Origin of the sequence: Paenibacillus sp. USDA918EY, from assembly GCF_009870825.1 — a bacterium.
Lineage (GTDB): Bacteria > Bacillota > Bacilli > Paenibacillales > Paenibacillaceae > Paenibacillus_AQ > Paenibacillus_AQ albilobatus.
Map to the genome: position 1 here is coordinate 229,890 of NZ_WTWY01000003.1, position 56,131 is coordinate 286,020.

60 protein-coding genes, 2 tRNA genes and 1 riboswitch (2 of these 63 only partly in view) are annotated in these 56,131 nt (G+C 50.9%); of the genes, 11 read left to right on the forward strand and 51 right to left on the reverse strand.

The window, feature by feature from the left end:
- The 3 genes from GQY55_RS08790 to hemE all read right to left on the reverse strand — a co-directional run.
- Positions 1–1,358: the 5' portion of a CapA family protein gene (locus tag GQY55_RS08790; protein ID WP_160040224.1), read on the reverse strand. 97 nt of this gene lie to the left of the window's left edge; 1,358 of the gene's 1,455 nt are visible here — the first part of the coding sequence; it begins with the start codon at positions 1,356–1,358; the stop codon falls past the left edge of the window.
- Between the two features lie 145 nt (positions 1,359–1,503).
- Positions 1,504–2,454, reverse strand: coding sequence for a ferrochelatase (gene hemH, locus GQY55_RS08795; protein ID WP_160040225.1), 951 nt, complete (start codon positions 2,452–2,454; stop codon positions 1,504–1,506).
- 37 nt (positions 2,455–2,491) lie between these two features.
- Positions 2,492–3,541 carry a uroporphyrinogen decarboxylase gene (hemE, locus tag GQY55_RS08800; RefSeq protein WP_160040226.1) on the reverse strand — a complete coding sequence of 350 codons (1,050 nt, stop codon included), beginning with the start codon at positions 3,539–3,541 and terminating at the stop codon, positions 2,492–2,494.
- Between the two features lie 204 nt (positions 3,542–3,745).
- On the opposite strand from hemE, the gene GQY55_RS08805 reads away from it, so the two are divergent.
- Positions 3,746–4,957: an MFS transporter gene (locus tag GQY55_RS08805; protein ID WP_160040227.1), complete on the forward strand. Its 1,212-nt coding sequence runs from the start codon at positions 3,746–3,748 to the stop codon at positions 4,955–4,957.
- A gap of 151 nt (positions 4,958–5,108) precedes the next feature.
- On the opposite strand, the gene GQY55_RS08810 is transcribed toward GQY55_RS08805, so the two are convergent.
- On the reverse strand, positions 5,109–5,747 hold the full coding sequence (locus tag GQY55_RS08810; RefSeq protein ID WP_160040228.1) for an O-methyltransferase: 639 nt from the start codon (positions 5,745–5,747) through the stop codon (positions 5,109–5,111).
- 179 nt (positions 5,748–5,926) lie between these two features.
- Between GQY55_RS08810 and GQY55_RS08815 the strand changes: the two genes are divergently transcribed.
- Positions 5,927–7,066 carry a THUMP domain-containing class I SAM-dependent RNA methyltransferase gene (locus GQY55_RS08815; protein ID WP_160040229.1) on the forward strand — a complete coding sequence of 380 codons (1,140 nt, stop codon included), beginning with the start codon at positions 5,927–5,929 and terminating at the stop codon, positions 7,064–7,066.
- A gap of 134 nt (positions 7,067–7,200) precedes the next feature.
- On the opposite strand, the gene GQY55_RS08820 is transcribed toward GQY55_RS08815, so the two are convergent.
- The 12 genes from GQY55_RS08820 to GQY55_RS08875 all read right to left on the reverse strand — a co-directional run bounded on the left by GQY55_RS08820 (position 7,201) and on the right by GQY55_RS08875 (position 15,529).
- A complete protein-coding gene (locus GQY55_RS08820) occupies positions 7,201–7,980 on the reverse strand; it encodes an aldo/keto reductase (protein WP_201452129.1) in 780 nt (259 codons plus the stop codon).
- Between the two features lie 203 nt (positions 7,981–8,183).
- Entirely contained in the window at positions 8,184–8,468 is a 285-nt protein-coding gene (locus GQY55_RS08825) for a hypothetical protein (protein ID WP_160040231.1), read from the reverse strand.
- A 109-nt stretch (positions 8,469–8,577) separates the two neighbouring features.
- The gene (locus tag GQY55_RS08830; protein WP_160040232.1) at positions 8,578–8,880 is read right to left on the reverse strand and encodes a HesB/IscA family protein; all 303 of its coding nucleotides are present in this window, start codon (positions 8,878–8,880) and stop codon (positions 8,578–8,580) included.
- Positions 8,881–9,017: 137 nt separating this feature from the next.
- Positions 9,018–9,284 carry a hypothetical protein gene (locus tag GQY55_RS08835; protein ID WP_160040234.1) on the reverse strand — a complete coding sequence of 89 codons (267 nt, stop codon included), beginning with the start codon at positions 9,282–9,284 and terminating at the stop codon, positions 9,018–9,020.
- Positions 9,285–9,436: 152 nt separating this feature from the next.
- Entirely contained in the window at positions 9,437–10,636 is a 1,200-nt protein-coding gene (locus tag GQY55_RS08840) for a M14 family zinc carboxypeptidase (protein ID WP_160040236.1), read from the reverse strand.
- Between the two features lie 194 nt (positions 10,637–10,830).
- Positions 10,831–11,646, reverse strand: coding sequence for a glutamate racemase (racE, locus tag GQY55_RS08845; RefSeq protein ID WP_160040238.1), 816 nt, complete (start codon positions 11,644–11,646; stop codon positions 10,831–10,833).
- A gap of 197 nt (positions 11,647–11,843) precedes the next feature.
- A complete protein-coding gene (locus GQY55_RS08850) occupies positions 11,844–12,203 on the reverse strand; it encodes a YtxH domain-containing protein (protein ID WP_160040240.1) in 360 nt (119 codons plus the stop codon).
- Positions 12,204–12,225: 22 nt separating this feature from the next.
- Positions 12,226–12,675 (reverse strand): DUF948 domain-containing protein, encoded by a 450-nt coding sequence (locus GQY55_RS08855; protein ID WP_160040242.1) that lies wholly within the window; start codon positions 12,673–12,675, stop codon positions 12,226–12,228.
- Between the two features lie 187 nt (positions 12,676–12,862).
- Complete coding sequence (locus tag GQY55_RS08860) at positions 12,863–13,288, reverse strand: DUF86 domain-containing protein (RefSeq protein WP_160040244.1); 426 nt, start codon at positions 13,286–13,288, stop codon at positions 12,863–12,865.
- Between the two features lie 155 nt (positions 13,289–13,443).
- On the reverse strand, positions 13,444–13,731 hold the full coding sequence (locus tag GQY55_RS08865; RefSeq protein ID WP_160040246.1) for a Dabb family protein: 288 nt from the start codon (positions 13,729–13,731) through the stop codon (positions 13,444–13,446).
- Positions 13,732–13,817: 86 nt separating this feature from the next.
- The gene (locus GQY55_RS08870; RefSeq protein WP_160040248.1) at positions 13,818–14,237 is read right to left on the reverse strand and encodes a phage holin family protein; all 420 of its coding nucleotides are present in this window, start codon (positions 14,235–14,237) and stop codon (positions 13,818–13,820) included.
- A gap of 149 nt (positions 14,238–14,386) precedes the next feature.
- On the reverse strand, positions 14,387–15,529 hold the full coding sequence (locus tag GQY55_RS08875) for a polysaccharide deacetylase (RefSeq protein WP_160040250.1): 1,143 nt from the start codon (positions 15,527–15,529) through the stop codon (positions 14,387–14,389).
- A gap of 347 nt (positions 15,530–15,876) precedes the next feature.
- On the opposite strand from GQY55_RS08875, the gene GQY55_RS08880 reads away from it, so the two are divergent.
- The 3 genes from GQY55_RS08880 to GQY55_RS08890 all read left to right on the forward strand — a co-directional run bounded on the left by GQY55_RS08880 (position 15,877) and on the right by GQY55_RS08890 (position 18,514).
- The gene (locus tag GQY55_RS08880) at positions 15,877–16,464 is read left to right on the forward strand and encodes a helix-turn-helix domain-containing protein (protein ID WP_160040253.1); all 588 of its coding nucleotides are present in this window, start codon (positions 15,877–15,879) and stop codon (positions 16,462–16,464) included.
- Positions 16,465–16,861: 397 nt separating this feature from the next.
- A complete protein-coding gene (locus tag GQY55_RS08885) occupies positions 16,862–18,079 on the forward strand; it encodes an MFS transporter (RefSeq protein ID WP_160040256.1) in 1,218 nt (405 codons plus the stop codon).
- 12 nt (positions 18,080–18,091) lie between these two features.
- Entirely contained in the window at positions 18,092–18,514 is a 423-nt protein-coding gene (locus tag GQY55_RS08890) for a universal stress protein (protein WP_160040258.1), read from the forward strand.
- A gap of 109 nt (positions 18,515–18,623) precedes the next feature.
- Here the strand turns inward: GQY55_RS08890 and pstB are convergent, their stop codons facing one another.
- The 4 genes from pstB to GQY55_RS08910 all read right to left on the reverse strand — a co-directional run bounded on the left by pstB (position 18,624) and on the right by GQY55_RS08910 (position 22,235).
- Positions 18,624–19,382: a phosphate ABC transporter ATP-binding protein PstB gene (pstB, locus tag GQY55_RS08895; protein WP_160040261.1), complete on the reverse strand. Its 759-nt coding sequence runs from the start codon at positions 19,380–19,382 to the stop codon at positions 18,624–18,626.
- A gap of 12 nt (positions 19,383–19,394) precedes the next feature.
- Positions 19,395–20,291, reverse strand: a complete 897-nt coding sequence (gene pstA, locus GQY55_RS08900; RefSeq protein WP_160040264.1) for a phosphate ABC transporter permease PstA — start codon at positions 20,289–20,291, stop codon at positions 19,395–19,397.
- Between the two features lie 3 nt (positions 20,292–20,294).
- Complete coding sequence (gene pstC / locus GQY55_RS08905; RefSeq protein ID WP_160040267.1) at positions 20,295–21,227, reverse strand: phosphate ABC transporter permease subunit PstC; 933 nt, start codon at positions 21,225–21,227, stop codon at positions 20,295–20,297.
- Between the two features lie 84 nt (positions 21,228–21,311).
- Positions 21,312–22,235, reverse strand: coding sequence for a phosphate ABC transporter substrate-binding protein (locus GQY55_RS08910; RefSeq protein ID WP_160040776.1), 924 nt, complete (start codon positions 22,233–22,235; stop codon positions 21,312–21,314).
- A gap of 204 nt (positions 22,236–22,439) precedes the next feature.
- On the opposite strand from GQY55_RS08910, the gene GQY55_RS08915 reads away from it, so the two are divergent.
- Entirely contained in the window at positions 22,440–23,345 is a 906-nt protein-coding gene (locus GQY55_RS08915; RefSeq protein WP_160040270.1) for a LysR family transcriptional regulator, read from the forward strand.
- Positions 23,346–23,532: 187 nt separating this feature from the next.
- On the opposite strand, the gene GQY55_RS08920 is transcribed toward GQY55_RS08915, so the two are convergent.
- From GQY55_RS08920 to GQY55_RS08995, 16 genes are all read right to left on the reverse strand, one after another.
- On the reverse strand, positions 23,533–24,282 hold the full coding sequence (locus GQY55_RS08920; protein ID WP_160040272.1) for a hypothetical protein: 750 nt from the start codon (positions 24,280–24,282) through the stop codon (positions 23,533–23,535).
- A gap of 15 nt (positions 24,283–24,297) precedes the next feature.
- A complete protein-coding gene (locus GQY55_RS08925) occupies positions 24,298–24,702 on the reverse strand; it encodes a hypothetical protein (protein WP_160040275.1) in 405 nt (134 codons plus the stop codon).
- A 35-nt stretch (positions 24,703–24,737) separates the two neighbouring features.
- Positions 24,738–25,445 carry a TetR/AcrR family transcriptional regulator gene (locus tag GQY55_RS08930; RefSeq protein WP_160040277.1) on the reverse strand — a complete coding sequence of 236 codons (708 nt, stop codon included), beginning with the start codon at positions 25,443–25,445 and terminating at the stop codon, positions 24,738–24,740.
- A gap of 219 nt (positions 25,446–25,664) precedes the next feature.
- The gene (locus tag GQY55_RS08935; RefSeq protein ID WP_160040280.1) at positions 25,665–26,147 is read right to left on the reverse strand and encodes a hypothetical protein; all 483 of its coding nucleotides are present in this window, start codon (positions 26,145–26,147) and stop codon (positions 25,665–25,667) included.
- Positions 26,140–26,724 (reverse strand): nitroreductase family protein, encoded by a 585-nt coding sequence (locus GQY55_RS08940; protein ID WP_160040283.1) that lies wholly within the window; start codon positions 26,722–26,724, stop codon positions 26,140–26,142. Before GQY55_RS08940 ends, GQY55_RS08935 begins: the two co-directional genes overlap by 8 nt.
- A 1-nt stretch (position 26,725) precedes the next feature.
- Positions 26,726–28,261: a monooxygenase gene (locus GQY55_RS08945; protein WP_160040286.1), complete on the reverse strand. Its 1,536-nt coding sequence runs from the start codon at positions 28,259–28,261 to the stop codon at positions 26,726–26,728.
- A gap of 102 nt (positions 28,262–28,363) precedes the next feature.
- Positions 28,364–28,840: a MarR family transcriptional regulator gene (locus GQY55_RS08950; protein ID WP_160040289.1), complete on the reverse strand. Its 477-nt coding sequence runs from the start codon at positions 28,838–28,840 to the stop codon at positions 28,364–28,366.
- A gap of 510 nt (positions 28,841–29,350) precedes the next feature.
- Positions 29,351–29,782 (reverse strand): SRPBCC family protein, encoded by a 432-nt coding sequence (locus GQY55_RS08955; RefSeq protein WP_160040292.1) that lies wholly within the window; start codon positions 29,780–29,782, stop codon positions 29,351–29,353.
- Positions 29,783–29,814: 32 nt separating this feature from the next.
- Positions 29,815–31,452: an FAD-dependent monooxygenase gene (locus GQY55_RS08960; RefSeq protein ID WP_160040295.1), complete on the reverse strand. Its 1,638-nt coding sequence runs from the start codon at positions 31,450–31,452 to the stop codon at positions 29,815–29,817.
- Positions 31,453–31,483: 31 nt separating this feature from the next.
- Positions 31,484–32,110 (reverse strand): PadR family transcriptional regulator, encoded by a 627-nt coding sequence (locus GQY55_RS08965; RefSeq protein WP_160040297.1) that lies wholly within the window; start codon positions 32,108–32,110, stop codon positions 31,484–31,486.
- Positions 32,111–32,357: 247 nt separating this feature from the next.
- A tRNA-Leu gene (locus GQY55_RS08970) sits at positions 32,358–32,442 on the reverse strand.
- Between the two features lie 437 nt (positions 32,443–32,879).
- Positions 32,880–33,359 (reverse strand): DUF6530 family protein, encoded by a 480-nt coding sequence (locus tag GQY55_RS08975; RefSeq protein ID WP_160040299.1) that lies wholly within the window; start codon positions 33,357–33,359, stop codon positions 32,880–32,882.
- Positions 33,360–33,509: 150 nt separating this feature from the next.
- Positions 33,510–33,887, reverse strand: coding sequence for a GIY-YIG nuclease family protein (locus GQY55_RS08980; protein WP_160040302.1), 378 nt, complete (start codon positions 33,885–33,887; stop codon positions 33,510–33,512).
- Between the two features lie 45 nt (positions 33,888–33,932).
- The gene (locus tag GQY55_RS08985) at positions 33,933–34,976 is read right to left on the reverse strand and encodes a vWA domain-containing protein (protein ID WP_160040305.1); all 1,044 of its coding nucleotides are present in this window, start codon (positions 34,974–34,976) and stop codon (positions 33,933–33,935) included.
- A 26-nt stretch (positions 34,977–35,002) separates the two neighbouring features.
- The gene (locus GQY55_RS08990; protein WP_160040778.1) at positions 35,003–36,148 is read right to left on the reverse strand and encodes an AAA family ATPase; all 1,146 of its coding nucleotides are present in this window, start codon (positions 36,146–36,148) and stop codon (positions 35,003–35,005) included.
- A 43-nt stretch (positions 36,149–36,191) separates the two neighbouring features.
- Positions 36,192–36,671, reverse strand: a complete 480-nt coding sequence (locus GQY55_RS08995; protein ID WP_160040308.1) for a DUF6530 family protein — start codon at positions 36,669–36,671, stop codon at positions 36,192–36,194.
- 690 nt (positions 36,672–37,361) lie between these two features.
- On the opposite strand from GQY55_RS08995, the gene GQY55_RS09000 reads away from it, so the two are divergent.
- The 3 genes from GQY55_RS09000 to GQY55_RS09010 all read left to right on the forward strand — a co-directional run bounded on the left by GQY55_RS09000 (position 37,362) and on the right by GQY55_RS09010 (position 39,476).
- Positions 37,362–38,399, forward strand: a complete 1,038-nt coding sequence (locus tag GQY55_RS09000) for a Cfr family 23S rRNA (adenine(2503)-C(8))-methyltransferase (RefSeq protein WP_160040311.1) — start codon at positions 37,362–37,364, stop codon at positions 38,397–38,399.
- Positions 38,400–38,580: 181 nt separating this feature from the next.
- Complete coding sequence (locus GQY55_RS09005; RefSeq protein ID WP_160040314.1) at positions 38,581–38,844, forward strand: CD3324 family protein; 264 nt, start codon at positions 38,581–38,583, stop codon at positions 38,842–38,844.
- 314 nt (positions 38,845–39,158) lie between these two features.
- Entirely contained in the window at positions 39,159–39,476 is a 318-nt protein-coding gene (locus GQY55_RS09010) for a hypothetical protein (RefSeq protein WP_160040317.1), read from the forward strand.
- Between the two features lie 450 nt (positions 39,477–39,926).
- Here GQY55_RS09010 and GQY55_RS09015 read toward each other — a convergent pair whose 3' ends face one another.
- Positions 39,927–40,349 (reverse strand): 4-oxalocrotonate tautomerase, encoded by a 423-nt coding sequence (locus tag GQY55_RS09015; protein ID WP_160040320.1) that lies wholly within the window; start codon positions 40,347–40,349, stop codon positions 39,927–39,929.
- Positions 40,350–40,455: 106 nt separating this feature from the next.
- Positions 40,456–41,211 (reverse strand): SDR family NAD(P)-dependent oxidoreductase, encoded by a 756-nt coding sequence (locus tag GQY55_RS09020; RefSeq protein WP_160040323.1) that lies wholly within the window; start codon positions 41,209–41,211, stop codon positions 40,456–40,458.
- 234 nt (positions 41,212–41,445) lie between these two features.
- Between GQY55_RS09020 and GQY55_RS09025 the strand changes: the two genes are divergently transcribed.
- On the forward strand, positions 41,446–41,829 hold the full coding sequence (locus GQY55_RS09025) for a MerR family transcriptional regulator (RefSeq protein ID WP_010494378.1): 384 nt from the start codon (positions 41,446–41,448) through the stop codon (positions 41,827–41,829).
- Between the two features lie 183 nt (positions 41,830–42,012).
- Here the strand turns inward: GQY55_RS09025 and GQY55_RS09030 are convergent, their stop codons facing one another.
- From GQY55_RS09030 to GQY55_RS31270, 8 genes are all read right to left on the reverse strand, one after another.
- On the reverse strand, positions 42,013–42,723 hold the full coding sequence (locus GQY55_RS09030; protein ID WP_201452125.1) for a TetR/AcrR family transcriptional regulator: 711 nt from the start codon (positions 42,721–42,723) through the stop codon (positions 42,013–42,015).
- Positions 42,724–43,078: 355 nt separating this feature from the next.
- Positions 43,079–43,801: an MBL fold metallo-hydrolase gene (locus GQY55_RS09035; protein ID WP_160040326.1), complete on the reverse strand. Its 723-nt coding sequence runs from the start codon at positions 43,799–43,801 to the stop codon at positions 43,079–43,081.
- Between the two features lie 102 nt (positions 43,802–43,903).
- The gene (locus GQY55_RS09040) at positions 43,904–45,076 is read right to left on the reverse strand and encodes an FAD-dependent oxidoreductase (protein ID WP_160040329.1); all 1,173 of its coding nucleotides are present in this window, start codon (positions 45,074–45,076) and stop codon (positions 43,904–43,906) included.
- Positions 45,077–45,187: 111 nt separating this feature from the next.
- Positions 45,188–46,594, reverse strand: coding sequence for an MDR family MFS transporter (locus GQY55_RS09045; protein WP_236575500.1), 1,407 nt, complete (start codon positions 46,592–46,594; stop codon positions 45,188–45,190).
- Positions 46,595–46,844: 250 nt separating this feature from the next.
- Complete coding sequence (locus GQY55_RS32045; RefSeq protein ID WP_201452130.1) at positions 46,845–46,988, reverse strand: PEP-utilizing enzyme; 144 nt, start codon at positions 46,986–46,988, stop codon at positions 46,845–46,847.
- Between the two features lie 228 nt (positions 46,989–47,216).
- A riboswitch (cyclic di-GMP riboswitch) is annotated at positions 47,217–47,304 on the reverse strand.
- 269 nt (positions 47,305–47,573) lie between these two features.
- Complete coding sequence (locus GQY55_RS09055; protein WP_236575501.1) at positions 47,574–48,269, reverse strand: NADPH-dependent F420 reductase; 696 nt, start codon at positions 48,267–48,269, stop codon at positions 47,574–47,576.
- Positions 48,270–48,322: 53 nt separating this feature from the next.
- Positions 48,323–48,517 (reverse strand): hypothetical protein, encoded by a 195-nt coding sequence (locus GQY55_RS31265; protein ID WP_236575502.1) that lies wholly within the window; start codon positions 48,515–48,517, stop codon positions 48,323–48,325.
- A 250-nt stretch (positions 48,518–48,767) separates the two neighbouring features.
- Entirely contained in the window at positions 48,768–48,935 is a 168-nt protein-coding gene (locus tag GQY55_RS31270; RefSeq protein WP_236575503.1) for a TetR/AcrR family transcriptional regulator, read from the reverse strand.
- Positions 48,936–49,417: 482 nt separating this feature from the next.
- On the opposite strand from GQY55_RS31270, the gene GQY55_RS09065 reads away from it, so the two are divergent.
- On the forward strand, positions 49,418–50,596 hold the full coding sequence (locus GQY55_RS09065) for an MFS transporter (RefSeq protein WP_160040338.1): 1,179 nt from the start codon (positions 49,418–49,420) through the stop codon (positions 50,594–50,596).
- A gap of 399 nt (positions 50,597–50,995) precedes the next feature.
- On the opposite strand, the gene GQY55_RS09070 is transcribed toward GQY55_RS09065, so the two are convergent.
- From GQY55_RS09070 to GQY55_RS09090, 5 genes are all read right to left on the reverse strand, one after another.
- Positions 50,996–51,080, reverse strand: a tRNA-Leu gene (locus GQY55_RS09070).
- Between the two features lie 297 nt (positions 51,081–51,377).
- Positions 51,378–52,469, reverse strand: a complete 1,092-nt coding sequence (locus GQY55_RS09075; RefSeq protein ID WP_160040341.1) for a carbohydrate ABC transporter permease — start codon at positions 52,467–52,469, stop codon at positions 51,378–51,380.
- On the reverse strand, positions 52,470–53,552 hold the full coding sequence (locus tag GQY55_RS09080; RefSeq protein ID WP_160040344.1) for a carbohydrate ABC transporter permease: 1,083 nt from the start codon (positions 53,550–53,552) through the stop codon (positions 52,470–52,472). It lies immediately after the preceding gene.
- A gap of 167 nt (positions 53,553–53,719) precedes the next feature.
- Complete coding sequence (locus GQY55_RS09085; RefSeq protein ID WP_160040347.1) at positions 53,720–55,138, reverse strand: ABC transporter substrate-binding protein; 1,419 nt, start codon at positions 55,136–55,138, stop codon at positions 53,720–53,722.
- A gap of 333 nt (positions 55,139–55,471) precedes the next feature.
- On the reverse strand, positions 55,472–56,131 hold the 3' portion of the coding sequence (locus GQY55_RS09090) for a LacI family DNA-binding transcriptional regulator (protein ID WP_160040350.1). Its footprint extends 345 nt past the window's final position; 660 of the gene's 1,005 nt are visible here — the last part of the coding sequence; its start codon lies beyond the right edge, outside the window; it ends in the stop codon at positions 55,472–55,474.

Genomic DNA, 56,131 nt, shown 5'->3' on the forward strand with positions numbered 1-56,131 from the left:
TTCATCGGTACGGGCTGGCCAAGCTCCGCATGGAACGGCACCAGCTTCATGCTGCAGCCCGACTTTTTGCATGTCGCTTGAAATACGGCCGTTTTCCACGTCGACGGCGTGCCCGATTTCGTGAAAATAAAGTTGCCTGTACTGTAAGCAATCCATTTTCCCTTATACTGCTCCAAGCCTTGCAGAACATGGGGATGCCCGCCAATAATCAGGTCGGCCCCCGCATCGATAAAATCATGCCCCAGCTTTTTTTGAATATCGTTCGGCGTAAGGGCGCGTTCGATCCCCCAGTGCACCATGACGATGACGAGATCGGCTTTTTTGCGGGCTTCGCCGATCGTGGCGATGACGCGCGATGCCTTATCGTAAGCGCTGGCCACGCCGGGCTTGTTCGTTCCGGCCGCCCAGTTCGTCTCCGGGTAAACCCGGCTCGCGCCGATGACGGCGATCTTCATGCCTCCGCGCTCGAAATACACCGGTTGATAAGCGCGATCCGCGTCTTTCCCTGCGCCGACGTACTGGATGCCGCTTTGATCCAAATAGTTGATCGTATCCAGCAAACCGACCTCGCCTTGGTCGAGAATATGGTTGTTGCCGAGATTGACCACATCCATCCCCGCGGCCCGCAGCGCTTCCAGCGCTTGCGGCGAGGACTTGAACACGAATTGTTTGTTTTGGGCGCTTACTCCGCCCGTCGTGACAGGCGTCTCCAGATTGCCGAGCGTAAGATCGTCTTTTTTGAACATGTCTCCCAAATAATGAAACGGGTATGAGTAACCGTTTTTTTCAAGCAGCGTTTCCACTTTGCCCGAAAAAATCATGTCCCCGACAAAATGGATCGTGACGGATTTCCCGTCATCCTTCATTATACTATGTTCCTTTGCCGCTTCAGAGTCCTCGGCACCGGCGTCTTTCCCGCCGTCTCCTTGATCGGCGGCATCTGCCGGCGGATTGTCCTTGTTCTGCTGCGGCGGCTGTTTTTGCCCATCGTTCTCCTGTGTTTCTCCCGTCTGCTGCGTTTGCGATTGCGCCTTTCCCGGCTTATCCGGCTTCTCTGCAGGCTCCTCCTTCGCCGGATCGGCAGCCTCGGCTTCAGGCTCATCTTTCTTGGAGCCCGCATCGGAGTCCGGCGCCGTGCCGTTATCCTTGGCCGCGGTTTCGTTCCGTTCCGTATTCGCGGATGACGGCTGCTGCTGCGGGACTCCTGCCGCGCCACGATTTTCGGCAAGAAAATAAGTAGCAAGCAAAATGACAATCATCAGAAGCAAACAAGCGTTGAGGGTGAGCCACAGCCGTCTCTGCTTCTTTTTCCGGTTCTTGGAACCGGTTCGTTTTTTTTGTGACCTCGGCGGATACATCGCTCCTCCTTAAAATAAACAGTTTGGAATCTTTGAAAATCCTAATTTTTAGTAGATTTCCTCCAGAATCCATACTATTATATCAGGCCCTCAGAAGCAAATAGAACCCCCCGCAAGCGGAGGGTTCCTTTAACGATGTCCCGTTTTAGGCCAATTTCGATTTTTGAAGCTGTTCGACGATTGCGTCGCGCAGCGTCTCCATATACAGCGGGTCGCTGTTCAGCATGTCGATGCGCATGAGGCGCATGTCCAGCTCTTTGGCGACTTCCTGGGCTTCGATATCCAAGTCGTACAGCACTTCGAGATGGTCGGATACGAAGCCGATCGGAGCGACCAGCACGTTTTTGACCTGCTCTTTGCTCAGGCTGCGGAGCGTGTCGAGAATGTCCGGTCCGAGCCATGGTTCCGCGGTGCGTCCCGCGCTTTGCCAAGCAAACTGCCAAGACGTGATGCCGGTTTTTTCGGCAATCGCGCGCGAAGTCTCAAGCAGCTGCTCCGGATACGGATCGCCGGCCTTCAAGATTCTTTCCGGCAGGCTGTGCGCGCTGAACAGCACGCGGACTTCGCTTGGCTCCGCTCCCGCTTCCTTGAAGAGGTCCAGCTTCGCTTTGACGCGGCGGCTGAACGCTTCGATCAGCTGCGGATGCAGATGATAGCTTTTGACGAACGTGAATTCCACCCCGACTTCGTCCGCTTTGGCTTGGGCGCGTTTGACATAGCTCTCCACGCTCATCGTGGAATAATGCGGGGCAAGAACGATCCCAACCGCTTTTTTGATGCCGTCCTTCGCCATCCGCTCGATGCCGTCTTCAATGAACGGGCTGGCATGCTTAAGCCCCTGATAGCAGACGTATTCGACGTCCAGCAACCGGCTCTCGGTGTCGAGCGCCTCCTGCAGGTTTTCTACTTGATGGTTCGTATTTTCGCGAAGCGGGAACACGCCGCCCACGATCGCTTTATAACGGTCCGTCAGCTCTTCGAGCTGCTCGGGGGAAGGCGCATGTCCGCGGCGGATGTGCGTGTAATACGCTTCAATGCCTTCCATGCTTTCCGGAGTGCCGTAGGACATGACTAAAACGCCGATTTTGGTTTTCACGAAGCAATCACCTCTACTAAATATTGAACTTGATTTATCATTTGCCTTGTTTCAAAGCCGATGCCGAGTACTCATGAATATATTCCGTCAATTCCTTGAGTTTATCCAGCGACGCTTCCGGGAACAGGCCGTGTCCCAAATTAAAAATAAACCCGGGCTCCGCGATCCCTTCATCGATGATTTCTTTGGCATACCGTTTGATCGTCTCCATAGGCGCGGTCAAAACATAAGGATCGAGGTTGCCCTGCATCGCGAATTTGCCTCCCGTCCGTTTCCGACCTTCCGCGATCGACACCCGCCAATCCAGCCCGATGACGTCCGCCTGAAGCTTGTTCAGCGTCGGCAGCAGCTCGCCGGAGCTTACGCCCGGGAAATAAATTTTTGGTACATTCAAATCCGAAAGTTCGGCAAAGATACGGGTAATGGTAGGCAGCACATAGATTTGAAAATCTTTCGGCGCAAGCGCCCCCACCCAGCTGTCGAACAGCTGGAACGCCTTGCCTCCGTTTTGGATATGGGACCGCACATAGGTAATGACCATGTCTCCAAGCTTGTCCATCAGCAACTGCCATACTTCCGGCTCGCTGTACATCAGCGTTTTCGTTAAAATATAGCTTTTGGACGGACGGCCTTCGATCAAGTAGCTCGCAATCGTAAACGGCGCTCCGGCAAACGTGATCAGCGGAACCTGAAGCTCGCGGTCGAGGATGCGAATGGTCTCCATAATATGGGATAAGTCCTTTTCCACGTCGATCGGGCGCAGCTTCTCCACGTCCGCTTTGCTTCGGATCGGGTTGTCGATCACCGGTCCGATATTTTTAACAATATCGAAATCGACGCCGAGGGAAGCGACCGGATTCATGATGTCCGAATACAAAATGGCCGCGTCTACGCCCAGTTTCCGTACGGGCATCATCGTGATTTCGGCCGCAAGCTCCGGCTGCCGGCATATTTCAAGCAGCGTATATTTTTCTTTTATTTTGCGGTATTCAGGGTCGTATCTGCCCGCTTGTCTCATATACCAGACAGGTACATGGCCGATGTCCTGTTTGTAGCTGGCGCGTATGAGCGTGTCGTTATAGGTCATGAAGGGGCCTCCAATGTTTTTTAGAATTTCTCTAATCTATATTATGCCCTTTTTAAAAGTAAGTAACAACCGGATGTCCGCAAATTCGGGTGACAATAGTATGACAACTGTGACATGGGTCCTTTGCGCAAATATGCTATACTGGAATAACCTGTGTTTTTCATCCCGCGATTTCAGTCACAAAGAAAGGAAGTGAAAAGCACATTGAAACCGTGGAAAGTTAATTTGATTGTGCTTTGGATCGGCCAGTTTCTGGTCAACTCCGGAATGACGATGATCACCCCGTTCCTGTCCCTGTATCTGGCGAAAGATCTGGGAGTGCGGGGCGAGCATGAAATCGGCTTGTGGGCAGGTTTGATTTTTGCGGCCAACTTCATGACTTCGTTCATTTTCCAGCCCCTTTGGGGCAAACTGGCCGACCGGTACGGACGCAAAATCATGCTGCTTCGCTCCGGCTTCGGCATGGCGATCGTCATTACGCTGATGGGCTTTGCCCGCAATCCTTGGGAGCTGCTGCTGCTGCGTCTGCTGAACGGCACGATCTCCGGCTTCAACCCTGCTTCGATTTCGCTCGTGTCCGGCACGACCCCGAAAGAACGGATGGGCTTTGCGATGGGGATCATGCAGTCCGGCTCCGTGGCCGGAACGATTCTCGGACCGCTGATCGGAGGAGGCCTCGCCGATTTGTTCGGGTTCCGCCCTATTTTTTACATTATCGGGATTCTTATTTTCGTGGCGTCGCTGCTGGCGCTTTTTCTCGTCAAAGAAAACTTCAACCGCGAAGAAGCCGCAAAACAGCCGCAAGCCTCCGTGCTTGCCGGATTCAAGGAGCTGACGAAAATCCCGCAGCTTCCGGCATTGTTCGCCGTAACTTTTTTGCTGCAGTTCGCGATGATGAGTCCGATGTCGCTGCTGCCGCTGTATGTTGAAAAGCTGCATGCCTCCGAGGTCAACCTGGCGTTCTGGGCCGGCATGGTGAGCGCCGTAACCGGGTTGTCCAACATGATCACCTCGCCGATTCTCGGCAAGCTGAGCGACAAAGTCGGTGCGCACCGGATTTTGACCTTCGCCTTGATCGGCGCCGGGGTGATGCTCATTCCGCAGGCTTTCGTCCAATCGGTATGGCAGCTCATTATCGTCCGGTTCCTGATGGGCGTTTTTATGGGCGGCCTGCTGCCGAGCGTCAATGCGCTGATCCGCTCTTATACGCCGGACGGCATGGAAAGCCGGGCCTTCGGCTTCAATACGAGCACGCTGGCGCTCGGGAACATGCTGGGCGCTTTGGTCGGCGGATTTTTGTCCGGCTTTATCGGCATCGAAGGGTTATTTATCATCTCCGGATGCCTGCTGCTGCTCAATATGGTATGGGTGCGCCTCAAGCTTTATAAAAAGGGCAATGCTCCGCAATTCCGGTAGCGAACGGATGTATGGTCAAGGATGTGGGGAACGCGCGCCTCGGCTTCGCAGCTGATGCAGATACTTTGCGGGGAGCCCCGAATTATAAACCCTATAATGAAAAAAGGTGGCGCAGGATTGATCCTGCCCACCTTTTTTTGCTGCCCTGGACTTATCGCTGCTGCGGTTTCACCATCGCCACGGCCAATCCGTCGTATGCCGGCAAAATCGTGCCGATCAGGCGTTCATCGGTCGCCATCGACTCGTTGAAACGGCGGATCGCTTGCACCGAAGGTCCGTTTTTGTCGGGGTTCAGCGTTCTTCCGCGCAAAAACGTGTTGTCCCCGGCAATGATTGCCCCGGGATTCGCCAGTTCAATGGCATATTCGAGGTATGCCGGGTAATTCTCCTTATCGGCATCGATAAAAAAGAAATCGAATTTCCGGCCTTCCTGCTTTAAGGTTTCGAGGCTGTCCACAGCCAGTCCGACCTTAAATTCCACCTGGTCGCCGAAACCGGCTTCCGTCAGGTGCGCCAAAGCCAGATCGGCATATTCCTGCTTGAGCTCAAGCGACGTCAACCGTCCCTGCGGCGCCAGGCCTCTGGCCAGGCAGATCCCGCTGTAGCCGCCCAAAGCCCCGATTTCCAGCACCTGCTCGGCTTTTGTCGCCGCTACCAGCATCGTCAAAAGACGTCCGTATCCCGGCGCAATGGAAATGGCCGGCATACCTTTGTCGGCGATATTTTGTTTTACGCGGGCCAGCAGCCCGTCATGTTCCAGAAAATGGTCCGCGTATTCTTCAGGATTCATGGATTGTCTCTCCTCGCATTTTCATTCAAAAAATCGCATGGGAAAGGTTTGTTTCTCCCTCTGCATTACCCTATACTATTATAGAATGAAATTGGAGGGATTCAATCCGTTCCGTCAGCCGAGGCTGACATTGGAATACATACGAATCGCATCTGAGAAAATGGAGTTGAACATCGCTTATGCCCCGCTTGCAATTGATTGCTACCGCGCCGATGGGCCTCGAGTCGATCGTCGCGCGTGAACTTAAAGAATTGGGTTATGCAGACATGGAGGTCGAAAACGGCCGCGTCACCTTTACCGGCGACCTGAAGGACATCTGCCGCTGCAACTTGTGGCTGCGCACGTCGGACCGGATTCTCGTGAAAATGGGAGAGTTCCCGGCCAAAACGTTTGACGAGCTGTTCGAAGGAACCAAAGCGCTCCCTTGGGAGCAATGGATTCCGGCCGACGGGGAATTCCCCGTCGAAGGACGCTCGCATCATTCCCAGCTGAGCAGCGTTCCCGCCTGCCAAGGAATCGTCAAAAAGGCGATCGTCGAAAAGCTGAAGCAAAGCTACCGTACCGATTGGTTCCAGGAAAACGGGGCGCGTTACGTCATCGAAGTGAACCTGCACAAAGACGTCGCGCTCCTGACGCTGGACACGACGGGACCTGCGCTCCATAAACGCGGGTACCGGAAACTCGTCACCGAAGCGCCGATCAAGGAAACGATGGCCGCGGCCATGCTGCAGCTGAGCCGTTGGAACGTCTCCCGTCCGCTGTACGACCCGTTCTGCGGCTCCGGCACCATCCTGATCGAAGCGGCGATGATGGGCTGGAACATCGCGCCGGGGCTGCGCCGCTCGTTTCCTTCCGAGCATTGGCGCATCATCCCCGAGCAGCTTTGGAGCGAAGCCCGGGAGGAAGCGTTTGACGCCGTTCGGGACGACGAGCCGCTGCAGCTTACCGGCAGCGACAACGACCCGAAGGCGATCGAAATCGCCAAGGCGGCCGCAAAAAGCGCCGGCTTTGCGCGCGACATCGCATTCCATGTCCTGCCTGCTTCGAAAATCAAACCCGAAGGCGAATACGGCTGCCTGATCACCAACCCGCCATACGGCGAACGGCTGAGCGAAAAAGCCGAAGTCGAGAAGCTGATCCGCCAGCTCGGTTTTACCTCCGCCCAGCTGCCGACCTGGTCCTTTTTCGCCATCAGCCCGACCAAGCAGTTTGAGCATTATTTCGGACGGAAAGCCGATAAAAGACGCAAGCTGTACAACGGACGGATCGAATGCCAGTACTACCAGTATTTCGGTCCGCTTCCGCCGCGGAAACATTGATAATCGCAAGGCGGTAACAAAAGATTTCCTATGGAAGATATGCAAAAACCGGATTCCCCAGATGGGGAGTCCGGTTTTTTAATGAAAGACGCGTTCAAGCAGCCAGTCCGCATGAAACCTTCCTGCGCAAAAGCTTAGAAAAAAAGCTCGTCCGGGTTCGTTCCGACCCGCTGATCTTCATTCAGCGCATCGATCCGTTCCAATTCGGATGGCGTCAGCTCGAAATCGAAAATGGCCGCGTTTTCCCGAATGCGCTCCGGCGTAACGGATTTCGGGATCGTCACGATCCGGCTTTGCAGGTTCCAGCGCAAAATGACCTGCGCCGGGGTTTTGCCGTATTTCCGGGCAATCTCCAGCAGCGTCTCGTTATCCCCGAGCCTTCCTTTCATAAGCGGGCTCCAGGCTTCGATCTGGATGCCGTGCGCGCTGCAAAAATCCCGGAGCGGCCGCTGGCTCAGGCGCGGGTGAAGCTCAACCTGGTTCACGGCCGGAACGACGCGGCTGTCTTTCAGAAGCTCTTCCAAATGGTGAACGTGGAAATTGCTGACGCCGATGGCGCGGACGGCCCCTTCCTCATAAAGGCGCTCCATCGCTTTCCAAGTATCCTTAAACTTGTCCTTGCCCGGCCAATGGATCAAATACAGATCGACAACGTTTAGACCCAGCCGTTTCCGGCTTGCTTCGAAAGCACGGAGCGTGGAGTCGTATCCCTGGTCGTCGTTCCAGACCTTCGTCGTTACGAAAATCTCGTCTCTCTCGACGCCGCTGTCGGCGATCGCTTTGCCGACCTCCTCTTCGTTCCCGTAGACGGCGGCGGTATCTATGCTCCGATATCCCGTTTCCAGAGCAACCTTGACGGCCTCATACACCTCATTGCCTTTTGCCTGATATGTACCGAACCCAAACCACGGCATGGCGATTCCATTGTTCAGCGTCGTGTTATCCGTTATATGTTTCAAGCTGCTTCGCTCCTTCCCTTAGGATGATAATTTGCATCAAATATCAGTTTCATTATACCATGCCTCCACGGCTTCCCCCAAAACGCCCTTCCCGACATGATCGGAGTCCAAAAAAAGTCCCGCAAAGCTTCATCTTCGCGGGACTTTAGACAGGCAACTTATTTCGTTTGTTCTCCTTGCTGGCGGGAAGCGATGGAAGCCAGACGGCTTTTTTCCTCGGCCAGCATTTCCTCGGCCATCTCCACGGCTTGTCCGTTCAAGCTGTTGCCGGCTTGGCGCACCGCCTGTTCGGTATGGACGAGACGGTTTTGGGCCTGCTCGATCATCCGGTCGTTCGGATGGGACATCGCCTGGGAAACCGCGTAATGCAGCTTCTCCACGGAATTCTGCGCTTGGGAAATCGGATTTTGCGATTGCAGGCTGGAATCGTATCGGGATGCCATGGGCTGCTCTCTCCTTCATTCGAAAAGTTGCTATCCACCCTATAGGATGGAGCTTCCGGTGAAGAAGTATGCATGACACACGGCCCCGTGTCCTTTTGCCCGCTGACGGTTAATGGTCTCCGTGGTTTCCTTTGGACGGGTTGGTAATGACGAAACCTTCCTGCGGAAAATACAAATAGTCGATTTTCACCCCGTCAAGCAGCGGCTCGCTGCGGTCCAAGAGCACGTCGATGTTTTTGTCGGTGCTGACGATCTCGTCATTTTCGCCGGGTTTGTCCAAATCCAGGCCATAGTGGGCATGGTCTCCATGTGCATGCGTCACGAGCACGCGAAGCTTCAGATCCCGGTTTTCTTCTTTCTCCAGTTCTTTTTGCAGCACTTTGGCCGCATTGCGCGTAATTTTGCAATTCATCGTTTATCGACATCTCCCGTTTCTGAGGATAAAAGCATGACGAAAAGGAACACGTGGATCGGCGCAAACCTCCCGCGCGTGTGCATGTTCGTTTTCCTTATATCTTAAAAGAATCCATAACCGCCTGCAAGGGCGCGTTAGCGTTTGCCTCCCGAAGGCGGCATCTTGATGGACGGGTATTTCCGTTCCATTCGGGTAACGTACCATCCCATGACAATCAGCGTCACGCCGATATCGTCGATCGGTACAAACGGCATCACATCCGGCAAAACCCAATACAATACTACAGGCACCACAAAAAGAAGCTTGTCCACCAGAGATACTTGCGGGGAGGAAAGATACATCCAACATTGGCCGGGCATATGGGACAGACGTCTGAGGGACATCAGTTTTCTCCATTTCATGCTCACCCGCTCCCTTCAACTGACCTTCGAGTAACCTTTACGATCAAAACTTTACGATCAAAAGAGGAGACCACCGCTCCATCGATACGGCGACGGCCGGCCCCCTCACAAGTAGTATACGTATTTTTACAGAAAATGTTTCAAGCTCCTTTTCATATCGACATCAATTCGGCGATCACCAGGCCCGTTTCCAGCGCAACATTGTCGAAGTCCTCGAGCGGAAGCGGATTTTTGCCGAGGCCGATTTCCACGGTAAATCCCGGGCGCCGGAATTCCTGGATGAACCAGTCCTTGTAACCGGCGTCGCTGCCTTCAAGTTTGACGGGGCGGTACCCGCTTGCCTGGCCGAGCCTTCGCGACCACTCCCGGCTTTCCTTCGGTTCGTAATTGCGATAATTCCAATAAATTTCCTGTCCCTGGCTGTGCAGCGATACGGCCGCGTCCGGCGACGTTTTGACGGTAAATGCCGCCAGCGCCTCCGCTTCCGGCTCGCTGAGCGGCGACGTTCCCGCGTAGTCCCTTGGCCCCGGCGATCTTTTCCCGCGCCGCTGGACCTCTTCTTCCCAATGGGCAGGGAACTGGTCGCCCAAGTCCACCCCGTTGATGTTGGCTTTCCAATGACGATAATCGCTTCGCCCCCCGTTCCAAGCCGTCAGCAGCTCGTAATACGGATTGCTCGGCTGAACGCCCTCCTGCACCAGCTCCACGCCATCCGGATTGACCATCGGGACGACCCACAACGTGCATTGCTCAAACCACTGGCGCGGGTCGTAACCGTTCCAGCGGCTGCACGACTTCAGAGCTAAAGCGTACTCTTCTATAAAGTGCATAATGCACGGGGTCGTTATCCATTCATTTGCATGGATGGAAGCGTTCACATGAATGGTTTTTGGCCCTTCCCCAATTTTTACGTAAGGGATCGGCTTGCCCAGCACGCTTTCGCCGATCGTTCCGGACGATATATGCGGGTACGATTGGGACAGCCTGCTGACATCGTGGCACAGATGCCTGTAGCCGTATTCCCCCTCAAGATGCACGATCCGGCCGATTTCGGCATGCGGCAGCACCAATACGCGTCCTTCCGGAAAAAAGTCCCGGGAGAGTCCCGGATTCATTTCAAGCAGCGCAGCTTCCCGGACATGAAAAGCCTCCGATACCCTTTCCGGACTGTCTCCAGGTTGTATGACATATCTTCTCCTTGGGGAAGACGGCAAAAAAATAATTTGGCCCGGCACCAAATAAGGCTGTTCCCCTACCCAAGGGTTCGCGTTGATGATATGGGTGCGGGATAACCCTCGGCTTGCGGCAATACGATCCAGGGTGTCTCCTTTGCATACGGTATACTGCTCCATGGCGACTTCCTTTCCTGCAGCCGGTAAACGGCCGCTTTTCTATGGTGTTTTTCTGATTTTATGACGGCGATGCCTTGGACCATGCTAAAAACACCCCTTCAAAAATACAGCCCGGCGTTCAGGCCGATTCAGTTCCTTTACAAATCCCCTGAAAAAAAGAAAAGGGGCCCGGCGTCCCGGAACCCCTTCCCTTCTTATACCTCGACGAATTTGGAAACCTGCCATACGACGGGCGTTCGCCGGATTTGCTCACCCAGCCAAGTTTTGGCGATTTTCTGGAACATCTCCGGGTCCCCGCTGCAAAAAAATTGATGCACGGGGCTTTCATCGCCGCTGGCAAGCTGCCCTTTGTCGTACAGGATCGTGCTGAGCTCCCGGGCCGTCTCGTCCGCCGAGCTGATCAGCTTCACCTGCTCTCCCATAACCTCTTGGATCGTATCTTTCAAAAACGGATAATGCGTGCAGCCCAAAATCAGGCAGTCGATCGAAGAACTCCGCATGTTTCGAAGCGACGCTTCGACGACGGAGGTTGTTTCTTTCGACCGGAACTGTCCTTGTTCCACAAGCGGAACGAGCGCGGGACAAGCTTCGCTTACCACATGCACGTATGGAGAAAGCTGCTTCAAGGCTGTCGTGTATGCGCCGCTGCCGATCGTACCGATGGTGCCGATGACGCCGATAAGCCCGGTTTTCGTGGCGCTGATGGCGGCCCTGGCCCCCGGGTGAATCACTCCGATCACCGGGATGGACACCTTTTCCGAAATATAGTCCAGCGCTGCTGCCGTTGCCGTATTGCAGGCGATGACGATGGCTTTGGGATTGAACTGGCATAGGAAATCCACGATTTGTTCCGTAAATTTCCTTACTTCTTCGGACGAACGGGGTCCGTATGGCGTGCGGGCAGTGTCTCCGAAATAAATGATTTTTTCCCGTGGGAGCTGTCTCATGATTTCCTTGACGACCGTTAGCCCCCCTACGCCCGAGTCTAATATTGCGATTGCTTGCTGCACGAACACACCGCTTCCTTCTTGTCGATTTATACTCTTTCAATGGCTAACATATGAATGCTGAACGCTAAACGTACCTTAGTCTTTTACGCCAATTATTGCAGGGTCCGGCGGCTGATTCGCGACACGATAAGACGCAGCAAAAGCAGGCCCGCTTCTCCCCCGTTAGGGACACGGACCCGCCCGCAACACGCGTTTCTTTACAGATCTCCGGCATCCTCTTCCAAGTTTTTGCCCGAGACGCTGTCCTGCTTGCCGTAATCTTGAACCGACGAGATTTGGGCCATTTCAGGCTCTTCTTCCACCTCCGGGTTGCGCCAGCCGCGGATATCCGAAATGACGTTGCCGGCCGTATCCTTCACTTTGCCGAGCAGATTGGCGCCCTGCTCGCTAACCTTTTCCGCAAATTCCTGCGTTTTGCTGCCGATCGTTCTGGCGCCTTCAGCGATATCTTGACGAAGCTCCTTGCCTGATTTCGGCGCGAGCAGAAGTGCGGTAACCGAACCTACCACGCTGCCGATCAATGCGCCCCACAACAAGCTTTTGTTTTTTTCCTTCATCGTTCTGATCTCTCCTTTGCGCTCAGGCATGATCATCCGCAAGGGGTTCGGACTGCCGTTTGACGGATTGCCAGACGGATAGACCCACATCCAGCCACCGGAATGCCTCCGCCAGGCGGAGCTCATTTTCCCGATGCGCCTTTTCCAGGCGTTCCATCGCCGTGTCGGTAACGAGCTGCGCAATGGCATCGGCCCGCTGCACCGTATTCGTCAAGCTTTCGCCCGCCATTTTCAGCGATTCGCAGAACGGCCTTACTTCCTCCACCCTGGACTGCAGCTGCGTTAACGTCGCCGATGTCTGCGCCAACAGCTCCTTGGATTCGGCGGCAAGCTGTGAAATTTCCTGCTCCGCTTTTCCAAGGACGTCCTCGGTTCGAAGCAGCACTCTGCGGATGGCATGCAAAAGGATCAGCGCGACGACGGCGAATAACGCGAACCCAAAGGCAAAAAACACGGCGCCCCATTCCGACATGGTGTGTCACTCCCTTCACCCTTACGGGCTAATGCCCATTTGTTAGGATATTATAAGCGCGGGGAGATTGTCCTGACACAAAAGACAAGGCGGGTTTTTGAAAAAAAATCGGCCCATGAAAAACAACAAGCCCGATCCGGTCTTCTGGATGGGCTTACCAGTCAATGCAGTCTTTTCAGATAACGAATCAATGGCCTAGCTCCCGGCGGACGTATTCCCGCACCTGAACGGCAAATCCGTTCAAGATGTCCGGCAGCACCGGCGTCAGCGGATGAAGCTCGTCCCGTTTCCAGGAGTAATACTCCTGTACCAAAGGCTTGCGGAGACCGACCAATTCGCGGAGCGCTCCGTAAATTTCGTCGTCAAAAACCTTTTCTTCATGGTTGATTTCCATAATATCTTCATAGCTGCTGGCATCCCGCATAATAAAGCCGTCGATCAGATAACTTCCGACATCGGTCACGACCTCGATCGCCAAATGCAGCGCACGTTCCTGAACCATGCCGAGCATCACGCCGCCATCCCAGGATTCGGCCGCTTTGTTCAGCGCTTCGGCAATTTCCGGAATCGCGTCCAGACGAAGCTGGATCTGCTCCTCATTTACATAATACACGGTTTGTACCTCCAAGCTGCGAATGTTATTTGCCTTTTTTGCCGCGGCGCTTCAGCCAGAAAAACATGACGAAAATCGCTGCGACAAACACGAATAGCAGAAACAATGTTTCCATCGGATATTCCAAATCGCTCATAATTCGTACTTCCTATCTGCTAGATTTCGTAATCGACGCAAAGGGACAATTCTTTCGTTTCGTTCAAATGACGAAGGACTTCCTGATGGACGGGATGCACCTGATAAGCCTGCAAATCGTCCAAGGAAGAAAATTCGGTCACAAGGGCGATATCAAACGAACGTTCCGAATGAACGATGTCCACGCCGACCTCGATCGCGCGCAGCTGCGGGATTTTCCCTTCCATGTCGCGCAGGATGGCTGCCGTCTTGTCAACGCTTTCCGAAGATCTATCTTGCAATTTAATGAAAACGATATGTTTGATCATCTCTATTCTCCTCGCAAGGGTCGTAAGGTTACAAAGAAAATATACCATATCCTCCCGCTTTGGAAAAGAGAAGCCTCTTTCAAAGGTTACCGTTTCGGCGTGTCGTTTTCGTTATCTTTATCTCTAAGCACCGCAATCATTCTCCGCAGTTTGCCCGGCATAGGCAGTCCGAGCCGTCCATAGTTTTCCGTGATCGAAATAAGCTCATTCGACAAATAGAAATAGATGGCTCCCGTTTTGATGACATCGGATCCGCCGCTGAGAAGCATGTCCATCTGATGGGCCATAATAATGACCACCAGCATGAGTGCCTTCCGGGCCAGGCCCCAAAACCCGACATCGCTTTTCAGGCCGGTTCCTTCCTTGAGCGAGGCGAGTATTCCCGTGACGTAGTCGACGGCGATGGTAAACAAAAAAAACCACAGCAGCGTGTCCCAACTCCCGAATGCGTAGGCGATCAAGCTGCCGGCGAGCGCGCTGATGCTGTTGACGGCAAATGTATTCATAAACTGCGCCTCCCTTCTATCCTCTTCTATATCCTATGAAGGGAGGGCGCAGCCTGCGAAGACGAATTGCCCGTCGGCGTGCCCATTTGATAGATTTGGAGTCGTCGTGCGGATCTGCTGTGGTTGATCACAAATGATCTATTCGATTGTTAACGTTCGTCGTTCCAGAAATTGAGCGGCTTCATGTCGCTGGTCAGCGGCTTGAACGTATAGCCTTCGGCCTGAATGGCCTTGATCAGCTGCGGCAAAATCGTCACCGTCGCATGCTGGTCATGGAACAGGACAACCGGGGTGATCCCTTTGCCCTTCATGTTTTTCACGTCCCGGATGACGTTGTCGTAAATCTTTTGCGGGTTGCTCTGGTATCTCCAGTCATTCGAATCGATGTTCCAATCCCACAAATGATAGCCGCTTGCGGCCGTCTGGTCGCGGTATGCCTTCGTAAAATAAGGCTTGCTTCCGTAAGGAACCCGGATCAGCTTCGTGTATACGTTGGCCGCCTCATGCAGCTTGGCATTGTCCATGTTCATTTCGTTCAGCGCCGAATACGGCGAAGCGTAGAACTTGTTTTTCTGATGCGTCATGCCGTGCAATCCGACCCCATGGCCTTCCTTGACGATGCGTGCCACGGATTGCGGATGATTGGCGATTTGGTTGCCGAGCATGAAGAACGTCGCTTTTACCTTGTACTGGCTCAATACATTGAGCAGCTGCGGCGTATACGGGGATGGACCGTCGTCAAAGGTAATGTAAATCGTTCTGGCATTTGCCGCAGGTTTCGAACCCGGCGTCTGCGCCTGGGTTTTATGCTGCTGGATATAACCGTTATATTTGTCCGCCAGCTGCGCATCCGTCAAGGCCGCTCCGCCGTTGAACGCGCGGTACAGGTTTTGCTTCGGCAAATACGACAGCGAAAACCCGAATTTTTCGCTCAGGATCCGAAACGAGATCATCGTTCTTCCGTTTTTGACGAACGTGTTTTTGCCGTCCGCCGGAAGGGTCGCCGAAGCGCCGCCGCGATGGGTCAGCGTTATTTTCCCTTGCGCGTACTGCACCGACAGATTCATGGCTGACGCGGTTTGAACCACAGGAACGTATAAAGTGCCACTATGTATGACCGGGGACATCGGATATGTAACCAGCGTGTCGTTGACCGCAACGAATACGGAAGATGCCGCGCTTCCCGCCGAACTTCCCGCAGCGATCGCGTTTCCTTTGCCGGCGGAAAACACACAGCCGAAGATCAGGATCAGGGACAACATCCATTTGGAGCATTGCAAAACCTTTTTCACTTCTCTCTACCAACCTTTTTACGCGTATTTTGCATAGATTTGTCGTCTCAAGGAATCTATTAAACGAATTTCCCCGCATCTAAACTTCGAATCTAGCAATCTAGTTCTTCTGCATTGTACCTGACTATGCCGGACGTTTCAATTTCATTTCAGTAACCATTTCTGTCATCTTTTCGGAAATATAAGGAATTGGAGGAGATTTGTGCAATTGAATTTATGACTACTTTCCCGCAAACTATGAAAAAAGCATATCGAACTAGGAAGAAAGCCATAAAAATGGGCGATAGTTACTATTGAAAAGAAGCGTTTAAAAATGTAGAATTTGAAGAAAAATATTCGGAGGAAATATGCCTACACAACAAGAACAGCATTCAATTCAGGCGTGGTCTCTGATCAACCGCAAATATTTGGGAAAAGGCATCCGCGTCAAACGCTTTCGCAAGCCTTCCCGCTGCCAAGTCCGCAACCGGGTGTTGCTTGCGGTTTTGATGGCAAACGATATCAAGCTGTCCCAGCTTGCCGAGGAGCTTGGCGTATCTTCGCGAAGCGTCAGCGCTTGGGTGTACGAGGGCCGGATCCCCGGCAAAAAAAACCTGGACAAAGTGTGCGAGTTTCTCGGGTATCCGCATCATATTTTGTTTAACCGCACCGTGACGTCAAACAGCCCGATTATTTGCCAGCCTTCTTCGTCCAGATTTATGCGGAGAACGCTAACCCGTTCGCCTGTGGACAACAAAATTTTGACCGGACTGTGCATGGTTCACGACCTCTCCGTCAGCGACGTAAGCGAATGGATGCACATTCATCCGGGCACGTTCCGCAAATGGCTTCATCAGGGAACGCTGCCGTCCCCGAGTTTTCAGGATCGGGCCGAGCTGTTTTTCCGCATCCCGAAATCCATCCTGTTTGCGGATTGTGTTCTAAACGAATCTTAAACCAAAAACGAATATGGCCGCTTTATCCAGCCAAGCGCTTGGCAGACAGCTCTATGATCCGGCATTGATTCCGGCTTATAGAGCTGTTTTATTTTGGGCAAAATAGGTTGAGTTTTAGAGGAGAACGCACGCTTGGTTCTTTGGGTTTGATAACGCAAAAATGAAATTGCGCACAAAAGTTAACGTTGACGTTAACGTTAGATAGGATTAAAATGATGGATGTCAAAAAGCAAATGATGCAAGGGAGGAAAGGCATCCGCCCCCAAGCAGCGGAACTAGGAGCCAAAGGGTCCTTTTTTTCTTCCGCGAAGCCTTCAATAGCCGCCGTTTTCTTGCGGTAAGTACTCATAAAGCAAATCGATAAGTACACCACTAAAAAGAGAGGTAATGAATTTCCATGAAATCCAATGCAACGGAACCTCTGGAACTCGAACAGAGGAAAAACGGGCTTCTTTCCCAGCCCAAAGCGGTATGGGCGATCGCCTTTGCCTGCGTCATCTCCTTTATGGGTCTCGGACTCGTCGACCCGATCCTGCCGGCCATCGCCGCGCAGCTGCACGCCAGCAAAAGCCAGGTATCCCTCCTCTTCACCAGCTATAACCTGGTCACCGGCGTGGCGATGCTTATCACGGGCGTCATTTCCAGCCGGATCGGCATCAAAAAAACATTGCTTACCGGCATTTTGCTGATCGTCGTTTTCTCCGCGCTCGGAGGCTTCTCGAACACGATTTCGCAAATCGTCGGGTTCCGCGGCGGCTGGGGACTGGGCAACGCCCTGTTTATCGCCACCGCCTTGTCCGCCATCGTCGGGTTGTCCACATCCGGAACGGCCAAAGCCATCATCCTGTATGAAGCTGCGCTCGGGCTCGGCATATCGGTCGGGCCTTTGCTCGGCGGCGAACTCGGCTCCATCAGCTGGCGCGGACCTTTCTTCGGCGTGGCGGGACTTATGCTTGTCGGATTCATCTTTATCATCTTTATGCTTCCGTCCATTCCGAAACCGAAAAAAGCCAGCACGCTGGCCGACCCGTTCAAGGCGCTGTCCTATCCGGCCCTGCTGACGCTTGGAATTACGGCGTTCCTGTACAACTTCGGCTTTTTCACGCTGATGGCATACTCCCCGTACGTCATGGAGCTGGATGAGCACGGTCTCGGCTACGTCTTTTTCGGCTGGGGCATTTTGCTGGCCATTACGTCCGTCTTCGTCGCGCCGAAGCTGCAAAAGCGGTTCAGCGTCGTCAAATCGATTTGTACGGTGCTCACCTTGTTTACGATCGTTTTGATCATTATGGGGGTCGGCACCTACAACCACTCGCCGAACACCGTCATCGTCTGCGTTATCGTTGCCGGCATTTTCCTCGGCATCAACAATACGCTGATCACGACGGCCGTCATGCAGGCCGCGCCGGTAGAGCGTTCCGTCGCATCCGCGGCGTACAGCTTCGTCCGCTTCCTTGGCGGCGCCGTGTCGCCATGGCTCGCCGGCAAGCTTTCGGAATGGTACCGGGCGGAAACCCCGTTTTATTTCGGCGGTTTGATGGTATTTATTGGTGTCATCGTCTTGCTTGCCAGCCGCCGGCATCTGCAGCATGTGGATAAGGCGGAAGGCCATTAAGGAGGTCATCGTATGTATAACCGAATTCTCGTGCCGGTAGACGGCTCGGATCATTCCCGGCGCGCCCTTGAGACGGCTGCGAACCTGATCCATAACCTGAAAAACATGCCCAATCTCGCGGTGCTTCACGTGAACCCCTCCATCTCCATCAACGAGCCGCCTGTAGGCGTCGATCTGGAGGAACACATCCGGGAGGAAGGCGAGAAAATTTTGGCCCCGGCCACGGCATCCCTCGCCAAGCTGGGGATCGATTTCGAAACGTACACGAAAACCGGCGATCCCGCTTCCGTCATTTGCAAGACGGCCGAAGAGCAGCACGCCGATCTCATCATTATGGGCAGCCGAGGCATCGGCCTCATGTCGGAGCTTCTCATCGGCAGCGTCAGCCACAGCGTCGTGCAGCATGCCCACTGTCCGGTCATGATCGTCAGATAACGTTTCAAGGCATGCCAAACAGGGTACCCCTAAAGGTTTTTGCAACCTTAGAGGTACCCTTTTTTTGACCGCAAAAGCAGTGTTGGAACTTGGAATTTGAAACCGCATGTTAACCGAATCGGCCCGAAATGTATTCCTGCGTCATCGGCTGCTCGGGATTCGTAAATATCTTTTCCGTCTTGTCATGCTCCATCAGGCTGCCCAAATAAAAATACGCGGTGTAATCCGAGATGCGCGCCGCCTGCTGCATGTTATGCGTTACGATGACGATGCTCAGTTCCTTTTTCAGCTCCGTGATGAGCTCTTCGACCTTGGCGGTCGACACCGGGTCCAGCGCCGAAGCCGGCTCATCCAGCAGCAGGATGCGCGGTTTGACGGACAACGCCCTGGCGATGCAGAGGCGCTGCTGTTGGCCGCCGGACAAGGATAGGCCGGACTGCTTCAGGCGGTCCTTAACCTCGTCCCAAAGCGCCGCTTTGCGCAGGCTTGTCTCCACGATTTCGTCGAGCTGTTTTTTATCCTTGATGCCGTGGTATTTCGGTCCGAAGGCGATGTTTTCATAGATCGATTTATAAAACGGGTTCGGCTTCTGCCACACCATGCCGATTTTTTGGCGGAGCTGGATGACGTCGGTATCCGGGTCATTGATATCCACCCCGTCGATCCAGATGCGGCCTTTGATTTTCGCCTGCGAAATTTCGTCGTTCATCCGGTTCAGGGAGCGCAGAAACGTCGATTTGCCGCAGCCGGACGGCCCGATCAGGGCGGTGACGGTTTTTTCCGGAAAGTCCAGGCTAATATTTTTAACCGCTTCGTATTGTCCGTAAAAGACGCTGAGATGCTCTGTTCGAAACGATGTCGCATTCATTATAAGTTCCTCCTATCCCATGCGCTTGGAAGCGGTCATCGCCTTGTACAGCGCGCCGCCAAGCCATCTGGCGAACAGATTGAACAGCAGCACGAGAATGACGAGCACGGCCGATGCGCCCGCGGCGATTTGCGCGGCATCCGGCGCCAGGCCTTCGCTGTTGATTTTCCAAATGTGCACCGCCAGCGTTTCGGCCGGACGGAACGGATTGATCGGCGACGTCGGGCTGAGCGGGTTCCAATTGGTAAAATCCAGGCGCGGCGTGGACATCCCTGCCGTAAAGAGCAGCGCCGCCGCTTCCCCGAATACTCTGCCTGCGGCCAAAACCGTACCGGTCACGATGCTGGGAAGAGCCACCGGAAACAGGACGGAGGAAATGATTTTCCATTTGGACAGCCCGAGCGCAAGCCCGGCTTCCTTCTGCTCTTTCGGCACGCTCCGGAACGCCTGCTCCGTAATCCGCACCATCAAGGGCAGGTTAAAGATGGTCAGCACCAAGGCGCCGGAAAACAGGGAGAAGCCGAATCCGAACGTATTGACGATCAGCAACAGGCCGAACAAGCCGACCACGATCGACGGAAACGAAGACAACACTTCGACGACAAGCCGGATCGTACCGGTGATTTTCCCCGGTTTGGCGTATTCGGCCATGTAAATCCCCGCCCCGAGTCCGAGCGGAATCGTAATGATCAACGTCAGAACAAGCAAAAACAAGGAGTTGAACAGCTGCGGCCCGATGCCGCCTCCGGCGCGGATCGTTTGCGGAACCGAGGTCAGGAAATGCCAGTCGATATGGCTGAGTCCCCGTACCAGAATAAAGCCGATCAGTCCCACGAGCACCGCGACGATCAACAAGGAAAACACCACGATAAAGAAGGTTGCAATTTTGTCGGTCAGTTTCGCTCTCAAATCCTATTGTCTCCTTTCCAAAAGACGGACGATCATGACGAATACGAAGGTCATGAACATAAGCGCAAGCGCCATGCTCCACAATGCGTTGCTGTGTGCCGATCCCATCACGGTGTTGCCCATGTCAAGCGTGATGACGCTCGTAAGCGTGGATGCCGACTCGAACAAAGACCGCGGAATATGCGGCGCGTTCCCGATGACCATCTGCACGGCCAGCGCTTCGCCGAAGGCGCGCGCCATCCCGAGCACGACGCCGGTCAGAATAGAAGGCAACACGGTTGGCAAAATAACTCTGGAGATCGTCTGCCAGCGGGTAGCGCCAAGCGCAAACGAAGATTCCTTCAAACCGCGCGGCAGCGACGCCAGCGCATCGGACGCCACGCTCGTAATCGTCGGCAGGATCATGACGGACAGGACGATCGCCCCTGCCGCGATCCCGATCCCTTGTCCCGGGAACACATTCCGCAAAAACGGCACGACGACGGTCAATCCGATAAAGCCGTATACGACGGAAGGAATGCCGGCGAGCAGCTCAATGACGGGCTGCAGCAGCTTTTTGCCCCAGCCGGGAACGATTTCCGTCATAAACAGCGACGCGCAGATGCTGAGCGGGCTGGCGATGAGCGCAGCCAACAGCGATGTGGCGAATGACCCGAATATAAACGGCAGCACGCCGTACTTCGGCTCGCCGTTATTGCCTTCCGGGTCCCAGGTCGTGCCAAACAGAAAATCGCTCAGGCTGACGCCGTCGCGAAAGAACGTCGCAAGTCCTTTGGACGCGACGAAATAGACGATGGATAATATGATGACAATGAGCAAAGCTGCGCAAATAAACGTATAGCTCCGGCCCGCAAAATCTTCGGCGTGATGTTTTTTCCAGCGGGCGCGGCGTGCTGGCTGTTGAATTTGAACAGGCCTTTCATCGATAGCTTTCATCGTTGTCCTTCTTTCTAATGTGAAAATAGAGGCGAAATTCCCTTTCGCCTCTTTCTTGCGTGAGGTTTTGCTTTCGTTCAGGGCTTACTTCGTCACGTTGCCGTCCGCGTCGCGCTTCACTTCCATCTTGCTGACCGGAATGTATCCAAGCTCTACGACGTCGCCGTTTTGAATGGCATCCGAAGCGATGTAATCAAGGAATGCTTTGACTTCAGGCTTAGGGTCGCCTTTGGTGTACATATGCTCGTAAGCCCACACCGGATATTTGCCTGTAGTTACGTTTTCGACCGTAGCTTCCACACCTTCGTATTTGAGCACTTTCACTTTGTCGTCAAGGTAAGAAAGTGCGAGGTAACCGATGGCTCCAGGGCTCTCGGCCACGATTTTCTTGACCGTACCGGAGGATTCTTCCTGGATGGAACCTTTCAAATCTTCGGTTGTTGTGCCCAGTGCGTATTTTTCAAACGTTTTGCGGGTACCGGAGCTTGCCGGACGGTTTACGATGACGATTTTTTCGTCTTTGCCGCCAACCTCTTTCCAGTTGGTCACTTTGCCTGTGAAAATATCAACCAGCTGCTGTTTCGTCAGGTTGTCTACGCCGACATCCGGATTGGTTACCGCAGCCATGGCGACGACGGCCACTTGATGGTCTTTCAAGTCTTTTGCTTCGTCTTTCAGCTTTTCTTCCGCAAATACGTCGGAGTTGCCGATATCGGCTTGCCCGCCTGCGACTTGCGTCAAGCCCGTACCGCTGCCGCCGCCTTGCACTTGCACTTGAATTTTGGAATACTGGGACTCGGCCATGAATTTTTGCGCCGCTTGTTCAACAAGCGGTTGAAGCGCCGTGGAGCCGACGGCAAGCACGGAACCGCTCAGTTCCGCAGCCGGGGATTTATCGTTAGTTGCAGCACCGGAAGCGCTGTTTGTGTCTTCGGTATTTTTGCTTCCGCAAGCGGCCAGCATGATCACCAGCGCCAGCGTGCAAAGCATGAGTAACGGTTTTTTCATTTTGATCATCGTTTGTTTCCCCCTGTATTTGTATGATCCAGGCAGTTTTTCTTCGCTGCCGACAAATTCATTGTAGCTTTCTATCATTTTGTAAAATGATGCGTTTTGTAAACGGAAAGATAAAAAAATGTATAATCTATTTATCATTAAATAGAATAAATCTATAATGATAGTGAAGAATTTGATGACATCAGGGGGATATCGATGAATCTGTTAAAATTGCAAATCCTCGTTCTGATCGAAAAGCTGAAAAAAGTGACGGATGTGGCAAGGGAAATGGGCATGAAGCAGCCCACCGTGACGTTTCATATGAAAAGCCTGGAGGAGGATCTGGGCGTTTCCTTGTTCGAGGCCAAAAGGGGACGGATTTTGTTAACGGAGGCCGGCAAGGCGCTTTATCCATATGCGGTGAAAATGACGGCGATGGCCCAAGAGGCCCGCAAAGCGGTGCAAGATTATGCGGATCTTAATAAAGGGCATTTGAAAATCGGAGCGGACAGCATGATGGGCGCTTACGTTCTGCCGCCGCTGGTCGGCGGCTTTTGCAGCCGGTTTCCGGGCGTCCAGATCGAATTGAACGTCACACCCACCCGTCGGGCAAAAGAGCGGCTGCTGAACCAGGAAACCGATTTGGCGTTTTATTATGCCGAAGCCGCAGGTTCTTTGGACGGGTCGAAGTCGGTAAAAGAAGAAAAGATCTTTCAAGACCGCATCGAGCTTATTTTTGCCGGAACACATGCGTTTGCCGGACTCAAATCGGTGACGCAGCAGCTCATCGCCCAGCAGTTTTTCGCGCAGCACGGCGACGGGGCGTTTATGACGGACTTCGCGCGCGCGTATGCGGCCGATTCCGGTATCCATCTTTGGGAGCGGACGGCGGCCGATTCGCCGGAAATCGTGAAAAACATGGTACGGTCCGGCGGATTCATCAGCCTGTTCCCGCTTTCCGGTATCCGGGAGGAGCTTGCGTCCGGTGCGCTCCGTTCGCTGCCGCTGCCCGGACAGGCCGATCCAACCGTGACCGGCGTGCTTGCGTACCATGCCGATCAGCCGGCTTCGCCCGTTTGCGAAAGGTTTATCCAATACGTGCGGGAACAGGCCGAAAACTGATAAAGGGGCATCTCCCCCGGATCTTTTGGATCATGAGAGACGCCCCTTTTTATATTGAAGAAACACAGCCCCCGCGAGGAGATGACCGTTAACTTTTTCAACTTAGCCTTGCGTGTATTTTTTCATCGTAAATCTCGCGATGGGCTTAAGCATCCATACTTCGATTCGAAACGTGATGCCGATATTTCTAAACTTGCGCCGCAAATTTGCTCCGGCTCCACAGCCACATCGGCGTATGAATGTCGATCGGGCACAACCCGCTGCCCTGCAGCAGGTCTTCCCATCTGGAAGCCGCAAGCTCCCTTGCCTTCGGGCCGGCAGCTTCCTCCTCGGTCAGGATGCCGAGTTTGGCGCTGGATTGAAGGACATGGGTGTCGGGCGCCACCGTAATGCATTCCCGATCCGGAAAGTCAGCATCCGTGTACTGTTCCATCACGTACAACCAGTAGTTCATGATTTTGTCGCCGCCCAGATAGGGGAAGCTTTTTTTATGCTGCATCATATGCTGCTTGATCCGGCGGACGGAATTCCCGTTTCGGCGGAAAAGGTTCCGCAAGTCCCCGTCCAGCTGATCCATGATCGTGACGCACAGCGTCCGCCAGACGGCGGGCTGCTTGTTCGGTTGAAGCGCGACCTTATGTTTCAGCAGCTTTTCCCGCAGCTTCTCCGCGTCCATGGCAGCGGCCGCCGCCGGATCAAACACGTCCATCGTGTCCGGATCGTTAAACGTCCGGTGAGCGCTCTCCCAAAGCGCGTACGAATTCCGCTGGTAATTCAGCGCCATCGGCAGCGTAAAATAATGATAGCTTGCCGCCGAAGACGGCTCCAGGGGCGGGTGTTCGTCCTCGGGCATTTTCTCGCCGCCAAGCTTCCCCTGTTGATGAAGCAAAATTAATTCCGTTATATCCCGCAAAATATCGTCCCTGCTCCGCAGCATGCGTCCTGGCTCCTCTCAAATCGACGTTCCCTTTTTGCCCGTCAGCATCGGCAGCAGCAAATACAGCCCGTAAGCAAACGCCATCCAAATGACGAAGGCCAGCAGCTGTTCATCGGACAACCCCGCAAAAAAGACGCCCTTGTTCCATATCACAAACGTGTCCAGGATTAAACCGACGGCGCTGCCCACCACGCCAAGCCTTACGGCCGCGTAGGGACTCGGATCGAGTCGGCGAAAAAGGACAAATACGACGTACAGCACGACGCCCGTCGCGACCTCCAGCAAAAGAAACGGCGGCAAAAAGTGTTGCCGGTACGGGCTGACCAGCACCAGCGGTCCGAAAAAGACGAAAAACAGCGTCGCCCCCAGCCAAACCAGCAGCGAAAACAGCAGCGTCAGCCCCATCTTTTCAGAAAACATGCCAAAAGCTCCTTTCCACACGGAATTGTCCAAAACTATTCGGGTTTTGCCTCCCGCAGCAAACGCTCAAAAAATCGGCCGAGTTCGGTAAACACTTTATCCCGGTCCAGCGCGGGAGAAACCAGGCTTTGCACGGCCAAGCCGTCAAAGATGGCGTTAATGACGACGGCCCACACCTCGAACGACATGCCCATAAGACGATCATCCGCATCGTCTGTTCCGGATTCGGCTTCCTGACGTCCGCGGCGCGTAGTTTCGCCGTTCGGCGGATCCGTTTTCGGCCGGTCCCCGCTTCCGGAAGTTTCGCTTGAAGGCGGCGGATTTTCCGCGCCCGCAAGGTGCCGCAGCCGATCCGCAAGCACCCCGTTTTCGAACGAAATCAGGGCGCCCAGCTCCTTTCTCGTTTCTTCATGTTTCAGGCTGAACACGACAAGCGATAGAAACAAGCGGTGAAAAAAGGAATCGGGCCCTCCCCGTTCTTTTGCCGCTCCCAGCGCCTCCGACACGGCAAACTCCTTGGTCTGCAAAGCAGAGAACTCATTCCATGAGCGTTCGCAAACATCTTTGACGACGTCCAGCATCAGCCGGTCTTTGGTCTGGAAATGGTAATACACCGTTCCTTGCGTGACGCCGATGCGTTCCGCCACCATTTTTAAGGTCAATTTCTCCAAGCCCTGTTCCACGATGCATTGTTTGGCCGCTTCGATCAGTTCCTGCTTGGAAACGACATTCGGTTTAGCCATGTATATGCTCTCCTTTTTCTATAGTTAGTCATCCAACTAACTTACTAACAATATATACCATTCGCCGGGAAAAAGTAAAGACGGATTTTAACCTAAGTTGACCGGAAGTCTCAAACGGAACATGCCAAAAGGCTCGTAAACAGCTACAACAGCCGCTTGCGAGCCTTATTTCGATCGAAGCGGCCAACAGGACTCGAACTCCGAACCCCGATAGCAATCTTACAACAACTCAAAGGTAAAGTCCGGTATACCCGCCGCCACAGGTTCAAACGTTGGTTCAATATAGCCCAGTTCCAGCACAGAAACGATCCTCTCGTCTTTTTGAACACCCAAACGCCCCGCATAAGCTCCGTCGTAAATCCAGTCATTCATCGTCATCCGGACATGAAGGCCGCCCTCCCGCGCAAGCAGGCGAAAATTTTGCATAAGGCAGCTGGCCGCCCCAAAATCTTCTTCCCTTTTATGAAGGTCAGGATCTTCTTTGATGACCAATACCAGATAGGCCGGAGCCTGATCCTGCAACCCGGACATGAGGCCTGCGCTGCCGGAACCGATGTATATGAACCGCCAAGGCTCCCGCATGCCGTCGTTTGGAGCCCATACGGCAACATTCAATAAGTCCAGCACATAACTTTCGGAAACGGGTTCATCGCTGTAGCTTAGTAAACGGCCCCCCTTGGAACCGCTCTTGGCATCATTCAACAGGTCCCTCTCCTCCCGATAAAACGGTCCATTTCTTTTCCGCTCGCGTCCTTGCCCTGGCTTTCGGAATTTTGTCGAAGTATCCGAGGTGAAAAATGCCGACAAGCCTTTCTTCGGGGCTCATTTTGAGCAGATGGAACAATTCCTTGCTCTGCATCATCGGTTCCGTGTCCCACAGCGCTCCAAGCCGCCGCTGCCAGGAAAGAAGCTGAAAATTTTGCATGATCCCGCAAACCGCCGCATAATTCATGTCGCTTTCCCTCCTGTCCGGACCTGTGGCGGCAATGACGGCAAGATGGCCCGGTATATCGGTGACCCTTTTCCGAACGAAATCCCTCACTTTCTCCGGAAGCCATTTGACCAGCCTGTTCTTTATCAAAGGCTCCAGCATGCAGGCGGCCAGACGTTCCCTGGAATCCGCCGTTCCCGCATACACGCAACGAAAAGCTGCGGTTTCCCCGGACGAATACAGCTGCCGCGCTTCGCGGAGCAATGTGAACACCAGCTCCTGGTCCACGGGGGAAGGATGAAACCTGCGGATGCTTCTGCGCTCCCGGATCGTCTTCCTGAAATCCATTTTATTTTACCCCCGGCTTTTGTTCGCCCGAATCGCCCGTCAAGCTCCTCAATTCCCCTGCCCAACGAACAACGCCGTCTCTTATCGTGCTTGCCGGATCCGGGTCCGACACAGGCACCGCCCAGGCGATATGGCCGTCCGGACGAATCAACGCGGTGTGAACATCGTCCCAATGGGCCGCTTTCGCCGCCAACGAAGCTTCGATCACCTGAAGATGCCCATAACGATTCCACTCCCCGCTGTTTTTCGCGTCCGAAGACAGATGCAGCAAAAGAAACTTGCCTGACCGGAGCAGTTGATAAGAGCTGGCCAAATCGCCGTTTTTCAGCCGCAAAATTAATTCTGCCGAACGCTTTCCGTTTAAAACATGGTACGGCGCCCGGTCATCGGACGTGTAGTGGACATTTAGAGCGGAAATTTGTTCCGCCATCTGATGGTTCACTTCCGGATGAAGAAGAAGTTTGGACATGATGCTCCGGAGTTCCATGACGCCGGGACTTGTGTCAATCAGCGTAAACTGCGCTTCCGTATTGCCCAGCATCGCCGTGCTCCAAGGAAAACGCTCGGCGTGATAGCTGTCGAGCAGCCACTCCGGCGCCCAGCCTTTAACCGCTCCGGCGAGTTTCCATCCCAGGTTCACCGCTTCTTGAAGACCGATATTCATCCCCTGCCCTCCCGCGGGAAAATGAATATGTGCCGCATCTCCGGCGAGAAACAGTCGATTTTCCCGATAGCGGCTCGCTTGCCGCGTGGCATTCCCGAAACGCGACATCCACTTCGCTTCGGCCAGCCCAAAATCGCTTCCCGCCGTCCGAATAAGCGACGATCGCAATTCTTCCATCGTAACCGGCTCGTGTTTGGATACGAACGATCTTTCCGGATCCAGAATCAATATTCGATAAGTCGTCGAATCGATCGGCAAAATCGATACGATTCCCTTTTCCCCCATACGGGAGACAACGCTCATCGGAGGCAGGCCGGGAAGGGCGGCATCGGCCAAAATAGCCATGAACGTCGCGTCGTGGCCCTCGAACGGAATGCCCGCTTGTTTTCGGACCAAACTTTTGGCCCCGTCCGTGCCGACGACGTACGCGGATCTGAGCGTACCCTCCCCCTGGGGGCCCGACATGCGCACTGCAACGCCTTCCTCATCCTGATGCACGGATATAGCTTCCGTTTCCCTCCGTATTTCTACGCCCAAGTCCAGCGCCCATTGTTCCAGCACTTCTTCCGTTTCGCTTTGCGGCAAAAATAGGGTGTAATTGGAGGACGAATCCAAAACCGAAAAGTCCAAGGGCGTATCCAACGAGGCAAAATGTCCCCTAGGCAAACGGCGCCCTCTATCCAGCAATTTCGATTTCAAGCCGCGCATATCCATGATTTCAAGCGTTCGCGGATGAACGGTAAGCGCGCGCGAAAACGGCGTTGTGCTTTTTAATCGTTCCAGAATGCAGACATGGACGCCGGCTAAAGCCAGCTCTCCTGCCAGCATCATGCCAACGGGCCCTCCGCCGATCAGTATCACATCATAATCCATAGAAATGACCTCTTTCCCTTAACCCGAACTCGGGAGATGAAAGCGACAAAAGATGGCCTCGTCAGGCCATGGATGGATCCATCGGCGTCTCCATCGCTGTCCTTAACGATAGAAGTCCGACAGATCTCCAAACAGCCGCTTTATAAAATCAAGTTCGGATTCGCTGTATTTATTCAAAAACTCGTACATCCTCTGCTGTTCCTTGTGATGAAGTTCATCATGAAGGGCAAAAAGTTTTTTCCCTGCCGTCGTTAGCCGGAAATACACTTCTTTTTTGTTATCGTTGAGCTGTGTCTTGCGTACCCAGCCTGCGTTCAATAACTTATTGGTAATTTTTGAGGTGTTCCCTTTGCTTAGATTCATCTTTTCGGCGATCGAAGTGACATTAATCGGTTCCTGCTCCCCAATGCATGCGATGGTGTGCAGCTCCGTCATGTTTAGGGTGGATTCCACTTCGATCATTTTCAGGAGTTCTTCAAGAAAAACGCTGGTTACACGGTTCTCATATTGTTCCTTATTCTCAAGGAATCGAATGAAATTGTCATGGATCGCGATTTTGGTCATCTGGTTCGTATTCATGTTTCGGCAAGCTCCTCGACTCATTTTTTCTCATTATATCCAAAATTAGTTTCATTGGAAACAATATGAGCAAAACGAAAGGATTTTAGCCTTGAATGAAACGGTTAATTCAGTTTTTCAGGCCATTTATAACCTCCTTAATCATTTATTATTGTTTCTCGGGAATAAATATAAATAGCTTTGATTACGGGAATAATATCTATAACCCAAAAATATTTATTCATATGAAACAATTTTATTTTAAGTTTTCTTTTTTTTCTTGTCAACTCGTGCTTGGGATGCGAAATGGCTGGACCGAATGCCGGCAGCTAATAAAACTGCTGTTGTTCAAATTCTCCGATACAAGGCATGCGATATCCGTTAGCCGCTTTCGAGCGCCGGCCATCGAATCATCCACGGTTTATCGGGCAGCGAAAAAAGGCTCGCAAACTGCTAAAATAGCAATCTGCAAGCCAGTTCGGCGGGTCGCCCGTAAACCATGCAAAACGCTTCCGTAAACGCGGCTTTTTGTCAGCCCTTCAGGACTGCTCTCAAGCCGGCGGCGGTTTGCGGCAGCTCTTTTTTCATCGATTGACGCATAAAAAATTCGGCTACCTTCGGAACGTTGCCAACTTGAATGGTGAAATGAACGCGGCAGGATTTTTCCGAGACCGGTTCAATGCGGTAGCTTTCGCGAAAGGATTGTTTTTCATCGGGTGCCGTCTCCAAGGTCAGCAGCTGATCCTGAACAAGCTCGGTTACGACCATGTTTTTTTCGCTTTTAAAGCCAGAATATTTTCCGCTCTCAAAATATCGGGTGCCAAGCTGCGCCGGTCCTTCAGGCGTCACGCGAGTCTCCAGAATGCCTTTAATCCAGGAATCCCGCCCCTTCAAGTCCATGAGACGCGAAAAAACGCTGGATGCAGGATCGTCGTAGGTCTCAACATGCTCAAATGTAAGCATAACCATCTTCCTTTCCTTTAATAGTATTGGGTTTAGCGAAAGAGGATTGTCGATAAGGCACCCGTTAACGCTCGTTCCATTTCTTCTTGGTCCGCTTCGGCGGCCTTGCTCCGCCATCCGATGTAGCCATCCGGCCGCACGAGGACAGCCCCCGTCGGGGTGATTCCGTAAGCGTCAAGAAAATCGTTCCCGGGATTGCCAATATCGCCTTCCTGACCGCCGATCCGATAGATATCCATCGGCAGACGGAGCGCATCTTGGGCAACTTGAGCGGCCTCCAGCCAGTTTTGTCCGTCAGGACCGACGAGCAGAACGAACCGGGAAGCAAATAAATCCAAGGAGGAAACGGTATGACCGTCCCTTTCCAGAACGATGTGCGCCGCCCGGGTCCCCGGCTGTCCCGTCCACAACTCCGGCGACTGGGCATAAGGGAGGTTTTGCCCGTCTGCCTCCGGTACGATTGCGCCCTCCGGGTAACGATAACCCATATTGACATGCAGGGTATTTACCGTAATCCCCTCCGAGCCCTCATGCTGGCGCTGCTGGGACAGCCTGACGACCTGCTCTGTCGTGTAATCCGCGACGGGACGCCGCTCGGCATCGTAAGTGGCAAGCAGATCCGGTCCGGCTTCCCCGCGCAAGACGGCGGCCAGCTTCCAGGCGAGGTTTTGGGCTTCGGCGATGCCGGTATTGCCTCCCAACCCGCCGCTTGGTGGTTGAACCCGCGCCGAATCACCGACCAAAAACACCCGGCCATCTTGAAAACGATCGGCGACCCGGGCGGCCATTTCCCAAGTCAATACCTTTTTGATCGTAACGGGAATGTCCGGAATTCCGATGGCTGCCCGAATCAGCTCCACACAGCGCTCCTCCGGATAATCTTCCATCGTTTCTTCCTCCGGATCATAGATAACGTCCACTCTGTAGATGTCAGGTCTCCTGAAAGTACCGGGATATAACACAAGGCTTCCGCTTGTCGTATCGTTGGCGAAAAAACACATATGCGCGTTTTGGCTTGCAAACAATTCTTGAATATCCGCATCGAAAACCATGCTGACCAAATGGCAGAGCGTCCCTTCCCCATGCTGGCCGATGCCTAATTTCGCGCGGATCCCGCTCTTGCTTCCATCGGCTCCAACCATATACTTGGCCCGAACGGTGCGCTTTTCGCCGCTGATTCGATCGCAAATAACGGCCGTGACGCCTTCCCCGTCGGTTTCAAACCCGATCAGCTCCGTGTTGTATCGCAGACGGGCGCCGGCTTGCTCGGCCTGTTCCCGGAGAACCGGCTCAAGCAGATCCTGCGCAATGCCGTTGCCTTCAACGGGGCTCAGATCCGTAAAGTATGCACTCATATCCTCCATGAGATTGTCAAACATTTGTCCGGCCAAACTCTCTACGAACATGACGCCGAAATCCCGGGGAAACGGGGGCTCTTCGCGGCGAATTTCTTCCTCGATTCCGGCCGAGCGGAATATTTCCATCGTTCGGGCCGTCAGGCTCGAAACGCGCGGGTGGATGGCCGTTCCCGGATGGCGCTCGACCACTAACGGCTTTATTCCTTGGCGTGCCAAAAAAAGGGAGAAGGAAAGCCCCACCAGGCTTCCTCCGACAACGAGGACAGGGACCGTTTCATCAACGGCTGATAAGTTATTCGAGCCTTTATTCATCCAAGATCCGTCCTTTCGGATAAAATTGGTTTCATTCAAAACCGTGATCAAAACGCCGGGCGATCTCGCGGAGTTCTTCCATGCTCCATTTCAGCTTTCCGGTTTGGATATCCGCGATAACGGATTGAAGCCATGCGATTTCAGCCGAAAACAGCGCTTGTTGATATTCCGACTCAAGCAAAAACAAGCGCGGCAGACCCATCGATGATTCTGTTTGGTACTGATCCTCGAGCCGGGCGAATGTGTTTTCAAGTGCGCTTACTCTTTTTTTGAACAGCGATACGACCTCTTCAGGCGTTAGCAAAGCCAGAAAAGAAACCGCAGCGGGGAACTCCAAAAATTCCTGCGCCGGTGTGGAGATCATTTCCCGAATCCATGCATAGGCGGCATTCCGGCCTAAATCCGTGATTTCGTAAACAACTAAATCCGGCTTCCCTTCATTCTTTTTCTTTCCTTGGATCGCAATGGCGTTGTCCCGATGCAGCCGGTCAATCGTTTGGTAAATGCTCGTTCGGTGGCGAACGTTAATGACTTCCTCTTTCCCCCTCTCTTTAATGAGCTGCTGCATACGGTAAGGATGCATGGGCTCCTCAATAAGAAAACAAAGGATGGCTAATGCGACAGGCGACTTTTTTATCATGTTGTTTTTCATAGTCATAATATTAATATTAATAATATGACGTGTCAACGGGAAAAGAATAAATTTTCCAAATTGGCTCCATCCCCTCCGTTTTAGTCATTGAGACATTGACCTTGCAAAGGCAGTAGGAAGAATGCGGACATCAATTATTTAATGGGTACGTTAATAAAGAAATGCAATATTGCAGTTTGGAACGTGCCGATCCCCATGACGCAAAAAAGCTCCTGAATCGTCCTAGAACGAATTCAAGAGCTTTTTTAGTTGATGCGGTCGAGAGGACTCGAACCTCCACGGGGGGTTAGCCCACACGGACCTGAACCGTGCGCGTCTGCCAATTCCGCCACGACCGCATAATTTATTGATGCTTAGTTTTGCAGCAACAGAATATATAATATATCAAATTTCTAGTAGTGTCAATAATTATTTTATTTTGGTAAAACCTTCGGCAAAAACTTCTTGGGCTCCTGAGTTTGTTGTTGCTCTTTCGCGTTGGTTACATTCTTATTTTTCATAACAGGTTCCACCATTCATTTTCTTTACTTCGTTTACTTGTTAACAAAGCGTTTATATCTACGCGCTTTAAAAAGCGCTCAAAAATTAGACCATCAAAAGTGCAAAAAAGCCCGCAAACTGCTATGAAAGCAATCTGCGAGCTTTTTCTGCTGTGATGCGGTCGAGAGGAATCCGAATCTCCACGGTCGGATTAGAGCCACGGAACCGAAACATGCACGTCATTGGTTGCGAGGTTTCCTCCGTTGCAGGCAGAACCGCTAAACCGGAAAAATTATTAATACCCCATATCCTTTAATATTTTGGATAGTGTGCGCAAACGTTCGCCAATCAGTTCATCATCATCGCTCAGTGCTTGGCTGAACAGCTTAATATCTTCATTAATTCTCTCATTGTCCGTGCATACGGCCAAGGTCATGGCATCCCCTTGCAAACCAACCCGATCGATAACGGGCCGTTGCGGATCGTATAAATTTTCATAACGGTAAGCTTCGCGAAAATGTTCCAGCGTCCGGCAAATGAGAATGGACAAATCAAGAACACGATGGAGAGGCAGTTCTTCCGATTGTCTTGACCATTTTTCGCCCGTGTATCTCCACACCTTGGCCGAAATATCGACCTTGCCTCGATCGTTCCACTGGGCCAACCCCAGGGAAAGACCTTTCGCGTCCGTGTTCCCGGCCATTCGTCCATCAATCTTTTCATAATTTTCCGACACGACCACAGGTTTATGTTTTAACGTTGTAGGTATTTTCATCCTTCATTCCCTCATTCCGATTCCCAAATTTACTAATTTACTAAACGACGGTTTCATCTTATCTTGAATTTTACCGCGAGTCAAATCCGTTTTGATGAGATCCAATGAATGAGAATCCCCCTCAATTTATTCAATGACGGGCTGCGAGCCTTATTTTATTTGCGGATTTTCATCCCTTGGCGGCTTATTATATCCTTTGTCTCCATAGGGCTGCAGCTTCTTGAGCCAAGGCTTCAAGATTTGTTTTTGCTCCCAGCGCATATCCGTTATCTTATCGGCTTCCTTCTGCTCCAGCACCTCATACGTGAATGCATCCGCTCCAAATTCCTTCCAATCCTTTTGAAGCTCCGCATTTGCGAATCTCCCTTGATCCAGCTGCATCCGAAGAGTAAACCACTTATTTTTCAAGTTGGGATAGCTGTCGATGTAGATTTTGCCGTTGATGTTGTTTTTGATTTGGGCGACGCCCATATAAGTCTTGATCTGTTGGAATTCCGCAAGCAGCTTCCTCCGCTTATTCATATCCATGTCATTTGCTCTCTCCTCATCCTAGCGATTAAAAATTCATGAAAACTACAAATACCGAGCGATAATCCGAACCAACTTTGCCGGGAACTCACGCAAATTCGTAATGTCCAAAAATCTCTCATGACCATAAATGTCACTAATGACCTCCTTATCTTGACCGATGGCCGCGGCGAGAAATGCAATGCCTTTCCGTTCATATTCCTCTATGGTCTGCTGCATATCTGCAATGGCGTAATCCCCGGTATAATCGTCCATCGCTTTCGGCTGTCCATCGCTGATGCTAATCAACAGCTTCGTCTGCCGCGGTGAAACGGCTAACCGTTCCCCCATGATACGAAGGGCCATTCCGTCACGATTATTGCTTCTTCCCCGAATTCGCATCAGCCTGAATCGATCATTGGCATCCGGTTTATCGAAATCGGCGTAGGCAAAGATCGACATTTGCTCCATTTTGGAAACATCCGCGGTATCCCCATAGATCAATATAGGAATATTACAGATTTGACAAAATTCATATACCGCAATGACTGCTCGTTTGGCTGCTTCCAGTCTCCCAAAAGCCGACATCGATGCCGACTCATCGACCCTCAGCCCCACCACCAGAGAAGGGGATTCCGATGGAGGACGTTTTTTGGCAAAATACCTAAAATCCCTGTAGGCGATACCGTCTGCTTGAAACTTGCTGCCATAGTAACGATTCCTTTCAAAATCGGAAGACGTTTCATGTTCCAGGAGCGGTAGCGTCTTTCTGGCAATTTCCTGTACGATCGGCATGAGTTCCTTGCTTAGAGCGACATATTCCGTTTGGGCTTCCTGGTCGTAATCCGGACGATGGACAATGAGCTTCACTTTTTCATGAATGGAATCGGACACCGTCTTTCTTGCGGCTTGATTGAGCTTCTTACGGAAATCGCGTTCCTTTTGTTTCGCATTCTCCGACATAGGTTCGGGATTGGCCTGGTGATATTGCGGAGTACCGGTTTCTCCGGTATCCGTGCTTCTCATGTCGGTGGATTCGTCGGAACCGCGGAAAGAGCTTTTTTCGCTGTCGGCAGACTTTTTTAGCGCGACCGCCTTTTCATCCTCCATTTTGTCATGATCAACAGCAGTGACGCCTATATCTCCCCCTGTCTTGATTTCGATGGCGTCATCGTTGGATTTTCGTTTTTTTTTACCCCGCCCGCAACAGCCTCTAAACGTGTCAGCAGACCGTGTTTTTCGAGGGCTTCTTCCAAAATTCTGATTTCCTCTGAATCGGTGGTTATTTTGTAGAGGACCTTATAATAAAGAGATTCTTTGGCCGAGGCTCCTCCCGCAACCGCATCCGTCCAGTAGAAAAAGGAACGCATTCCGGCTACGCCCTTGATGGCATTGGCCCGGGCAGCCGCATCCAAAATCATGATCGCATCGGCCAACACGCTCAATACCTCTTCGTCTTGATAACCGGTTTTCGCCATTGCGCGTTCGATCATGACTTCTTTGCCGGGCAAATCCATCTTCTCCGAGTGTTGAACCCTGTCGCGCAGCGCTTCATTAAGCGGCCTCGCTCCTGCATAACTGCGATTGGTCGTAGTAACCGCGATGAAATCCGGATGTCTGCGTATGATTTCGGTCGGGAGATTAATGCTCCCATCCAGTTCCAGTGCGGAGTTCAACGCCATGAGGACGGCGGCATCGCGAATGACGTTGGGTTCTTGAATTTCCAGAAGATACCCGTTTTGATAAGCCCTGACGATCTCCGAGGGGTAAAAACGATACTCCACGGCTTCGCCGTCCGTGTGTCTCTCGGCAAGCTTCATCAATTGCTTCATTTTTAAGGCTGCTTGTTCCTGGGTAACCCCCAATGTTTCCATTAAAATCGAAGTCGCGCTTTGAAAACCATCGCTATCATATAGTGCTTTCAAAACGCTCTGCTCTACCGGTTCCACCTTCTCTAATTGCTCGGAAGGGATCACCGGCAAAATCGCGCCGATAATATCCGATTTGTCCATATCCGCAAAACAGGTCACTTTCGTATAAGGCAACCCGAAATTAGCCGATAATGCTTTCGCTAATTGGGTTTTGCCGGAACCCGCATCGCCTTCCAACAGAATGTTGGCGATTTTCATTTCCCCGCGATGCCAGTTCCGTTTTACTTCTTTGCTAATACGACGTTCTTCCTCGCTGGTCTTATGGGATGCCGGCTTTTGCCAAACCAGCTTTTTTTCTGCATCGCTCAAGGGTCTTTCAGGCGACAAATAATATTCTTCATGTACTTGCATTGACTTTCTCTCCTCCATTGCCGTCATGATGCCGGGCCCGTGGTTAATACCCCATATCGTTTAATATTTTTGATAACGCACGCAGGCGTTCGCTGATCATCTCGCCGTTGTCGCTCAGCGTTTGGCTGAGCACCTTGATATCTTCATTAATCTTTTCGTTGTCCGTGCATACCGCTACGGTCATGGCGTCCCCTTGCAGGGCAACCCGGTCGATGATCGGCTGCTGCGGATCATGCAAATGCTCATATCTGTAGGCTTCTTGAAAATGCTCCAAGGACCGGCAGATCAGAATAGACATATCAAGAACGCGATGGAGAGGCAGTTCCTCCGATTGCCTTGACCATTGTTCTCCCGTGTATCTCCAAACTTTGGCCGAAATATCGACCTTCCCTTCAGTTTTCCATTGGGCCAATCCGAGCGAAAGACCTTTGGCATCCGTGTTGATGGCCAATCGGCCATCAACCTTCTCATAATTTTCCGACACGACAACAGGTTTGTGTTTTAACGTTGCAGGTATTTTCATCTCTTCCACCTTTTCGATTTACTAGTTTACTAATATTACTGATTTACTAAATTACTGATTAGAATCTTATATTGGATTTCATCGCGAGTCAAGTCGTTTTTAAAATGTGGGTGGATTCCAAAGTTGAAAAGCGAAATGGGTTGTGCTACAATGCTGGTAATTTCATTTCGGGAGGCGATGGGAATAATGTAATTTTTCTTGCTTATTTTACGATGATAAAACAAAATCTGTTTTATTTTTGTTAAGCAAGAAAGTTACTTATTCTCTTCACTCAAATCAATAACGTTCTCTAATCCATTCAACGGGATTAGATTTTAGTGTTTGTTTATTTGAGCTGCAAGAAAGGTAACTTTCTTGCAGCTCTTTGTGTTTTTAGAGGATTGTTTCTAATTTGCAAAAAGATCGCCGTCAAAATCGGCGAAACCGTAATGTAAACCTTATTTCTTATTTTTTGAGGAGGCTGAAATACATGTTGGAGGTTGTAAATATTCATGTGAATCGTTCATTGTCCGTTGGTGCGGTTCACAATCAAACGAAACGGATGCCGGAGCGTTATCCATCTATCGATCGATGCACGTAGCGACTGAAGCCGCATGCATCATGGTTTTTCATATAGTTGGTTAATGTAAATGTGGAGCATCTTTTATTGGTGCTTACGGCATTTTCTCCGGCCCAAGAGGAGAAAAAAGCATGAAATCAACTTCAAAATACGAAATGATTCAACAGATATTAACCGACTTGAAACAACCCGCCTATCGGTTTCAACAAATTGCGGATGCGATCTTCAAGCAAAAAATCGGTGAATATGACGGAATGACCATCCTGCCCAAGGGTATAAGAAACGAATTAATCAAGCACCTTGGCGAACACGTTTTGAACTTAACCCCTGTCTTGCAAAAGACGTCCAGACAAGTGAATAAAGTGCTTTTTTCCATTGAAGGCGGCGAACGCATAGAGACGGTTCAACTAAGCTATGAGCGCGGCTGGAAATCATACTGCATTTCCAGTCAGTGCGGATGCGGATACGGTTGCCGCTTCTGTGCTACAGGCACAATCGGACTGAAACGAAATCTAACCGCCGATGAAATTACCGATCAACTGTTATATTTTCATCTCAATGGTGAAGCCCTGGATAGCGTCTCGTTTATGGGCATGGGTGAGGCGCTGGCCAATCCTTATATCTTCGACGCGCTTAAGATTCTAACCGATCCACGGACCTTCGGCTTGGGGCATCGACGAATTACCGTTTCAACCATTGGAATTTTGCCCGGGATCGATCGTCTGACAAAGGAATTTCCGCAGGTGAACCTGACCTTTTCGCTGCACTCTCCGTTCGACGAACAGCGGAGCGAGCTCATGCCCATTAACAACCGCTTTCCGCTTCATGATGTGTTGAACAAGTTGGATCAGCATATTCGGGATACAGGCAGAAAAGTATATATTGCCTATATCTTGCTTCGAGGACAAAACGATTCAAACGAACATGCGGAAGCCATGGCTGCTTTGCTAAAGGACAGAGGTCCTTGGGAACATTTATATCACGTCAATTTGATCCCCTACAATTCAACCGACGTGACGCCCGAAAGCTTTCGCCAATCGGACAAAGAACGGGTTCGAAGGTTTGCCGGCGTTTTAAAGTCAAAGGGAATCAAAGTCACTGTGCGAACACAATTCGGAACGGACATTGATGCGGCATGCGGTCAGCTATACGGTCACAATAGTCAATGAGTTAACATGAAAACTTATCGGTCAAGGAGAATGAATGATGTCTCATCACAACGTTGCAATCACCCATGTTCAATTCCATGCAAAGACAGATATTTGGTGATATTTGCATGGAATAACAACATCACCAATCATGCTGGCTTTGCTGCTTGAGATATGATATGGATTCAAGGAGTGAGTCTTCATGAGATATATTAACGCGAACGCAATTCTCCCCAAGGAATTGGTCGAAAAACTGCAAAATTTTGTACAAGGCGAATACCTCTATATTCCGGCAATCAAAGATCAACATAAACCTTGGGGTGAATTGTCCGGTTTCCGGGAAGAAATCGATCGGCGAAATCGTGACATCATGCAAGCTTATGCTTCCGGCGCTTCGATCCAAGAACTCGCTGAATCTTACTGCCTTTCGGTTTATGCCATCCGAAAAATCATTTACGCCAAATAAAAATTGCATATGTGCGCTTTTGCCATCGACATGCCCAACCCTGGGGCTGCGGTGGCTTTTTTTAGGTTGATCTTAAAAGGTGATACCAAACGCTACAGAACCATGTTGTGTATAGTTTACGGGATTTCTGTCTGTTACCTTAATAACTATAGGTTCTTCTAAAATGTTGCAGGACAAACGGGAGGTTTTCATGATGGATGCTATTGTAAATATACGAAAAACACCGCTTCAACAATTTTTTATATGGAATAAAGCTTTTACGGTGATGCGGATATCCATTTCGTAGAAGTTCGGATCTGGAGGAGAGTATATTGTTGAATGTCACGATTTTTAATATGGAAGGTATTGAGGTTGGCGAAATGGAACTTGAAGCATCCGTTTTCGGTATCATTCCCAATGAACCGGTTATGCATGATGCCGTTGTCAATCATCTGGCAAATAAACGCAGAGGAACGCAATCCGCATTAACAACGTCGTCAGAGCCTTACAAAACCCGATATTTAAAATTATTATATCTTTGCCTTTTAGCAATTCAACCCTGGTCACGTCTTCGCCCCGAAATGTTCAAAGAAGGATCAACTCTTTCTGACAACTCGGTGAAAAACAGTAAAACCACCCTTTTGAGCTATTGAAATAAAAAAGACCCGGCATATTGGGAACCAAGCGAAGAACAAGTTAAGGATGAGGAAACTTAAAACCCGCGAAGACCTTGTAGAATCAAGGATTTTCGCGGGTTTTGCCGTCTTTTCCAAGCGCCGCAAGGCTTCCCGGAAAGTCATTAAAAAGCGGCCAAATTTGGACATTTGCGAGAACTCGGAGAAGTGTTGCTGATTGATTTCGATCCGCAAGGCAATCTAGCCTTATGCTTCGGTATCAAGCAGCCGGACAAACCGTCCATAAGCATGTGCCACATTTTCAAGCAACATCGACCTCATGGTCGTTATTCGTAGAATCGAGACGGATGAGAACGGCTGCGACTTCGAGATGCTCGCCGGGCATAACCGGATGAATGCAGCAAGGCTCATCGGCCTAGTGCATTGTTCGCGGGGTCGCAATTGAAGTTGTTATTGCCGCTCGGATAATTACAGAGCAGCTGCGTCAATTGGTGAAGCTCGGAAAGCTGCTAAATCCGCCTTCCGGCCAAAGATCCCCCAATTTTCCTCGGGAACTTCGTGAATGATGATATAGACTGGGATGAGATCAGAGGTGCAGACCAGCCGTCCGAAAATTGTGGTAGCTCCTTCGATCAGCCTCATGTTGGCGTCGCTGTCTAAACCGCCCTCAATGACGAAGATCTGCACGCTGACAACATTCGTTGTCGCTTCTGCTTCTCCCATAAAGACGGTATCCTGATCGTAAAGATTAAAATAGGTCCAAACCGTACTTTTGACGAAGGGTGACTTTGGCAAGGTTTCGCATTCAAGCGCAAAATCTGTAAGTTCTCCGACAATGGATCGCCGTGCCTTCACATCGAACGCAGCTTCAGGTGCGTGAACTATAATCATTGGCATTGTATTTTCCTTTCCTTAGACATATTATGAGGCCGCCGCATTTCCACTCAGCGGCCTCTGACAACTAGAAGGAAGGTACTTTTGCGGCCATTACTAGCGATCAGATGTTCTGACCACCCGAGACCTCGATTCTCTGCCCATTAACCCAGCGATTGTCGGAACCGAGTAAGCTGGCGACAGCGGGACCAATGTCGTCGGGTAGGCCGACTCGACCAAGGACAGTCATCGCGGCAAACGTGTCATTGTAAGCAGGTACGTCGCGTACAGAACCGCCTAGAAAATCGGTTTCGATTGCTCCGGGTGCAATGGTATTAGCGGTGATACCGCGGTGACCGAGTTCTTTGGCCATATAGATGGTTAGAATCTCGACCGCCCCCTTTGCGGCAGAATAGGCGGAGAATCCGGGAAAAGAGACGCGAGTGAGACCCGTTGAGAAGTTCACAATACGACCACCGTCTGCAAGAAGCGGCAGAAGGGCCTGAGTCAAGAAAAATACGCCTTTGACATGCACATTGAACAGGCTGTCGAACTGAGCTTCTGTAGTTTCGACATAATCGGCCATTTCTCCGTGGCCGGCATTGTTCACCAGATGATTGAAGGTCTCGCTCCCCCAAGTAGACTGCAGGGTCGAACGGACCGTCTCAGCAAAGGCCGCAAAGCCGGAAATGTTTTCAACATCGAGTTGTAGAGCAACCGCTTTACGCCCCAGCGCTTCGATCTCCGCTACGACAGATTTTGCTTCTTCTGCTTTGCTGCGATAGGTCAAGATGACATCGCCGCCATGACGCGCAATACTGATGGCAGTATTGCGACCCAGTCCGCGGCTTCCGCCAGTGACGATTGAGATATTGTTCATTGTAACTTCATCCTCTCAGAGATCATTTTTTAATTGCTTTGTTATCATAGAGTATAAAGTTCACTTTAAGTCAATTGTTTTTTTGATAAGCTAAAGAGTGTATAATCGAACAGAGAAATTCTTGGGTTTAATCATGCTTTATCATCTTTAATATTATAAAATTTGGGTAATTCGATTAAAAAAGTAGAATATTTATTTAAAGTATACTTTAACGGAAGACGAGGAGGTTTATTTATGTTGACGATAAGAGAAGTTACTGAAATGACAGGAATAGCGGCTCCCACACTTCGATATTACGAAAAGGAAGGGCTGCTTCCACATGTGAAGAGAAATGAAAATGGGAAGCGGTTATATGACGAAGAAGATTTAAGCTGGATACACTTTGTTACTGCGCTTCGAGCCACAGGAATGCCGATTGCTCAAATCCAGAAGTATGTATACTTGTATAAAGAAGGGGACTCGACGATTTCGGAACGAAAAATGATGATGCTCCATCATAAAAAAGAAATTGAGAAAAGCATAAGGGAGCTATATTTTAACTTGGATAAAATAAACTATAAACTTGCTCTATATGATGTATTAGAATCCCAGATTGAACGGACTAGCATTAAAATTTGACTTATATCGCAATTTCGGAAGGAATGCGCGCTGCGGGTGTCATCGAGATTTACGGCATTTCTCGCGGTAAGCGCTCGAAACACTTTTTTCCAAACGTCGTCCATGCAAAGTTCCCTTAAATAAGTGCAAAAAGCAACCATCTCGGTGAATGGCTGCTTTTTACTTGGTATGTGGGGTTGACCTTTACTTACGGCTGCTTATAGAGTTCCTATTTAAACCATTTGCATGCACAATGCCGTTCAAGATCACTTCTATTCCCCAATAGAACCGTTCCTTCGAAACGGTGTCCCCTGAGAACAACTCCTCCTTCATACTGTGAATGAGAGGGAAGCGAACGGGATCCGTAGCCTGGTAGGAATGCTGGATGGCCGCCATATGTTCTTCTCCGTGCTTGGATCTAGCCGCCTGCTCGAAGGCGACGGAGGAAACGTAAAGCAATAACAGATCCATCCCCCATGCCGCGGAGGTGGACGTGATCCCGCCCTTCTGCAAGACCGCAAGCAAGTATTCGTTCAACCGGAATGCATGGGTTCCGATCGGAATCGCCTGAAGCGATAGCTCGGCAAGGCCGGGCTGCTCCATCAGTAGCATGACATACGCATCCAGCGCCCGGAACAGCTGCTCCTTCCAATCACCATCCGTAAGTTCCGGCAGGACGAGCTGGCCAAGACCATGATCCAGCACATAGGAGCTCAGCTCCTGTAAATTTTTCACGTATACATAGAGCGACGATGGCCCGGTATCCAGCGCTTTGGCTACCTTCCTCATGCTCATGCCAGAGGTGCCTTCCTCTTTCAGCAGTTCATAGGCAGTCTTCACAATGATCTCATGACTTAGCGGTTCTTTGGCCGGACGAGCCCGGCGACTGATAATTTCTCGATTTGGTTTCATCATACTTTCCTTATATCATGCCGGAAGCAAATAGTAAATCCTCTGTTAGATTTACTTATGCCTACATTATCTTTTAGCGGCATATAAATTCCCCCCTTCTTTCTGATTCAATTCAAGGGGCTGTCAGATCTCTGTAAGATCAAGATCTGCGATCTAGAGAGACACGCAAAACTCAGTTGCAAATCAGGCCACGCTCAACATTTGAAATTCGAACCTTTATGCAGTATGCGCTTTTCGAATTATTTTTGATACATTGCTCCAAGATAAAAGTTGGTCTAGCATTGGTCCATTGGACCTGTCTACAAATGATATCATGTCTTTGGTGGTGGTAAATTTATGTCAGTACTCGTGTTACTCGTTACTTCGCCGGGCCAGTTGCAGCAATTTGTGCGATTTCTTCATTCAATGTTTCAGATTCGTACAACCCGCCGTGGTAGCAGATCACACGTTTAATATCATAAGCAGCGAACTTCGCTATTGATTGATACGCTTTGTCTAAATCAGGTGTCTGCATCGGGTTTGGACCTTGTAATTTAGGTCCGCGAATGACCAGTGCATCGCCAGCAATTAATGTTTTTGAATCAGGATGGTATAAGCTTATGTGACCCTCAGTATGACCTGGCGTATGAATAGTGATGAGGCCGTCAGCAATATCTAGTTCTTCGCCACCTTCTAATGTGCGCTTTATAAATGGTGTTGTCGGAGCTACGTAACCCTCACTAAATTGGGCATCTAATGGTGAAGGTACTCCTTTAACAAGAGGTCGATCACCTTCAATATATGGACTTTCTAACTCATGTGCAAATACTTCAATGTTTGGATTAACTTCAAGCAGTTTGGCCAGACTTCCAACATGATCGATATCTTGGTGTGTCAAAATGATCGCTGTTAATTGGCCGATGGATAAATCACATTTTTCTAATTCCGCAGCGATCATTTTTGCGCTATCTGGCAAACCTGTGTCTACAAGTATTACAGCATTTTCACTTGTAATCAGGGTAGGATGAAGCGGCCATTTCCCCCCTGGAAAAGCCGGCACATCGATGTTTAAAGTGATTGGTTCAATAATCACCTTTGTCATATTAAATTTAGCCTCCATGTGTGTATTTATTAAAATTAAATACGTATCAAGAATTTTGTAGTTCGTTGTCAGATGATTTCATTATTTCACTTCAAGGTAAGATTAAGCTTCGTTATACTGCTCGTGGTATGAATTCATCAATTCAGTAAGATTCGGCGCTGCATCATCTGAAAAGCACAGGGTGAGATTATCATTGGACTCTCGAGCTTTTTCCGAAGCGTATTCGTACATTTTCTCCTCGTATTCCTCAATTGCCTTAGCTTGATCATCATGCCGAATAATCGCAAGAGCTAGTTCCATTGCGTCCTGCATCGCCAAATTGACTCCTTCGCCGGCGAAAGGTGACATGACATGAGCCGCGTCACCGATAAGCGTAACGCCGGGATTTCTGTTCCACTTAAACCCGATCGGTAACATGTAGATCCGTCTTGGAAGAACAGCTTCTGCCGCATAGCGGATATAATTCTTTAGCGATTCATCCCAATCTTGGAAGAGCTCTAGCAGTTTTGCTTTCGCATCCTGCGGATTTTCAGACCCAATACCGATTGTATCAAGCCATTCCCGATCAACCTTCAGACTCGCATACACCTTAATGCGCCCGTCGCCATTCAACTGCCCCAAAATGCCTTTGTGATCGTCCAATGCAAACACTTTACCACGACGGTTAAATGCTGCTAAATCAGGATGACGATTAGCAGCGTCCACGACATTAAGCTCGAACATGGTTAGTCCCGAATAACTGACATCCGTATCCGAAAGCAGCGGACGAACACGGGAGAAGGCGCCGTCCGCTCCAACTACGAGATGCGCGGTATCTACGAAGCCGTTCTCGAAATGAAGCTCGGTCATGCCGTTGGCGAGTGAAACGGCCTTGTTCAGTTTATATCCGTACCGGATGATCGCTGGGTCCAACTTGCTTAAAAGTAAATCGCAAAGCACGCCGCGATCGATCTCTGGCCGGCCTCCTGGAGCATCCTCATCGGCCACTTCATCAATGTAGCATTTTCCAGTCTTATCGAATAACCGAAAGTCCTCGCCTTCGTATCGTGCCACTTTTTGAAAAGCCTCATAAAGTCCTGCTTCCTTTAGCGCTTGCTGCCCGGAGTCCTCATGTATGTCAAGAGAACCCCCGCGCTCGTGGCTCTTGTCTGCCATCTCACGTTCATAAATAACCGTTGGAATGCCATGTTGTTGAAGAATAAGTGCAAGTGTGAGTCCACCTGGGCCGCCTCCGATAATGGCGATATGCTTTTGATTTTTCGTAGTAGTTGTCATTTTAATCTCTCCTTAGCTTAATCATTGGATTTTATACGAACAACGTTCTTAAGGAACACCGTTCGTTTAAGGCAGTAGATGGGCTTTTGCGTATCTTTACGTTAGTAAAAGCTACTTCGATTGAGGTGACTGGGATCGCGCAGTTGTAGCATCGGTACGTTTTGCGAAAAATAAACTGAGCACAAGTGCAGCTACCGCAAATCCAAACGTAATCCAGAACGTAGAACCAAAAGCATGCCCTAACTGATCGAGTGTGTGATCGACTGGAAGTTTTCTAATCTGTCCAGAAAGAAAAGCCATCGTAATCGTTACACCGAAAGATGACATAATTTGCTGGGCAGAAGTCGTTATCGGTGTCACGCGGCTGACTAGTTCCTTCGGAGCCGACTTGAGCACATGGGTATTGATCTGCATCAACGTTAAGCCCTGGCCAAGCCCTGCGAAGGCAAAGCTGCACATGATGTACAACGGACTGGTATGGGCAGTAATTTGTGTCAAGGCAAGTAACGATCCGGATAAGGACAGAATACCAATCAAGGCAATCGGGCGAACTCCGAAACGGTCAAACAACTTACCACCGACGTTGATCCCGATCGTCGACAGGATTGCCTGCGGGATGACATACAGCCCCGCCTCAAGCGGCGAAAGTCCCTTTGCCTGCTGCAAAAACAGCGGGAATAATAGAATGCTACCGAACGATGCGATCTGATTGAGCCAAGCAACGATAATCCCATGAACGAATGCAGGAGAGCGGAACACCCTAAGCTCCAGAAGCGGATATTTTTGCCGCAGTTCATGCCAGATAAATATAGCCAGCAGGAGAATTCCGCATACAAGCGAAACAAGCGTCCATATATCAGACCATCCCTTCTCACCTCCTTGATGAACTGCGAACACAAGCGATGCAAAGGAAACCGGAGCCAAGAGTGCGCCCACTACATCTAGCTTACTGTTATGCCGCGGCTTCGCTGTAGGCAGATACCTCCAAGCCATCAAGAGCGCGATTAGACCAACAGGCACATTGATGAGAAATATCCAATGCCAATTCATATACTCAATGAGCCAGCCCGACAGAATGGGACCAAGAATCGGAGCGAGCAGCATCGGAATGCCGAGAATTCCCATTACTGAACCTCGCTTGTCAGGAGGAGAAATGGAGAAGGTTGTTGCAATCCCGATTGGAGCAACCATGCCACCTCCGAGTCCTTGGATGATTCGGAATAGGATCAGTTGCTCAGGCGTCTGAGCCAGCGCACATAACACAGAAGCGACAACGAACAGCACGATGCTCGTCATAAACATCCGTTTCGGTGAGAAACGGTCCGAGAACCAACCTGCGAGCGGAATGACGGCTGACAATGACAACGTGTAGGCAGTAATTACCCATTGAATGGTGCTAAGATTCGTATGAAAGGCGCTTACCAATTTCGGAACTGCGACATTCATAATGGTGCTATCCAAGATGACAAGAAACATCCCAGAAGCCACAGCAAGCAACACCGGCAATATTTGTTTCAATGAAAATGCGGCTTGCGTACTCCCTGAATTATTTGTTGACTGCATGTTTCACGCTTCTTTCTGTTTAATTTAGAAGAACCATTTCATGAACTCCAATAGGAACATCTCAGTTATACCACCACGAACACCGTTCGTCAAGTACATTGTTCGTTAAAAATTACAATCAGTTTCGACTCATCCTGCTGCGGCAATTCATTTATTTCTCCTTTTCGTGCCCTTCGCTCCGCGTAACTGTGGTAACATACTTATGTTAACCATGTAATAATGCCATTCGTACCATCGACGGGAATCCGCTCTCCACTTTCAATGTATTTGTGACGTTCTCAATGGCGACGACAGCTGGAATACTATATTCTATTGCTGCAATCGCCGCATGGGAGGTTGCGCTCCCAATTTTCGTAACAGGGCACCTGCAATCTTAAATAAAGATGTCCAGATCGGCGCGCTATAAGTGGAAACGAATAGCCCCCTTTCTCAGCTTCTTGAACTCCGAAGGATTCATCACGATGCAGACTTTGCCCTCGTACACACTGCAAATCTGCTTCGAATATCATCGTATTCTCCTCAGTTTTCTAGACAAACAAATAATAAAAACACGACCCCATAGGCCGTGCTTGGCAGGTTAGTAAACCGGCGGTCATCACTTAAGCAGTGAGAAGATCCGCGGGCTTTGCGTGCACTGCCTTTCGACAGCTTTGCCGTTTACTTAAGAATATTAAACAACAAAAAAGGTTCCTGCCCTGCCGGAAAAAGCAGATCAGAAACCTTTCATGGATGAAATGATGCGGTTGGTTGGTGAAATGGCAAACGCCAAGCCAACAGTCATGAATATTGGGTGTGGATTCCCAACTGGCAATGGATAAGTATCGGGCCCGAATCCGGCTACTGGCACGTCTTCGGGCATTGGGAGACTTTGCCCTTAAAAGCAACCTCGACCTAATTTGCTCTGCAAAATACTTCTTAAGCTGTTACGATTCTTTTATTTACTCAATGATTGATGAACAACCTTAAGGTTATATACAGGCGTTCCCAAAACCCCCCATAAGCTCATGCTAAAGGGTAAAATAGCCTCCGTTCCCCGCGCTGCTTTAATATCGCCCATATCGAGGATGGCGCCGGATTTCCAACCAAACCATTGTTGCAGCCGTTCCTTTACCTCGTTTTTTGCATCATTGTCGTTTCCACAGATAAACAGATTATGGTCGCCATCGGCAAGCTGAGTCGGATTGACCATCAAAGGCGCAGGCAGGGTATTCAAGCCTTTTACAACCTTTACATCAGGGAAAGTCCTTTGGATCTGCTCCCCCAAAGAATCCGTATTGCTAACAAACAATATTGGAGGCATTCCTTGCGAAAAATCAAGCGGATTGGAAAGGTCGATCAAAATTTTTTTCTCAAGCTGTTCGCTTCCTGCCAGCTGCAGTGCCTCGATCGAGCCTGACCCGCTCGTTGCATTAAACACGATTTCCCCGAACGCCGCGGCTTCCTTGAACGAACCGATCCAGGCATTTTCACCTGCCTTTTGCTGCCATTCTGTCAGCTTTTGCGGATCCCTTGTGCCAATCATAACTTGTTGACCAATCGCTGCAAGCTTGCCTGCAATCGTTTGTCCCACCTTACCTGATCCTAAAACTCCAATTTTCATCGATATTCCCATTCCTTTCGCTTCGCTCAAGAGCATAAACGGAATTGAATTCCGTCAGCCTTGGGCAATGTTTTTTTATTTTGTCAAACCACATTATCAGGCGCAATGACAGCACCGCCAAGCAGCCGATGAATAATATCGGCATGAGCTTGTTTTTTCTTGGCATATTCCTCTTCCGTCCAGGTAAAAATGCCGCGGTCAAGCCAAAAAGAAACGCCCACTAGCAAAAATTCCGCAGCCAGCTCCGGTTGCTGAGTACTGAACTCCCCTTTTTCCACGCCTTGCCGCACGATTTGTCTAACAAAAGGGCAGCAGGCTCCGGATTTCGGCAACCATCCATTTCTGATGCAGACTGGCGTTGCTTTCAGTGTGCACGTATTCAAATACTGCCTCGTCCTGCTCATTTGCCAAAGCCTCGGTGAAAAGGTATAACAACTTCGCGGAAGCATTCAAATCCGTACTGTCAACCAAACGTTGCACTTGCTCGAGCCGCGAAGCTAACGTGCGTTCACAGGCCGCATTGATTACCTATTCTTTGGATTGAAAATAGTAGTAGAACGTTCCTTGGGCGACTCCAATTTTTTTGACGATATCGCTGACCGACGTCTGTTCAAAACCTTTAGTATTAAACAATTCCATCGCTGCGTTCAAAATTTCATTCCTACGTTCCTTCGGATTTTTCGTGATTCGCGGCATCGTAACGACTCCTTTTCATTCACTCCTGTTCTTGATTAAAACATACTCATTGACTGACTGTCAGTCGACAAGATGCAATCATTATATTATTTGACTGACCATCAGTCAATACTCGAATTTTCAAAATTAAAAAAGGTATTAGACTCACGCGGGTGCACTGAACAAAAGAGCCATGTCTTTATAAGAGCGGGAGACCGAGGTGAGTTGCCAAATCCACGCTTCTTATCAAGCCCGAATTCGGCTCATCTCCTCCCGGCTGATTTTTAAACTACAGATCGTCTTTGTACAGCGGACATGAATAACCTCGTTAGTGTTCCGACCGTTTTTTTGAAATATTCGGCATGTGAAGATCTACTATTCGGATCACTCCTGTTCGTTTTTTAAAATTTTTTAATTGACTGATAGTCAGTCCAGGATATAAACTTATTTTACAAAAAAATGACTGACAGTCAGTCAAACAAAATGATAAGGAGAACTTCCCAATGAACAAAAGAACGATTTTATTTGTGCTTGGCCTCTCTGCCGCCATCGTGTCTCTTGCACAAAGCTTATACGTCCCTTTGCTCCCGGACCTGCAGCGGGATCTTCAAACTTCGTTGTCTTTGGTCAACCTCACCGTTACTTTATTCACGGTCGCGATGGCCGTCATGCAGGTTGTGCTTGGACCTGTCGTCGACCGTAACGGTCGCAGGAAAATTCTGATCCCCGGGATGATTATTTATGTATTAGCTACAGTAGGATGTATGTTTTCGTTTTCGATTGACATGTTGCTTATCTTTCGTGTGCTTCAGGGGATCGGCGCAGCCGCTGTACCCTTGGTTGCCGCAACGATGATCGGAGATGTATTTGAAGGTAAGGAGCGGGCCGAAAGCATGGCCACGTATCAAATGATTCTGGGGATCTCCCCTGCTGTTGGTCCGCTGATCGGCGGCTTGATCGGGTCGGTTGCCGGATACACTGGGGCTTTTGGCTTTGCGGCGGCCAGTGCTGTTCTCATTATGATTTTTGCCATCTTCATGTTACCGGAAACCAAACCGGCAAATTCATCAGGCAAAGGAACGCGGCCAGGGCTAAAGGCGTTTAGCCGAATTTTTAAAAGCAAAACCGGCAGGGTCGTCTTAATTAGCGGTTTTGTTCTGTATGACGTCTTTTACACGTTCATTGTATTCCTCCCTATAATATTGGAATCCCAATACGGCTTGGGTGCTGCAAAAATCGGCCTTTTTTCGCTCGCGCTAATGGCCTTCAATCTTGCCGGGAGTAAACTGAGCGGGAAGCTTCAAGCCAAGATCGGGTCTGTAAAAGCGCTGTTTGGGGCCGGTTCGCTTGTTATAGTCAGTCTTGTCATTTTCATATTTGCTGCCCAGCTTTCTCTTGTTTTATTGCTCGTCGCTTTGATGCTGACCGGGTTCGTGAGTGGACTGGCGATGCCTGCAATGCCTACCTTGCTGTCGGCGGAATTCGTTCAAGAGCGGGCGACCGCTATGGGAGTTTATAACTTTATCCGTTATCTCGGCATGGCGGCAGCGCCGATGATCGGCAGCGTCCTGTATCCCGCAGGCGGTACTTCCTTGTTGATCGGCATAACGGCTGTTTTTGTTGGAGTCGCCGTAATCGCAACCCGTCGTTTATTATCATCGAAGGAAGAACAGACGGTTTGACCATTTTTTTAATCAAAACCAGTAAGCGGATGATCATAGTAGTAAACAGCCGCTTACTGCTGTTTTGTTATTACTCGCCGGGTTTGGTTGTCGTCGAACTATGCAGTTTCGTGTTCCGCGGGACTTGTCGGTATACGGTACACAGGAACTGCCTCCCTTCATCAACCCATTCCCGGCGTCAACATTCGTGATATCGAAGAGTTGCGGATCCGAAATCTTGAACAGTTCCCAAGCCTTGCATCATGCGTTCAAGATGGATTTGTATATTTCACGTTTTTGCCGATTGGGTATTATAAATTTTTTTAGGTCATACGTGGTCACTTGGCAGATTCCATATATTCAAAAAAGCTCCTGAATCATCGCAAGGATGAATTCAAGAGCTTTTCTTTGTTGCTGTGATGCGGTCGAGAGGACTCGAACCTCCACGGGGGGTTAGCCCACACGGACCTGAACCGTGCGCGTCTGCCAATTCCGCCACGACCGCATATCGGTCATCGTCTTCGTCGAAAGTGTTCTTTCGCGGCGACAAGATAGATCATACCATGACAAGCCTATCAGCGTCAAGCATTTTTCGTCAAAAAAAGTTTTTGAGAATACAAAAAGCCAACCTTGCCCTTCGTAAATGCTCCATCCCTCTCTAATAAAAACAGGCATATCCGCAAAGCGCCCGTTCCGGCGGCGTTCCGGACATGCCCGTGTTTCTGATCATATGATACAAAACGCAAGTGCACTATCATTTCCGATTTACGGTTTGGCGGGAACTTCGTCCCCTTTTACCCGTTTACCCTTTTACCGAACCGCCCATCAAACCTCTGACGAAATATTTTTGCAGCAGGAAGAAAATCGCCAGCGGCATCAGCATCGAGATGAAGGCGGCCGAGGTCAGCAGATGCCAGTCGTTTCCGCGCGAGCCGACCAGGTCGGCGATCTTCATCGACATCACCTGCACGGCCGGCTGGTTGCCGATAAAAATGAGCGACACCAAATAATCGTTCCATACCCAGAGGAACTGGAAAATGCCGATCGAAGCAAGCGCAGGCACGGACAAAGGCAAAATCAGCCTGCTGAAAATGGTAAAATGGCTTGCCCCGTCGATAAACGCGGATTCGAACAAATCCTTCGGCAGCTGGCTGATAAAGTTATACATAAAATAGGTGACAAGCGGCAGTCCGAAAGCCGAATGCGCCAGCCAAATGCCGAGGTAGCTGCCGTTCAGGCCCAGCGCGGTAAAATCCTTCAGCACGGGAATGAGCGCCACCTGCAGCGGCACGACCAGCATTGCGATGATGACCGCAAATATCGTTTTCCGGCCGGGAAAACGCAGCCAGGCGAAGGCGTAAGCGGCAAACGAAGCGATCAGGATCGGAATGACCGTAGCCGGAATGGCGATTGTCAGCGTGTTCCAGAACGCTTGCGAAAGCCCCGTTCCTTTTTCCTTCGTTTCGCTGCCGTCCGGTCCTTTCAGCGTATATTCTTTGCCGGAAATGACGTTTTTGTAGTTGTCGAGCGTCAGCGTGGTGCTGGCCACCCAGCCCGGCTTCTGCACGCTGATTTCGCGGCTTCTGCGGTTTTCCCAGATGAGGCGCTCGTCACCCGACTTCACGCCCGCTTTCAGCTGGTCGTCGGAGTAGGTTTTGCCGTTCACCTCGATCGGCTGGCGCAGGTCCACGTCCTTGGACAGCTTGATCGTATCCGTCGTTTTCCATTCCTGATGCGGGAATACCTTCCACCAGCCGGTCTGAAGAATATCCGCGGCGGGTCTGAAGGAAGAAATCAGCAGGCCCACGGTCGGAATGAGCCAAATGAAGCAAATGATGCCGAGGACGAGGTTGACGAGCCACTTTTTGCCCTTTTTCTTTTTTCTTCCGGCCATTTAGAATCCCCCCTGCTTGCGGATTTGGCGAAGGTTGAAGTAGATCACAGGCAGCACCGCGATCAGGAGCACAATCGCCAGCGTCGAACCGTACCCGAAGTTGCGGTACATGAAAAACTGCCGGTAGAACTGCGTCGCCACCACTTCGGTGTCGTATTGGCCGCCCGTCATGACCATGACGACGTCGAATATTTTCAGCGTGAACACGATAATCGTCGTCGTGACCGTCAGCAGCGTGGTCGAGATATACGGAATGATGATGCGGAAAAAGATGCGGATCTCCCCCGCCCCGTCCACGCGGGCCGCTTCCAGGATATCGTCGGGAACGCCTTTGATCGCCGCCGAAAAAATAACCATCGCAAAGCCTGTCTGCATCCAAATGAGGATGATGATCAGGAAAAAGTTGTTCCATGGCTGAAGCATGGTCACCCAGGCCTGCGGCTCGCCCCCGAAAGCGATGACGATCGCGTTCAAGAGGCCGATCTGCTCGGTGCCGGGCTGGTAATAATAGACGAACTTCCAAATGACGCCCGCAGCCACAAAGGAAATGGCCATCGGCATGAAAATAATCGATTTTGCGATCCGCTCATAACTGCTCCGGTCCGCAAGAATGGCGATGAGCAGCCCGAAAGCCACGCAGGCCAGCGTGCCGACGAATACCCACAGCAGGTTGTTGCGCAAAGCAGTCGCGAGCAGCCGGTCGCTGAAAATCGCCAGGTAGTTGCCCAGACCGACGAACTTATCAGAAGATGCATTAAAAAAGCTTAAATACAGCGTCCGCAGCGCCGGCAGCACCAGCAGCCAGCCCAGCAGAAGCACCGCCGGCCCGATAAAAACAAACGGCAAAATCCGACGGCTGATGTGCTCCGGAAACTGCTCCGCCGCCCAACTGAACGAAAGATACAGCAAATAAACGCCCGCGACTCCCCATAGAACCGCAAACAGCGCCGTCAGCAGCGGATTCAGCGTCGAATCCCGGAAAAACCAAAAGATGACGCCATGAACGAGAAGATTAAGCAGCAGCACCGCGACAAAGAGCAGTACGGCTATCAGGCTGAATTTGGTTTTGGCTTGCGTATTCATAAGTCATTCCTGCCCTTCGATATCCGACATCCCTTTCAGCGTTGGCAAGCCTGGCGGAACGGGTTAAGCCCTTGAGGGAATGATCGGACTAGAATTCTTTCAAAAAAAGGGGCGGCCGTCGGCCGACTACCGCCCCTTCCCGTCGATTAAATCACAATAAATTGCCGTTATTTGCTGTCCCAGCCCTTTTGAATCTGCTTCAATGCTTCGTCAAGGTTGACCGTTCCGCTAACGTAGTCGGTCATGCCTTTCCAGAAGGAGCCTGCGCCGACTTTGCCCGGCATCAGGTCGGAGCCGTCGAAGCGGAGCGTTGTTGCGTCCTGGACGAGTTTCGCCATCCGTCTGTCGGATTCGGAGTTGTACCAGTCGAGCGATGCGTCGTTCATCGGAGCGATGACGCCGCCGGATTGCACCCAAGTTTTGATGGACTCGCCCGTCGTGAAAAACTCCATGACGGCGCGCACTTCCGGACGGTCGTTAAACATCGCGTAAATGTCGCCCGCCACGAGCACCGGTTTGCCGTATTTCTCGTCGATCGGCGGCAGATAGAACCAGTCGTAGTCCTGGTCCACTTTCGCGGTTTCAGGGAAGAAGCTGGTAATGAAGTTGCCCGTCAGGTTAAACCAGGCTTTCGGCGGATTTTCGAACATCGGCTTCGGCGCATCGCCAAAGGCCGTCGTCACGATCGATTTGGTGCCGCCGTACACGTAATCCTTGTTCAACCAGATTTTGGACATGATTTCGAAAGCGTTTTTGACCTCAGGCGAAGTGAACGGCAGCTCGCCCTTGACCCATTTGTCGTAGTTTTCCGGCGAGGTCGTGCGCAGCATGATGTTTTCGATCCAGTCGGTTCCCGGCCAGCCGGTGGCCGCGCCGCTTTCGATGCCGATCGCCCATGCAGGATCTCCGTCCTTGGCGATTTGCTCGGTCAGGGCCATCATCTCATCCCAAGTCTCCGGCACTTTGTATCCCGCTTCGTCAAACTGCTTTTTCGGATACCAGACAAGGCTTTTTACGTTGCTGCGGTTCCAGATGCCGGCCATGATCTTGCCGTCTTTGCCGTCCATGGTCCCCATGTCCAGCCAGCTTTGATTGTAATTTTTCTTCAGCTTTTCCTGGTCGAGAATGTTCGTCAGATCGACGACTTTGCCGGTTTTCGCGATCGAGGCGAGCAGGCCCGGCTGCGGGAAGTCGGCGATATCCGGCGCGTTTCCGCCGTCGACGCGGACGTTGATCGTCGCTTCGAACTCCTTGGAGCCTTCATACTGGATGTCGATGCCCGTTTTTTCCTCGAAATCCTTGATGCTTTCTTCGAATTTCTTCTGGTCGACGTCGACGAACGGTCCGAACATCGTCACCTTCGTGCCCTTATACTTGCCCTGCATCGCCAGCTCCAGCGGCGATCCGTCTTTGCCGGTTTCAGGCGGTGTGGTGGTCTCGGTCGTTTCTTTATTGTCTCCCCCGGAGGCTGCAGGCTCTTTCGTCGGCCCCGCATCTCCCGAACCGCCGCAAGCGCTCAGCATCATCGTAAAGGATAGGCAAAGCGAAAGCAGCAGCGAGGTTTTGGCTTTTTTTGCTTTTGTCATACTCAAACATCCCCTTTTTATATTAGGCTGAAAAACATCGGTTGAAATTTGCCCGTGCGCAGTTGAAATTTTTCGCGAAAATCGGCCGGTAACGGCGGCCCCCAACCCCGCAACTATCATGAACCAATGCAGCGGATGCGCGGATCACCTCCTTGCAGAATCAAGGATATTTTCAAAATACAGCGTTTTCATAAAGACGAGGAACATAAAAGGAACAAAATGATACATGTTCTTGAATTCATTGTTATGCGAACTATGTTTATTACCCGGCTGCGGCGGAAGCGAAAACAAACTTCGCTTTGAAAAGCTTTTCAAACCTGCGCCGCAAAAACCTCATTTTTCCCGCGAGGACTCTCTGACAATCAATTTATGCTCCATCTTTTCCCTTAGAACCTCGACCTTGCCCGTCGTCACCAATTCGTGAAGCTTCTCGGCCGCGCGGTATCCCATGTCGTACATCGGCTGCGCGATCGTCGTCAGCTTCGGAACGAACATGTTCGCAAACCGCAGGTTGTCGAAGCCGACCACCGATACCTGTCCGGGAACCAATATGTTGCGGTCTTTCAAATACGAAATGACGCCCATCGCAAATTCGTCGGCCACGCAAAATACGGCTGTCAGCCCGGGGTATTCCGTAAACAGTTCATGCGCCGCCTGATAGGCCTGTTCGAACCTGTGAGCGGCTCCCTTCACCTTTTTCACGTTCCCGTCCAGTCCGGCTTCCATCATCGCTCTGGCGAATCCCTGGAATCGGGGCGGGCCGGAAATGGAATTTTCGTGGTCGAAGCCGATCATTCCGATTTCCCGGTGGCCAAGCTCGACGAGAAATTTCGCCGCGTCGTAAGCCGCCTTCTCGTCGTCAATCTCCACGCAGGGCACCTCGAATTCATCGGAATGGGTCGACAGCAGCACGAACGGAATTTTGCAGCGGACAAGTTTTGCGTAATACTCCGGAAACATCATGTCGCTTGCGAACACGATTCCGTCCACCTG

What these genes read in the sequence shown, in the direction of transcription:
- GQY55_RS09005 (WP_160040314.1), top strand. Translation starts at nt 38,581, where the DNA reads ATGAGATATATTAACGCGAACGCAATTCTCCCCAAGGAATTGGTCGAA.
- GQY55_RS31270 (WP_236575503.1), bottom strand. Translation starts at nt 48,935, where the DNA reads ATGCCGCGAATCACGAAAAATCCGAAGGAACGTAGGAATGAAATTTTG.
- GQY55_RS08980 (WP_160040302.1), bottom strand. Translation starts at nt 33,887, where the DNA reads ATGGATATGAATAAGCGGAGGAAGCTGCTTGCGGAATTCCAACAGATC.
- GQY55_RS08915 (WP_160040270.1), top strand. Translation starts at nt 22,440, where the DNA reads ATGAATCTGTTAAAATTGCAAATCCTCGTTCTGATCGAAAAGCTGAAA.
- GQY55_RS08815 (WP_160040229.1), top strand. Translation starts at nt 5,927, where the DNA reads ATGCCCCGCTTGCAATTGATTGCTACCGCGCCGATGGGCCTCGAGTCG.
- hemE (WP_160040226.1), bottom strand. Translation starts at nt 3,541, where the DNA reads ATGACCTATAACGACACGCTCATACGCGCCAGCTACAAACAGGACATC.
- GQY55_RS08835 (WP_160040234.1), bottom strand. Translation starts at nt 9,284, where the DNA reads ATGAAATGGAGAAAACTGATGTCCCTCAGACGTCTGTCCCATATGCCC.
- GQY55_RS08850 (WP_160040240.1), bottom strand. Translation starts at nt 12,203, where the DNA reads ATGAAGGAAAAAAACAAAAGCTTGTTGTGGGGCGCATTGATCGGCAGC.
- GQY55_RS08865 (WP_160040246.1), bottom strand. Translation starts at nt 13,731, where the DNA reads ATGATCAAACATATCGTTTTCATTAAATTGCAAGATAGATCTTCGGAA.
- GQY55_RS08820 (WP_201452129.1), bottom strand. Translation starts at nt 7,980, where the DNA reads ATGCCGTGGTTTGGGTTCGGTACATATCAGGCAAAAGGCAATGAGGTG.
- GQY55_RS08825 (WP_160040231.1), bottom strand. Translation starts at nt 8,468, where the DNA reads ATGGCATCCCGATACGATTCCAGCCTGCAATCGCAAAATCCGATTTCC.
- GQY55_RS08930 (WP_160040277.1), bottom strand. Translation starts at nt 25,445, where the DNA reads ATGGCTAAACCGAATGTCGTTTCCAAGCAGGAACTGATCGAAGCGGCC.
- pstB (WP_160040261.1), bottom strand. Translation starts at nt 19,382, where the DNA reads ATGAATGCGACATCGTTTCGAACAGAGCATCTCAGCGTCTTTTACGGA.
- GQY55_RS09080 (WP_160040344.1), bottom strand. Translation starts at nt 53,552, where the DNA reads ATGAATACGCAAGCCAAAACCAAATTCAGCCTGATAGCCGTACTGCTC.
- GQY55_RS09040 (WP_160040329.1), bottom strand. Translation starts at nt 45,076, where the DNA reads ATGACAACTACTACGAAAAATCAAAAGCATATCGCCATTATCGGAGGC.
- GQY55_RS09085 (WP_160040347.1), bottom strand. Translation starts at nt 55,138, where the DNA reads ATGACAAAAGCAAAAAAAGCCAAAACCTCGCTGCTGCTTTCGCTTTGC.
- GQY55_RS08955 (WP_160040292.1), bottom strand. Translation starts at nt 29,782, where the DNA reads ATGCTTACATTTGAGCATGTTGAGACCTACGACGATCCTGCATCCAGC.
- GQY55_RS09035 (WP_160040326.1), bottom strand. Translation starts at nt 43,801, where the DNA reads ATGACAAAGGTGATTATTGAACCAATCACTTTAAACATCGATGTGCCG.
- GQY55_RS09075 (WP_160040341.1), bottom strand. Translation starts at nt 52,469, where the DNA reads ATGGCCGGAAGAAAAAAGAAAAAGGGCAAAAAGTGGCTCGTCAACCTC.
- GQY55_RS08885 (WP_160040256.1), top strand. Translation starts at nt 16,862, where the DNA reads ATGAAATCCAATGCAACGGAACCTCTGGAACTCGAACAGAGGAAAAAC.
- GQY55_RS08940 (WP_160040283.1), bottom strand. Translation starts at nt 26,724, where the DNA reads ATGGATTTCAGGAAGACGATCCGGGAGCGCAGAAGCATCCGCAGGTTT.
- GQY55_RS08840 (WP_160040236.1), bottom strand. Translation starts at nt 10,636, where the DNA reads ATGGAGCAGTATACCGTATGCAAAGGAGACACCCTGGATCGTATTGCC.
- GQY55_RS08960 (WP_160040295.1), bottom strand. Translation starts at nt 31,452, where the DNA reads ATGAATAAAGGCTCGAATAACTTATCAGCCGTTGATGAAACGGTCCCT.
- GQY55_RS09020 (WP_160040323.1), bottom strand. Translation starts at nt 41,211, where the DNA reads ATGAACAATATCTCAATCGTCACTGGCGGAAGCCGCGGACTGGGTCGC.
- GQY55_RS08945 (WP_160040286.1), bottom strand. Translation starts at nt 28,261, where the DNA reads ATGGATTATGATGTGATACTGATCGGCGGAGGGCCCGTTGGCATGATG.
- GQY55_RS08830 (WP_160040232.1), bottom strand. Translation starts at nt 8,880, where the DNA reads ATGAATTGCAAAATTACGCGCAATGCGGCCAAAGTGCTGCAAAAAGAA.
- GQY55_RS09015 (WP_160040320.1), bottom strand. Translation starts at nt 40,349, where the DNA reads ATGATTATAGTTCACGCACCTGAAGCTGCGTTCGATGTGAAGGCACGG.
- GQY55_RS08910 (WP_160040776.1), bottom strand. Translation starts at nt 22,235, where the DNA reads ATGAAAAAACCGTTACTCATGCTTTGCACGCTGGCGCTGGTGATCATG.
- GQY55_RS08985 (WP_160040305.1), bottom strand. Translation starts at nt 34,976, where the DNA reads ATGGAGGATGAAAAGGCGGTCGCGCTAAAAAAGTCTGCCGACAGCGAA.
- pstC (WP_160040267.1), bottom strand. Translation starts at nt 21,227, where the DNA reads ATGAAAGCTATCGATGAAAGGCCTGTTCAAATTCAACAGCCAGCACGC.
- GQY55_RS08975 (WP_160040299.1), bottom strand. Translation starts at nt 33,359, where the DNA reads ATGAAAATACCTACAACGTTAAAACATAAACCTGTGGTCGTGTCGGAA.
- GQY55_RS08995 (WP_160040308.1), bottom strand. Translation starts at nt 36,671, where the DNA reads ATGAAAATACCTGCAACGTTAAAACACAAACCTGTTGTCGTGTCGGAA.
- GQY55_RS08925 (WP_160040275.1), bottom strand. Translation starts at nt 24,702, where the DNA reads ATGTTTTCTGAAAAGATGGGGCTGACGCTGCTGTTTTCGCTGCTGGTT.
- GQY55_RS08990 (WP_160040778.1), bottom strand. Translation starts at nt 36,148, where the DNA reads ATGCAAGTACATGAAGAATATTATTTGTCGCCTGAAAGACCCTTGAGC.
- GQY55_RS08920 (WP_160040272.1), bottom strand. Translation starts at nt 24,282, where the DNA reads ATGCTGCGGAGCAGGGACGATATTTTGCGGGATATAACGGAATTAATT.
- GQY55_RS08890 (WP_160040258.1), top strand. Translation starts at nt 18,092, where the DNA reads ATGTATAACCGAATTCTCGTGCCGGTAGACGGCTCGGATCATTCCCGG.
- GQY55_RS09030 (WP_201452125.1), bottom strand. Translation starts at nt 42,723, where the DNA reads ATGATGAAACCAAATCGAGAAATTATCAGTCGCCGGGCTCGTCCGGCC.
- GQY55_RS08870 (WP_160040248.1), bottom strand. Translation starts at nt 14,237, where the DNA reads ATGAATACATTTGCCGTCAACAGCATCAGCGCGCTCGCCGGCAGCTTG.
- GQY55_RS09065 (WP_160040338.1), top strand. Translation starts at nt 49,418, where the DNA reads ATGAACAAAAGAACGATTTTATTTGTGCTTGGCCTCTCTGCCGCCATC.
- GQY55_RS08950 (WP_160040289.1), bottom strand. Translation starts at nt 28,840, where the DNA reads ATGAATACGAACCAGATGACCAAAATCGCGATCCATGACAATTTCATT.
- GQY55_RS08965 (WP_160040297.1), bottom strand. Translation starts at nt 32,110, where the DNA reads ATGACTATGAAAAACAACATGATAAAAAAGTCGCCTGTCGCATTAGCC.
- GQY55_RS09025 (WP_010494378.1), top strand. Translation starts at nt 41,446, where the DNA reads ATGTTGACGATAAGAGAAGTTACTGAAATGACAGGAATAGCGGCTCCC.
- GQY55_RS08880 (WP_160040253.1), top strand. Translation starts at nt 15,877, where the DNA reads ATGCCTACACAACAAGAACAGCATTCAATTCAGGCGTGGTCTCTGATC.
- GQY55_RS08810 (WP_160040228.1), bottom strand. Translation starts at nt 5,747, where the DNA reads ATGAATCCTGAAGAATACGCGGACCATTTTCTGGAACATGACGGGCTG.
- GQY55_RS09000 (WP_160040311.1), top strand. Translation starts at nt 37,362, where the DNA reads ATGAAATCAACTTCAAAATACGAAATGATTCAACAGATATTAACCGAC.
- GQY55_RS08855 (WP_160040242.1), bottom strand. Translation starts at nt 12,675, where the DNA reads ATGTCGGAATGGGGCGCCGTGTTTTTTGCCTTTGGGTTCGCGTTATTC.